40 protein-coding genes and 1 pseudogene are annotated in these 57671 nt (G+C 41.0%); 33 read left to right on the forward strand and 8 right to left on the reverse strand.

Annotated elements, in window-relative coordinates:
- The first annotated feature begins 382 nt into the window (after positions 1-382).
- The 3 genes from RMY63_RS19080 to RMY63_RS19090 all read left to right on the forward strand — a co-directional run bounded on the left by RMY63_RS19080 (position 383) and on the right by RMY63_RS19090 (position 3703).
- Positions 383-1594 (forward strand): transposase, encoded by a 1212-nt coding sequence (locus RMY63_RS19080; RefSeq protein WP_322730204.1) that lies wholly within the window; start codon positions 383-385, stop codon positions 1592-1594.
- 87 nt (positions 1595-1681) lie between these two features.
- Entirely contained in the window at positions 1682-1924 is a 243-nt protein-coding gene (locus RMY63_RS19085; protein ID WP_322730205.1) for a hypothetical protein, read from the forward strand.
- A 6-nt stretch (positions 1925-1930) separates the two neighbouring features.
- Positions 1931-3703, forward strand: a complete 1773-nt coding sequence (locus RMY63_RS19090) for a bifunctional serine/threonine-protein kinase/formylglycine-generating enzyme family protein (RefSeq protein ID WP_322730206.1) — start codon at positions 1931-1933, stop codon at positions 3701-3703.
- A gap of 42 nt (positions 3704-3745) precedes the next feature.
- Here the strand turns inward: RMY63_RS19090 and RMY63_RS19095 are convergent, their stop codons facing one another.
- Both RMY63_RS19095 and RMY63_RS19100 read right to left on the reverse strand, forming a co-directional pair.
- Positions 3746-4396 carry a Uma2 family endonuclease gene (locus RMY63_RS19095; RefSeq protein ID WP_322730207.1) on the reverse strand — a complete coding sequence of 217 codons (651 nt, stop codon included), beginning with the start codon at positions 4394-4396 and terminating at the stop codon, positions 3746-3748.
- A 150-nt stretch (positions 4397-4546) separates the two neighbouring features.
- Positions 4547-5146 (reverse strand): Uma2 family endonuclease, encoded by a 600-nt coding sequence (locus RMY63_RS19100; RefSeq protein WP_322730208.1) that lies wholly within the window; start codon positions 5144-5146, stop codon positions 4547-4549.
- Between the two features lie 225 nt (positions 5147-5371).
- Between RMY63_RS19100 and RMY63_RS19105 the strand changes: the two genes are divergently transcribed.
- The 19 genes and pseudogenes from RMY63_RS19105 (at position 5372) to RMY63_RS19195 (ending at position 37207) form a co-directional block, all read left to right on the forward strand.
- Positions 5372-7384: an AAA family ATPase gene (locus RMY63_RS19105; protein WP_322730209.1), complete on the forward strand. Its 2013-nt coding sequence runs from the start codon at positions 5372-5374 to the stop codon at positions 7382-7384.
- A gap of 1607 nt (positions 7385-8991) precedes the next feature.
- A complete protein-coding gene (locus RMY63_RS19110; protein ID WP_322730210.1) occupies positions 8992-10611 on the forward strand; it encodes a PfaD family polyunsaturated fatty acid/polyketide biosynthesis protein in 1620 nt (539 codons plus the stop codon).
- A 653-nt stretch (positions 10612-11264) separates the two neighbouring features.
- On the forward strand, positions 11265-12590 hold the full coding sequence (locus RMY63_RS19115; protein WP_322730211.1) for an aspartate aminotransferase family protein: 1326 nt from the start codon (positions 11265-11267) through the stop codon (positions 12588-12590).
- Between the two features lie 136 nt (positions 12591-12726).
- On the forward strand, positions 12727-13515 hold the full coding sequence (locus RMY63_RS19120; protein ID WP_322730212.1) for an SDR family NAD(P)-dependent oxidoreductase: 789 nt from the start codon (positions 12727-12729) through the stop codon (positions 13513-13515).
- A 6-nt stretch (positions 13516-13521) separates the two neighbouring features.
- Positions 13522-14727 (forward strand): SDR family oxidoreductase, encoded by a 1206-nt coding sequence (locus tag RMY63_RS19125; RefSeq protein ID WP_322730213.1) that lies wholly within the window; start codon positions 13522-13524, stop codon positions 14725-14727.
- A 283-nt stretch (positions 14728-15010) separates the two neighbouring features.
- The gene (locus RMY63_RS19130) at positions 15011-16135 is read left to right on the forward strand and encodes an amidinotransferase (RefSeq protein ID WP_322730214.1); all 1125 of its coding nucleotides are present in this window, start codon (positions 15011-15013) and stop codon (positions 16133-16135) included.
- Between the two features lie 166 nt (positions 16136-16301).
- The gene (locus tag RMY63_RS19135) at positions 16302-19277 is read left to right on the forward strand and encodes a beta-ketoacyl synthase N-terminal-like domain-containing protein (RefSeq protein ID WP_322730215.1); all 2976 of its coding nucleotides are present in this window, start codon (positions 16302-16304) and stop codon (positions 19275-19277) included.
- Between the two features lie 43 nt (positions 19278-19320).
- The gene (locus tag RMY63_RS19140) at positions 19321-20655 is read left to right on the forward strand and encodes a phosphopantetheine-binding protein (protein ID WP_322730216.1); all 1335 of its coding nucleotides are present in this window, start codon (positions 19321-19323) and stop codon (positions 20653-20655) included.
- A gap of 23 nt (positions 20656-20678) precedes the next feature.
- A complete protein-coding gene (locus RMY63_RS19145) occupies positions 20679-23075 on the forward strand; it encodes an SDR family NAD(P)-dependent oxidoreductase (protein WP_322730217.1) in 2397 nt (798 codons plus the stop codon).
- A gap of 38 nt (positions 23076-23113) precedes the next feature.
- A complete protein-coding gene (locus tag RMY63_RS19150; protein WP_322730218.1) occupies positions 23114-27373 on the forward strand; it encodes a beta-ketoacyl synthase N-terminal-like domain-containing protein in 4260 nt (1419 codons plus the stop codon).
- 35 nt (positions 27374-27408) lie between these two features.
- Positions 27409-28554, forward strand: coding sequence for an amidinotransferase (locus tag RMY63_RS19155; protein WP_322730219.1), 1146 nt, complete (start codon positions 27409-27411; stop codon positions 28552-28554).
- A gap of 138 nt (positions 28555-28692) precedes the next feature.
- Entirely contained in the window at positions 28693-29742 is a 1050-nt protein-coding gene (gene fni / locus RMY63_RS19160) for a type 2 isopentenyl-diphosphate Delta-isomerase (protein ID WP_322730220.1), read from the forward strand.
- Positions 29743-29888: 146 nt separating this feature from the next.
- Positions 29889-30899, forward strand: a complete 1011-nt coding sequence (locus tag RMY63_RS19165) for a hypothetical protein (RefSeq protein ID WP_322730221.1) — start codon at positions 29889-29891, stop codon at positions 30897-30899.
- Between the two features lie 14 nt (positions 30900-30913).
- A complete protein-coding gene (locus RMY63_RS19170; RefSeq protein ID WP_322730222.1) occupies positions 30914-31081 on the forward strand; it encodes a glycosyltransferase in 168 nt (55 codons plus the stop codon).
- A gap of 21 nt (positions 31082-31102) precedes the next feature.
- Complete coding sequence (locus RMY63_RS19175) at positions 31103-32854, forward strand: ABC transporter ATP-binding protein (protein ID WP_322730223.1); 1752 nt, start codon at positions 31103-31105, stop codon at positions 32852-32854.
- A gap of 109 nt (positions 32855-32963) precedes the next feature.
- On the forward strand, positions 32964-33470 hold the full coding sequence (gene acpP / locus RMY63_RS41845) for an acyl carrier protein (RefSeq protein ID WP_416212536.1): 507 nt from the start codon (positions 32964-32966) through the stop codon (positions 33468-33470).
- A 256-nt stretch (positions 33471-33726) separates the two neighbouring features.
- On the forward strand, positions 33727-35124 hold the full coding sequence (locus RMY63_RS19185) for an amidase (protein WP_322730224.1): 1398 nt from the start codon (positions 33727-33729) through the stop codon (positions 35122-35124).
- Between the two features lie 71 nt (positions 35125-35195).
- A pseudogene (locus tag RMY63_RS19190) lies at positions 35196-36219 on the forward strand (IS4 family transposase).
- Between the two features lie 442 nt (positions 36220-36661).
- Positions 36662-37207, forward strand: coding sequence for a hemerythrin HHE cation-binding protein (locus RMY63_RS19195; RefSeq protein ID WP_322730225.1), 546 nt, complete (start codon positions 36662-36664; stop codon positions 37205-37207).
- Between the two features lie 100 nt (positions 37208-37307).
- Here RMY63_RS19195 and RMY63_RS19200 read toward each other — a convergent pair whose 3' ends face one another.
- Both RMY63_RS19200 and RMY63_RS19205 read right to left on the reverse strand, forming a co-directional pair.
- Complete coding sequence (locus RMY63_RS19200; protein ID WP_322730226.1) at positions 37308-37943, reverse strand: hypothetical protein; 636 nt, start codon at positions 37941-37943, stop codon at positions 37308-37310.
- Positions 37944-38192, reverse strand: coding sequence for a hypothetical protein (locus tag RMY63_RS19205; protein ID WP_322730227.1), 249 nt, complete (start codon positions 38190-38192; stop codon positions 37944-37946).
- Positions 38193-38687: 495 nt separating this feature from the next.
- Between RMY63_RS19205 and RMY63_RS19210 the strand changes: the two genes are divergently transcribed.
- Positions 38688-39494: a DUF6615 family protein gene (locus tag RMY63_RS19210; RefSeq protein WP_322730228.1), complete on the forward strand. Its 807-nt coding sequence runs from the start codon at positions 38688-38690 to the stop codon at positions 39492-39494.
- A 74-nt stretch (positions 39495-39568) separates the two neighbouring features.
- Here RMY63_RS19210 and menD read toward each other — a convergent pair whose 3' ends face one another.
- On the reverse strand, positions 39569-41320 hold the full coding sequence (gene menD, locus RMY63_RS19215; protein WP_322730229.1) for a 2-succinyl-5-enolpyruvyl-6-hydroxy-3-cyclohexene-1-carboxylic-acid synthase: 1752 nt from the start codon (positions 41318-41320) through the stop codon (positions 39569-39571).
- A 167-nt stretch (positions 41321-41487) separates the two neighbouring features.
- Here menD and folB point away from each other — a divergent pair, with 167 nt between their 5' ends.
- The 7 genes from folB (at position 41488) to lnt (ending at position 52365) form a co-directional block, all read left to right on the forward strand.
- Entirely contained in the window at positions 41488-41856 is a 369-nt protein-coding gene (gene folB, locus RMY63_RS19220; RefSeq protein ID WP_322730230.1) for a dihydroneopterin aldolase, read from the forward strand.
- A 1079-nt stretch (positions 41857-42935) separates the two neighbouring features.
- The gene (locus RMY63_RS19225) at positions 42936-44219 is read left to right on the forward strand and encodes a diguanylate cyclase domain-containing protein (protein WP_322730231.1); all 1284 of its coding nucleotides are present in this window, start codon (positions 42936-42938) and stop codon (positions 44217-44219) included.
- A gap of 626 nt (positions 44220-44845) precedes the next feature.
- Complete coding sequence (locus RMY63_RS19230) at positions 44846-45715, forward strand: zinc metalloprotease HtpX (RefSeq protein WP_322730232.1); 870 nt, start codon at positions 44846-44848, stop codon at positions 45713-45715.
- Between the two features lie 117 nt (positions 45716-45832).
- Entirely contained in the window at positions 45833-46237 is a 405-nt protein-coding gene (locus RMY63_RS19235) for a hypothetical protein (RefSeq protein ID WP_322730233.1), read from the forward strand.
- Positions 46238-46647: 410 nt separating this feature from the next.
- A complete protein-coding gene (locus RMY63_RS19240) occupies positions 46648-47955 on the forward strand; it encodes a chloride channel protein (protein ID WP_322730234.1) in 1308 nt (435 codons plus the stop codon).
- Between the two features lie 140 nt (positions 47956-48095).
- Positions 48096-50699: a DNA topoisomerase (ATP-hydrolyzing) subunit A gene (gyrA, locus tag RMY63_RS19245; protein ID WP_322730235.1), complete on the forward strand. Its 2604-nt coding sequence runs from the start codon at positions 48096-48098 to the stop codon at positions 50697-50699.
- Positions 50680-52365 carry an apolipoprotein N-acyltransferase gene (gene lnt / locus RMY63_RS19250; protein WP_322730236.1) on the forward strand — a complete coding sequence of 562 codons (1686 nt, stop codon included), beginning with the start codon at positions 50680-50682 and terminating at the stop codon, positions 52363-52365. The genes gyrA and lnt overlap by 20 nt, the downstream gene beginning before the upstream one ends.
- Before the next feature lie 62 nt (positions 52366-52427).
- Here the strand turns inward: lnt and RMY63_RS19255 are convergent, their stop codons facing one another.
- Positions 52428-53036, reverse strand: a complete 609-nt coding sequence (locus tag RMY63_RS19255) for an rRNA large subunit pseudouridine synthase E (protein WP_322730237.1) — start codon at positions 53034-53036, stop codon at positions 52428-52430.
- A gap of 113 nt (positions 53037-53149) precedes the next feature.
- Here RMY63_RS19255 and RMY63_RS19260 point away from each other — a divergent pair, with 113 nt between their 5' ends.
- Together RMY63_RS19260 and RMY63_RS19265 are read left to right on the forward strand one after the other, a co-directional pair.
- Positions 53150-54343: an NAD(P)/FAD-dependent oxidoreductase gene (locus tag RMY63_RS19260; protein WP_322730238.1), complete on the forward strand. Its 1194-nt coding sequence runs from the start codon at positions 53150-53152 to the stop codon at positions 54341-54343.
- Positions 54344-54544: 201 nt separating this feature from the next.
- Positions 54545-55192 carry an HAD family hydrolase gene (locus RMY63_RS19265; RefSeq protein WP_322730239.1) on the forward strand — a complete coding sequence of 216 codons (648 nt, stop codon included), beginning with the start codon at positions 54545-54547 and terminating at the stop codon, positions 55190-55192.
- Between the two features lie 187 nt (positions 55193-55379).
- On the opposite strand, the gene RMY63_RS19270 is transcribed toward RMY63_RS19265, so the two are convergent.
- Positions 55380-55685: a DUF5615 family PIN-like protein gene (locus RMY63_RS19270; protein WP_322730269.1), complete on the reverse strand. Its 306-nt coding sequence runs from the start codon at positions 55683-55685 to the stop codon at positions 55380-55382.
- Positions 55682-56014 carry a DUF433 domain-containing protein gene (locus RMY63_RS19275; protein WP_322730240.1) on the reverse strand — a complete coding sequence of 111 codons (333 nt, stop codon included), beginning with the start codon at positions 56012-56014 and terminating at the stop codon, positions 55682-55684. The genes RMY63_RS19270 and RMY63_RS19275 overlap by 4 nt, the downstream gene beginning before the upstream one ends.
- 386 nt (positions 56015-56400) lie before the next feature.
- On the opposite strand from RMY63_RS19275, the gene RMY63_RS19280 reads away from it, so the two are divergent.
- The gene (locus RMY63_RS19280; RefSeq protein ID WP_322730241.1) at positions 56401-57261 is read left to right on the forward strand and encodes a Tab2/Atab2 family RNA-binding protein; all 861 of its coding nucleotides are present in this window, start codon (positions 56401-56403) and stop codon (positions 57259-57261) included.
- Positions 57262-57671: the final 410 nt, after the last annotated feature.

Raw genomic sequence — 57671 nt, forward strand, 5'->3', positions numbered from 1 at the left:
AAACTTGATTTACGAACCAGAAACTTGATTTACGAACCAGAAACTTGATTTACGAGCCAGAAACTTGATTTACGAGTCGCAAACTTGATTTACGAACCAGAAACTTAATTTACGAGTCGCAAACTTGATTTACGAACCAGAAACTTAATTTACGAGTCGCAAACTTGATTGACAAGTTGTTGAGATTGTGGTGCGTTTGACTTTGCGACAACGCACCCGACATTAGGGATGCGATCGCATAATTGCAGGTGTGCAAGATGTAAATTTTTAAATTTACGAGTCGTGATGCGTAAAGCCCCCGCATTTCTAATTGGGGGATATAAGCGAACAGGATGAATTCATTCATCCGTGATATAATTACGTTAGTGTAGCTGACGTAAAAATGCGAGTATTTGAGGCAAAACTTCAAGGGACAAACGAGCAGTATCAATCGCTCAATGAGGCGATTAGAACTGCTCGTTTTGTTCGGAATGCTTGCCTCAGATATTGGATGGACAACCGGGATATTGGCAGATACGAGTTGAGTGCTTATTGCGCTGTACTCGCTGCTGATGAAAATTTTCCTTGGGTGAGCAAGCTTAACTCTATGGCTCGACAAGCTTCTGCTGAGAGGGCGTGGAGTGCAATCGCTAGGTTCTTTGATAATTGCAAAAAGAACAAACCAGGGAGAAAGGGTTATCCACGCTTTAAGAAAGAACAGACTCACGGTTCTCTAGAGTACAAGACCAGTGGGTGGAAGCTTAGTAACGACCGTCGCCATATCAGTTTTAGCGATGGCTTCAAAGCGGGAACTTTCAAACTCTGGGGAACTCGTGACCTGCATTTCTACCAGTTGAAACAGTTCAAGAGAGTGCGGGTTGTACGTCGTGCCGATGGCTATTATTGCCAGTTCTGTATCGACCAAGAGCGCATTGAAAAGCGAGAACCGACGAGTAAAACTATTGGGCTTGATGTTGGACTCAACTACTTTTTGACTGATAGCGACGGCAATCAAGTTGAAAATCCGCGGCATCTCCGTAAAAGTGAAAAATCTTTGAAGCGGTTGCAACGCCGTCTTTCTAAGACAAAAATTGGTTCTAAAAATAGAGTCAAGTTTAGAAATAAACTGGCTCGTCTTCACCTCAAAGTAAGTAGACAACGTAAAGACTTCGCCGTGAAGTTGGCGAGGTGCGTAGTCCAGTCTAGCGACTTGGTAGCCTATGAAGATTTGAAGGTGCGGAACATGGTAAGGAACAAACACCTTGCTAAATCGATACATGAAGCAGCATGGACGCAGTTTAGGCAATGGGTTGAATATTTTGGCAAAGTTTTTGGGGTGGCCACTGTTGCTGTACCCCCTCATGGAACTAGCCAAAATTGCTCTAATTGTGGTGAAGTGGTGAAAAAATCTCTCAGCACCAGAACTCATGTTTGCCTTCATTGTGGACATATTCAAGACCGTGACCATAATGCTGCACGAAACATACTTGAGATAGCACTCCGTACCGTGGGGCACACGGGAACGTCAATCGCCTCTGGAGACATCGACCTCTGCTTGGGTGGAGACATGCCTCCAAGTAAGTCGAGTCGTAGAAAGAGGAAACCCAAGAAGTGATTCTTGGAATCCCCGTCTCTTTAGAGCGGGGAGGATGTCAAATTAAGATTTTAAGTAGTAACCAGAAGTTAGTCAGGAGTTGAGATTATGTCTCTCAGAGAACAATGGTATGCTGCGCGATCGCAACGTCAACAAGAAGTGCTAGAACGCCGACAGCACGTTGCTACCTTTTTACTAGAGACGCGATCGCAACTTAACGAAGTCTGGCTCGAACAGCGACAGCAGCGTGTAGCCTATGTAGCAGCTATAAAAAATTATGTGTGGGGAACAACCCCTAATACTGAAAATGACAGTAACATAGCAACTGATGTAGGGCAAAGTAAAAGGTAGTAAACCATGCATCCCAATCAATTCTGGCGAATGTTTGAAGATGAATGGTTTACCCCTAAGTATCGCCTGAAAAAGCTCTTAGGTGCGGGAGCATTTGGGGCAGTATTTTTAGCAGATGAAGTTATAGCCGATCGCGTCATTCGGGAAGTTGCCATCAAAGTATTCTCTAATGAGGGTGAAATGCAAGAGCGGCAAATCACCGAGTTACAGACTGCTATTTCCCTTAAACATCACGCACTTTTAGAGGGGTTCAGCCCCGAACAAGGATGGCTCAAAGGAATTGAATGTCTTGGTTTAGTGATGGAACTAGCCCAAGATTCGTTAGCAAAGCGGTTACAACAGGGCAGTTTAGCGATCGCGGAAGTTAAAGTAATAGTTAAAAACTTGGCGAGTGCGCTGCAATATCTTCATGATAAAGGTATTGTGCATCGAGACGTAAAACCTGCCAACATTATGCAAGTAAACGGGCAATGGAAGTTAACAGACTTCGGTATTTCCCGACTTTTAGAAAGCTGCAATGATACTGATACTTCTCCTACTAGTCAGGTAGGAACGATCGCCTATGCACCTCCAGAATCCTACAAAGGTAAAATTTCCCTAGCATGGGACTTGTGGTCGCTAGGGGTAATAATCGCTGAAATGCTTACGGGGATACATCCCTTTGCAGGCAAAACTTCCCAAGAGTTGATGCAGCGAGTCACGCACCAAGAGCCAGAATTGCCAGAATTATCCCCTCCCTTTGCGACAATTGTTGAGGGATGCTTGGTCAAAGATTATACGCAACGTTGGACAGCAACCCAAGTGCTAGCAGCGCTTGACCCGATTGCAGATTTAGGCAGAGTCACAGTTTTATTACCTCTTTCTCCTAGCTTTCGTAAAGTTATTTCTACAGAAGCCGGAGCTACTGGATGCGCTACGATTCCGGTGGCAAATATTCAGATGCAAGCAAAAGAGCCATATCAGCAGTTGATTCCACAAACTAAAGAGCAGAAAAAAGCCATTATCGAACCCAACCGACGCTCCAACTATCAAGAGCGCCTGCCTGGAGCCTCTATGCTAGATATGATTGCGATTCCTACCGGCAGTTTTTTCATGGGAACTGCAACCGAAGACATCGAGCAGGTTTTAAAACTAGAAACTTGGTTTAAACGCTCAGAAGTCATCAAGTGGTTACGCCCAGAAATGCCCCAGCATCGCGTTAGCATACCTGCTTTGTATATGAGCAGAACTCCAATAACCCAGGAGCAATGGCAGGTAGTAATGCAGACAAACCCTTCTCATTTCAGTAGTCTGCTGCGTCCAGTGGAAAGTATATCTTGGTGGCAAGCACAGGAATTTTGCGATCGCCTTTCCCAACTTACAGGCAAATCTTATCGTCTACCCACCGAAGCAGAATGGGAATATGCCTGTCGTGCTGGTACACAAACACTTTACAGTTTTGGAAACAGCAAACAACCGTTGCGAGATTACGCATGGTATACATGGAATTCCCGACAGAAAACCCAACAAGTAGGGCAGAAAAAGCCCAACGCTTGGGGTTTACAAGATATGCACGGGTTAGTCTGGGAGTGGTGCGAAGATAATTGGCATGAAAACTATAATGGCGCACCTAGCGATCGTAATGCTTGGATGAAAGATGGACACCCAACTAAACGTGTAGTGCGGGGCGGTTCTTGGTATAGCTTGGCAGATGATTGTCGCTGTGTTTATCGTTTTTGTTATGATGCCAGTTTCCGCTATTCCAGTATTGGGTTCCGTGTGGTTGCATCTGGGGAATAGGGGATTAACAAAGAATTTATTGAATTTAAAAGTTCAAAGCCCTTACTGCGCTAATGCTTCACGCACCCACAGCCGAAATGCTCGTCTGGCTGTACTAGATCCTTGTGTTAGGCTCAATTGCAAAAACTCTAATATTCTCTCAATTACAGGCAGGTTTTCAAATATAAGGCTAGTTTCAACCTGAATATACTCTCCTTGATTTAAGACAAAGACTTGCAACTTGCCATCTCCGTAACACCACAGTTCAGGTACACCCAAGGCTACATAACCTGAAAGCTGGGTTTTTGAGATAACATCAATTTCAATTGCTAAATCCGGTGGTGGATCGACTGACAGATTTATCCGTCGCTTGCCGATCATTTTGCGAGCATTTTGGATATAAAAACAAGTATCCGGTTCTATACCTGCTGCCATTTCTGCTCGCTTAAATGTTGTCGAGCCGTAAGGTTCCCAGTCAAGTTCTAACTCATCAAGTAAAATTTTAACCATGTCACCGATGAGTTCTTTGTCAACTTCATGTTCTGGTGTCGGCATCCGAATCTCTAACACCCCTTGATAGTAAGCAACTCTTGCAGCGCGATGTTCTCCAAGTTCGTCTAAAATTGCCTCAAATTCTGCCCAAGTGATTTCTCGCAATGTCAAGCACTGTCCTGGTTGAACGTCGATTTGACACAGTTGCAGTGTAACAACCATTTTCTCCTCCGTAACGCTCACTTTTGGGAATTAACAAATTTGGTGGGTTTAAGTCCCCCGGTTCTATAATCGGTAAGTTTTGTGTAATTGCGAATTGCGTTAGCGCAGCGTTAGCGAGTCCGCGAGCGTCATTGCGAATTGCGAATTGGTTTAATTCCACACTTCGGTTAAATCCAACACAAACTCTAGTAAAACATCTTCCCCTGATAAATTTGCAGGATGATTTAGTATTTCTACATCCTGATTTGGGCGATAAATTTCTACTTGTTTATTTTTTCGGTCAATTAACCAACCTAAACGGACGCCATTATCTATGTATTCCCTCATTTTGGCGCGTAACTTTTCGATAGAGTCATTTTTAGAACGTAATTCTAATACAAAATCAGGACAAATTGGGGCAAAAGTTTCTTGCTGTTCTGTGCTGAGGGCATCCCATCTATCTTGACGTATCCATACTGCATCGGGAGAGCGATCGCTACCATTAGGTAGATAAAAACCTGTAGATGAGTCAAAAGCTACACCTAATTTAGTCTGGCGGTTCCACAACCAGAGTTGTCCGGCAATGTCAAAGTTTCTCTTGCCTGTATCACTACCCGTCGGTGGCATAACAATTAACTCTCCCGTAGCAGTTCGTTCTAATTGTAAATCTCTATTAGCTAGTGCCAATTCAATAAACTGTTCATGGGTGAGTGTCAATGTTAGTGTAGATGGAATATTAACTGCAAGAGTTTGGGATTTGGCTTGTGTCATTGTTCTGTCCTAAAGCTGGAACCCAAATGTTACAGAAGGCTAAAATAATTTGTCTTCTGGTTAGTTCCAGAGTAACATCCAAACGTTGTAACGTGCTTCCTGGCATTTTGTAGCAAAGAGACGCGATTAATCGCGTCTGTACAAGAGTTAAGAGTTATATTTATCTCCCCTGCTCCCAGCAAGAAGTGCCTTATTCCAACGATAATTATTTACGCCGACCTACTTATGTTCTCAGTTTCTGCCCGTTGGATTCAAGATTTTGAAAAACATCTGTATCGTCGCCAACACCTGATTCTCTACAGCAATATTCACGATCAATTCCTCTGGCAAGGTAATTATCAGAACATGGCAAGCTTCCTTGATAGCTACTTCCACAGCAAACTAGGATTTGACCTGATTGTTCGTTACGATCCGATAGATGGTTTGACTTTTCCTCAGCCAGAGATGCGCTCTATATTTGAAGAGTTGGCGCGGCAACGATTAGCAGAACAACAACTCGAACGCCTGGGACAGTCTTCTACACCTAGTACGGTGGGCAATGCCCCGCCGGAGGCGATCGCAGATCCCATGCAAGCACCATCTCGTGCTAACCCTGGAACAGTGGTACAACGGTTCGCTAGCTCTTATCAATCGCCGGAGGTTGCTTTTAGTCAGTTGCGAGCAGTCCTTTCCCAACCAAAAACCTCAGTAGTAGCGATCATCGATGTCGGAGATATGCTAACTGCCGATCCAGAACGCTACTCTGCCGATGAACGTCATCTTTTGATGTTGCTGAAAAAATCCACATTGGAAGCGTCTGTAATTGCTGAAGGTAATCTCACAGGCTATCGCAACACTCTCATTCTCCTCGCCAGCGACCTGCAACGAGTGCCGCCTTGGTTTTATACCAGCAATCCTTTTCTAGCTTTAGTCCAAGTCACCCGTCCTAACAAAGAAGAACGCCAGCAGTTTATCCTCCGCTTTGGACAACAAGGATTTTATGGTGGACATCTATTAAGTGCCCAACGCCCTAGTCTCCAACAATCTTCAGACCTAGAACTTGCCGCAGAGGAATTTGCCGCCTTAACCGAAGACTATCAGACGATGGATTTAGAAGCTATCCGTCACACATCCTGGCGAGAACGTATTCCCCTGAGTCCCAAAAGCGTGTTGCGCCTAGTAGACTTCTATAAATTTGGGCAACGGGATGAACCATTTGAGCAAATCAGTGCTGATAAAATTGCCTACGCCAGAGAGGAACTGTGCAAATTTGTCATCGGTCAACCCCGTGCTGTAGAAGCTGTTACCAATCTCCTAACTAGCGCGAAAGTGGGCATCAGCTTGAATAATGTTAGCGGTCGTAATAGCAAGCCAAAAGGAATTTTCTTTTTTGTTGGCCCTACGGGTGTAGGTAAAACTGAGTTAGCCAAATCACTCACACGGCTAATTTTTGGAGATGAGCAAGCATTTGCCCGCTTTGATATGAGCGAGTACAAAGAAGAACACGCAGCTGAAAAGTTAACAGGTGCGCCACCTGGTTTCATCGGTTATGAAGAGGGCGGACAACTAACAAACCGAATTTTAGAGCGTCCTTACAGCATTTTACTGTTTGATGAAATTGAAAAAGCTCATCCCAAAGTATTAGATAAATTTCTCCAAATTTTAGAGGATGGTCGCCTTACAGATGGCAAAGGACAAACAGTTTATTTTAATCAAACAGTAATTATTTTTACTAGTAATATTGGTGCTTCTGATTTGACAGATCAGCAAACCGGAGCGATTATTCGTAATGGCATTATGACACAAGTACAACACCAAGGTGTTAGTTCCTTCAGTTATGCTCAAGTTGAAGCCCATTTTCGTGCCGAAGTTCATTGGCACTTTACTAGCCGCATTGGTCGGGCTGAACTCCTGAACCGTTTGGGCGATAGTATCGTCGTGTTTGATTTACTACGTCCTGATTTTGTTTGGCAAATTGGGCAGAAGTTTCTGAGACAATTGGCTGAATCTGCTTGGGATAAATATCAGTTGCAAGTGCTATTTCAACCAGTAGTATTAGAAGTCATGAATGTATATATGCAGGAGGGTGACAATTTACTATTTGGTGGACGGCGAATTAAAACATTGCTGGAAACTCTGATTGAGCGTCCGCTTAACCGCTGGATTTTTGAAAATTACTCTGATTTAAATACACTTACAGGTAAACGGTTAATTGTCAGTGTGGTACAAAATGGTGTGCTGTCTATCACTGAGGCGTAGTAGGGGTAAAAACAAGATACGCGCAAAATTTATCACGATGTAAAGTTTTGTAATTCAGCCATGTATTTATGTCTTTCAAACATTGCCTAGTTTGCTTTCTTTTAAGCAATGTTTTTTAGCTGAAGGGGTGACAAGGAGGCTATAAAGCAACGTAAGTTCGACGGATATAAAAGTCCAAAAAGCTTGCTAGATATGAATTTGCTTAACTGGACAGGCAAAGTGCGATCGCTAACTATCTTGCACAGGTCAAAGATGAAATTTCTCTGACTTTGAAGGGATTAACCTGCCATGCTTCACTCCTTCGTCGTAAAAATCTTGCAGCTTCTAAAACACTTCGTAACTTGCCCGACTCAAATGAAAAGACAAAATTTCTAATCCATACCGAGAGTTTTTCCATCTCGGTTTGAGGTCTTAGAGAGATTTTGTCAATATTGCAAGTCAAATTATAGAAAAACCTCAGAAAAGCCGCGTAAATCGTAAATAACGGGTAAGTCTAGTTACTGAGGAGCCGTGTGAATTTAACAATTCATCCACGGTTTTGTAGCCGAGTCAGGAGGGTGACTTCCTGGCTTAGGTATCCAAGTAGCAGCATTTATTAACTATTTTGATAGCTGTTACCAGCTACCAATCTTCTTGATAATAGTGCCAACTAACTGTTTACAACTAATTTTTGCTCTTTTATCTCATAATAAACTTTTGTATTTTGTACTTTGATATACAAAATACAAAAGTTTATTATGAATTTTTCTTATGACTTTTACTGAGGTATTAGTAAAAATTTTTACTTTTAAAGTATCTTTGCTATTTAATACTTCATAAAGTACCAAAATCTCATGTTCATATCTTGGCGTTCGGCTGTAATCCTTAATATATAAAAGAAATTTAGTCTTATATAAACCTTATTTATTTTATATCTTTTATGCAAGAAAATTTATATTTGTACTTAATTTTACTTAAATTAACTCTTTATTTTAATCTCGATTATACAAAACAGAAAAATAACAAAAGCTTATATGTAATATTTGTAGCTTATGAAATACGCATTGTTACAAACAGGTTTTTAAGATACTCTTTGAGATGTAACTACTCAAGTAAGTAATTTTTGTATCAATGTTCTAGCTTTTGACATTTAACAAAGTTAATACAGCAGTAAAGCCTGGCTAATTTTACTTATATTTGTCAGTGGCTTACCATTGGTCAATAGGAACCTACGCAACTTCTCAAGTGGAATCGGAAAGTTGATGTGTTAGTAGCTAAACATCTGTTTAGTTACTAAAAGAAAACACAATAATCTGTTGTCCCAATAAAAAGGTCAATTTTAATTATCTCCCAATTCATTCCAAATGCTGCACTTGGCGTGATTTATCGCCTGGGTTTTACTCTAACTATATCCTATAGAGATTGTTACAGTTTGCACACATTTGAGTAACTCGCCATTAAAAACTACACAGGATTTTATGGACTCAGTTTTTTGCCTTCTGGTAAAAAGACGCGAACCTAATGTAGGTTTGCTCTATATTAATCTTCCTAAAATTGGCAAATATTTTAAAAAAGGACAGGTTTTCACCAAGTAGTTTGTTCTTCAGATAGCAAACAGAATATTAACTATGATCAATAATAGTCTTTTTGTCAAGGAAAACAGTATTGGTACACCCTTAAGATGGAAAGGGTCTGATTATTTGATTGCAACCGATGCAAAGCAGATTGAGCGTTGTTTACACGATTTAGACACAGAATTTTATGTATTATATATTGGTTCTGGCGTTGCCCTTGCTAAGGGTGGAGAAATATCGCCTTCAGGAGATTACGATTGTTTAGGCTTAATACCAGCATTTAAGCCTGAGTGGCTTGGTAGCGATGGCTTTAGAAAAGATCACGGCACAAATTATGCCTATCAAGCAGGGGCTATGGCTAATGGTATTGCTTCAGTTGATTTGGTAACGTCGCTAAGTAGAAAGGGATATTTAAGTTCGTTTGGCGCGGCTGGTTTACCTCTGAAGCGAGTGGAAGAAGCCATCAGAACGCTCCAAGCGAATCTTCCTAATAGTCCTTATGCCTTCAATCTCATTCACAGCCCCTCTGAACCGAACTTGGAAAGAGGATGTGTAGACTTGTATCTCAAATACGGGGTCAAAACGGTAGAAGCATCTGCTTTTATGAGCTTGACACCTAGCCTCGTTTACTATCATGCTGCTGGACTCTCTCAAACTAGCAGTGGTGAGATTAAAGCTAAAAATCATATCATTGCCAAAATTTCTAGGAGAGAAGTTGCTGAACTATTTATGAAGCCAGCCCCAGAGAAAATTCTGCAAAATTTGGTATCTCAAAGTCTAATTACTACAGAACAAGCCGCTTTAGCTCGCAATGTTCCTGTGACTAGTGATATCACTGTAGAAGCAGATTCAGGTGGGCACACAGATAATAGACCACTCATTTGTCTACTGCCTTTTATTCAAGAGATAAGAGACCAGATTCAGGCGGAATATAAGTATAAAAAGAATATTCGAGTGGGGGCGGCAGGTGGGATAAGCACTCCCCAGGCTGTGTTTGCTGCTTTTATGATGGGAGCGGATTATGTGGTGACTGGATCAGTGAATCAAGCCTGCTTAGAATCCGGTACATCCGAAATCGTCAAAGCCTCATTAGCCCAAGCAGATATTGCAGATATCGCCATGACTCCTGCAGCAGATATGTTTGAAATGGGCGTAAAAGTACAAATCCTTAAAAAAGGAACTTTTTATCCCATGCGAGCCCAAAAACTGTATGAAATTTACAGGCAATATAACTCTATCAATGAAATTCCAGCCGCAGAAAGACAAAAAATTGAAAAGGAGCTTTTTCAAAAAGATTTGGATACGGTATGGGATGAAACAGTTCAGTTCTTCCAGCAGCGCGATCCTAGTCAGATTCAGAAAGCTATAGACAACCCAAAGAAGAAGATGGCTCTTATTTTTAGGTGGTATCTTGGAAAATCATCTCATTGGGCTAGCGCTGGGGTACAGGAACGGAAAATGGATTACCAGGTATGGTGCGGTCCGGCAATGGGTGCATTTAATGAATGGGCAAAGGGGTCATACTTGGAAAAATCAGAAAACCGTTATGTTGTTGATGTTGCTTATCATCTAATGAGAGGAGCAGCGTATCTCTTCCGTCTTCGTCTACTCAATGGACTAAGCGTCAATTATGGTAAACATTACGGAACTTATAATATAGATGTTATGAGTTGAATCTATTCGTCATTAGAGCCGTCCATAGTTGTGACTTGAACTAAAAAATGAGATTTTAGCTCATGATATGCTTCAAAAATGAGTATCTCAGTTTATGCATCACTTTTAATCTTCGAGTTTTTTAAATAATAATGATTATCGTGTAGAGGGTGGAAAAAAAGAGAAGAGGGACGCTCGTTTTCCATCTGCCCATTTGATTATCATTATTACTCAGCTAGAACCTGAGTTAGTGATCGCCTAATCCAAGAGCGATCGCTTGCCCACTAAAAGATTATGCTTAAACTCAGACATACGCATAAGAAGATACTGAATAAACTCATTTCACTTCTACCAATTAAGAATTAGAAGGTTCAGCTAAAAGCCTCTGATTTTCCCTAGTGGATAAACTTATCTCACTGCTACCAATTAAGAATCAGAGGAGAGGATACTTATACAAAGTGCAGACTATACTCTATTTTTTACTAAGCTTTCAAGTCACGCTGTCATGACTGGCGGTTGAACGCCTAACTCCAACAATTATGTACAAACGATTTTGGAGGAAAAGAATATGTCTGATAAACAATTGACGACAACAACTATAACCAAGACAACAACCGATCTCGAACAATAGACCTCAATACTTTAACTATTTAACCTAACTAGGAGTTCTTACAATGCCAAAACTTAAATTTCCTGAATCTCAACAAGTAGCTAAACAACTAAAAAACTATCTGCCAGGTGGAGTTCACTACAACTTCCGTTATGCCGGAAAAGATACTGTAATACCCTTTAATAAAGGAAAAGGGTCAAGAGTGTGGGACTTGGACGGTAATGAGCATCTAGACCTTTTTTGTAAATTTGGTGCTTTGATTGTAGGACATGGTAACGAGGAATATAATGCCAAGCTAATACAGTATATGAAAAAAGTCCTTTCCGTCGATCAATGCGATTTGGAAGGACTTGTTTGCGAACGCATTATTCATCATGTGCCCAGTGCTGAAATGGTACGTTTTGGTCTGAGTGGCACTGAATCTGTACAAAATGCTATAAGGCTTGCTAGAGCCTACAGCGGTAAGCCAAAATTTGTTCGATTCCAAGGGCATTATCACGGTAATGCGGACAATATTATGGGAGGTAGACCAGAATCTCCTGAGCATCCTATCCCTGTTGAGTATGAAGAAGATTTTCTCGGTACTGATGGTCGTGCTCCCAATATTTTGCAAGATCAATCTTTTTTACTACCTTGGAACGATGCTATAGCACTAGAAAATCTCTTACAAGAACGTGGCGACGAGATTGGCACTGTCATCATGGAGCCTATCTGTATTAATGGAGGCGGTATATTACCTCAACCAGGGTATTTGGAAAAGGTCAGAGAACTCTGCGATCGCTATCATGTAATACTCATATTTGATGAGGTAATTACTGGCTTTAGAGTATCTTTAGGAGGCGCACAATCTCTGGTAGGTGTTACACCTGATATTACTGTTTTTGCAAAAGCAATGGCTGGAGGAGCTTTACCGATGTCAGCTATTGTTGGTAAGCAGGAAATTATGCAACTGTACGTAGCTCAGAAAGTCATTCATGCCGGAACATTCAACGGCTATCCACTTGGATTAGCTGCTGTACTGGCAACTTTTGAGTTATTAGAAAACGATTCCTCATGTTACGAAAGAATGGAAAATATTTTGACCCAGATCGGTCAAGCTCTTTTAGACGCAGCAAAAAGTATAGGTATGCCAATGGTGGTTCAAGGAGTACCCGGTGTGTTACTTTTTCATTCTCAGTCAGAAGTAATTAACCATGCCAAAGATTACGAAGAAAGTACTAGAATTCGGGATATTCTAGCTACCCGTGTTTCTAAGGATTATGGCATTCAGTTTTCGCCTATTTCTAGGCTCTATAGTAACCTCATGATGGATGAGTCTGATGTAAGTTTTTTCAAAGAAAGGATAGGGGAAGCCTTGGCTGAAGTCAACAGAATTGGTGGACTTTTTTAAGTTCTGATTTATCTGATAAACTTCCTCCAAAATTTGTTGAGCCAAGAGGATGTTTGATGTAATTTTATTTGGTAAGGATTGGGAGTAATTTAGTATAGACAAAATACTGAGCTTTGCCAGTTAGGAGTAACTTCAAATGCAAATGCCCGAACAGCAACAAATCGCAGTTGTAACAGGAGCCGCCGGAGACTTTGGACGTGAGATTGTGCAAAGACTTTTGGCTGAAGGCTTTTATGTTGCAGCAACAGATATTGTTGAAGAAAAACTTAAAGAGTTACCAAAATATGTTGATTTTTCTGAGAAGCTAGGGTTGTTTTATATGGATGTATCTAGTCCTGAAAGCATCCAAAAAACAGCAGAGCAAATTGCCACGGTTTTCGGTGATTCTATTGTGATTCTAGTCAACAATGCAGGCGTTTTTGAACGTACTCCTATTTTATTGAAGGAGCATTTTGATACTGTAAAGAAGATTATGGATATTAACTTGCTTGGCTGTTATTATTCTACTAGCATCTTCTCTAAGTTCATGATTGCAAAAAGATACGGACGTATCATTAATATTGCCTCACTTGCAGGAACTTGGGGAGCAGCTTTTGGTTCTGCTTACGCTGCTTCTAAAGCAGGTATGATTGCCGCTTCTAAGTCTTGGGCAAGAGAATTAGGTTCCTTCGGTGTGCGTGTTAATGCTATAGCACCAGGAGTTTGTAAAACCCAAATGCTAGAACATAGTGAAAAGCAAAATTCTTTTTCTGCTGAACAATTTTTATTAAATTTAGTTCCTGTTGGTCGTTGTGGAACTGCTGAAGATGTTGCTGAATTGGTTATGTTTCTCGCCACTTGTAAAACTGATTACCTGAATGGAGAAGTAATCACTTTAGATGGTGGACTAAATATCGGTACTATTGAAACCACACAGTTGAGTTAAATCATCATGATGGAATTTGGAGATTTTGAAAATATTTTTATAACAGGTGTAACAGGGGTAGTAGGAGGAAGACTTTTATATGAAATTCTTACTTCTACAAAAGCAAACGTATATTGCTTGGTAAGAGCAGATGATCAACATAAAGCCAGAATAAAAATTGAAAATATGCTGGCAATATACGATCCTGAGAGTATTTTATCTTCACGATTTGAATCAAGAGTTATTCCTGTAATTGGAGATATTACTCAACCTAAATTTGGTTTAAAAGCTGAAACTTACTACCAACTTGTCCAGCAGATAGATCAAGTTTTTCACCTAGCTGCAAATGTGAATTTGGTGGCTGGATATGATAAGATAGCTAAAGTAAATTTGCAAGGTACTGCGGAAGTTGTTGATTTCTGTTTATCTGGTAATATCCCACTGCTATATGCATCTACTTATAGTGTGGTAGGTAATAAAATTTTGCAGTCAGGTTTAGTATTCAAAGAAACCGATCTTGATATCGGACAGAGTTTTGAATATCAAAACTATGAGTTAAGCAAAATCCGAGCAGAAAAGCTAATTAATGAAGCTGAAAAAAGAGGACTAAAATCTGTAATTGTCAGACTTGGCGATGTTTTCGGTGATAGTAAAACTGGTTGTTATCCTATTAGAGGGACAACTACTCAGGGAATATACTACAATATCATCAAAACTATTGTTGAAACTGGCTTGTTTTATTTTTCCAAGGATTATTTTTACGTAACACCAGTAGATTATGCTGCACAATCCTCTCTTTATCTGGCATCTAATCCCGATGCTTACGGTAAGACATTTCATATTGTTAATCCAAATGTGAAATACTATTATGATTTTGTTAATTTGCTAGTTGATTTCGGCTATAGAATAAAAATAATTTCTTTTGATGAATATGTAACCATCTTCAGGAATAATCTGGTTGAAAGAGAAGGGAAAATTTATAGCTCTTCTTTTACTAACATAATGCTGTTCACAAATCTATTAATAGGTTCAGAATTACCTCCGAATGCTATCGTGCTTTATACGGCAGTTAAAATTGATACATCAATTGCACAAGACTTTCTTTTCAAAGCAGGTATTTCATGTCCTCCTATTGACATTAAATTAATGTCAACATACCTGGAATACTGCATCAATCAGAACTTTATAGCTCCTCCTGAGCGACAATATCCTCTTGCAACTATCAAGAATTGAATAAGAGACAAAGAAGGAGGAGGGATAGAAAAGAATGGGGATTCGACCCCAACTGAAGGAGAACCACTTAACAGAAGTGGAAGATTCAGACCCATGTTCCGCTTTGCTTCACAACTATCGGTTGGGGTCATTTCCCTCCCTCCCTATCCCCTTCCTCCTACCTCTTCGTTGAGTGCGATCGCATTCAGATGAAGTCATAGTGTCTCAAAGAATGTAGCTTCAGATTTGTTTTCAAAATAGTCGAACAACAGACCTTAAAAATTACTCACCAAAAATAAAGTCGATGCAAACTAATCAACTTACTGTAGCTGCAAACACTTGCCCCGTAAGTTCCTACAACGAATGGGATCTACTTGAAGAAGTTATTGTTGGTGTTGTTGATGGGGCAATGGTTCCAGCCTGGCACACCATCTATCGGGCTGCGCTGCCTCCTGACCAAGATGATAAAATGAACGAGCTGACCAAGCTTATGCAGACGCAGCGATTTCCATATCCCAAAGGGCATATTGCTGCGGCTAAGAAGAACCTTGAGGAATTCGTGCATATTCTTGAATCAGAAGGGGTTGTAGTACGTCGTCCCGAGAGCGTGGACTATGCTGCGTCTTTTTCCACACCCAGTTGGAAGGTACTCAACGGCTTCTGTTCTGCTAATCCCCGCGATGTCTTCATAGTGATCGGAAATGACATCATCGAGGCTCCAATGGCCGATCGCACCCGTTATTTCGAGACGTGGGCTTATCGCACCCTACTCAAGGAGTACTTTAAGGGAGGGGCTAAGTGGACTTCTGCTCCTAAACCTCAGCTGATCGATCCACTGTATGACTCTAATTATCAAGTTCCTGGCCCCGGTGAGGAAATACGCTTTGTAATCACCGAATTTGAGCCGACTTTCGATGCGGCAGATTTCGTGCGCTGCGGACGCGATATTGTTGGGCAGAAGAGTCATGTCACTAATATGGCGGGTATCGAGTGGTTGCAGCGCCACTTAGGTGATGAATACCGAATTCACGTTGTAAACTCCCTCTCGCCTCAGGCACTGCATATTGACACCACACTCATCCCCCTTGCACCAGGGAAGGTGATGATCAATCCAAAAAACATAGATCCGACAAAGCTTCCTGCCTTCTTTAAATCATGGGATGTTCTGATTGCACCTCAACCTAACTCAGTCCCCAGAACACTATATGGGACGGAAGTAATCAGCCAGTGGGTGAACATGAATGTCATCAGTTTAGACGAAGAGCGAGTCATCGTTGAAAAATCCCAAGAGTCCATGATCAGAGCATTGAAGGACTGGGGTTTTAAACCAATTCCATGCACATTTGATGATTACTATCCTTTCTTAGGTTCTTTCCATTGCGCGACCCTGGATGTCCGCAGGCGTGGCGTACTTCAGTCTTATTCTTAACGATATTCTATGTTGATCAGGGAACCTGAGCGTTGATCGCACTCTAGTGTATACGGGGAAAATCAAGGGTTAAACTTTTGGAATGTCAAAGCTTTGATTTTCCCTTTGAATTATGGAAATTACTGATTTCAATCCCCTTGCAGGAATAACAACCAAGGTAATAATAGTGAATTCCCTCGAAACAAATAATGGTAGTAAAAGTGTGCTTCATCCTATTCCTGTTGCTATCGTTGGAATGGGCAGTCTTTTTCCAGAAGCAAGAACTGTAGGAGAGTTTTGGGATAACGTTTTATCACGAAAAAACTGCATTAGAGAAATTGTTGATAAAGACCCTAAAGATTATGAAGGGTACTGGAGGATGGATGAATACTTCGATCCAGACCCCTTAGCTCCAGATAAAACCTATGGAAAAACTGGTGCTTTTCTTCCACAAGTAGAGTTTGATGCTATGGAATTTGGCATCCCACCGCTTCAGATGGAATCAATCAGTTTAGTACAGCTGATGGCACTGCTGGTGGCTAAACAGGCTTTAGCAGATGCTGGCTATACCCGCGATGAGTCCACATCTGCAAAGCGTGATAGAACAGGAGTTATTCTTGGGGTTGGAGGTACTGGCGTTACCGGATTTAAACTTGCCACTAGAAGTGATTTCCCCTCATGGGAAAAGGTGATTAGAAATTTTTGTTTGCCAGATGAAATAGTTACTGCCATCATGGAGAAACTGAAAAATTTGTACGCAGGTTGGCAAGAAAGTAGTTTCCCAGGTTTATTAGGTAATGTGGTGTCCGGTCGGATTACTAGCCATTTCGATCTGGGAGGAACAAACTTTAGTGTTGATGCAGCTTGCGCTAGCAGCTTGGCTGCGTTTAAGATGGCGATCGCAGAACTAGCTGATGGTAGTTGTGATGCAGTATTAACCGGTGGAGTCAACGTAGATAACACAATCTTAGCCTACTTGTGTTTTAGTAAGACTCCTGCACTTTCTCAGGAAGGTCGTTCGCGTCCCTTTGATGAAGCCTCAGACGGCATCGTTATTGGTGATGGGATAGGAATGGTTGTTCTGAAACGTTTAGAGGATGCAGAAAGAGACAAAGACAAAATCTATGGTGTTATTAGAGGCATGGGTGCTTCTAGCGACGGTCGTGCCAAAAGTATTTATGCTCCAAGATTTGAAGGGCAAGTAAAAGCTTTAAAGAGGACTTATGAGCGAACTGGAATAAACCCCAAGCAGATTCAGTTAGTTGAAGCACATGGAACGGGAACAATTGCTGGAGACCTTTGCGAATTTAGAAGCATTAGTTCAGTATTTAGTGAATACAAAGTTCCCAAATCTTCTGTAGCTTTAGGTAGTATAAAGTCACAAATAGGACATACCCGCATCGCTGCTGGTACTGCTTCTTTGATCAAAACTACATTAGCGCTTCATCATAAAATTTTGCCGCCGACAATTAATATTAATCGACCAAACCCACAATTTGATATTGAGAACACCAGTTTTTATTTAAATACCGAAACCAAACCCTGGATTCAACCTATTGATGGGTCGAAACGTAGGGCAGCTATTAGCTCTTTTGGGTTTGGAGGCACTAATTTTCACATGGTGTTGGAAGAATATCAGCAGGAACATCATGGCAAATATAGAATGCACAATGTTCCTGATATTGTAATCATCCAAGCACCCGATCGCAATACTTTGTTCGATATATGTGAGGATTTATTACATAAATTTAAAGCAGAAGGAGGGAGGAATTGTTATCATCAATATCTCAACGACTATAGAAACAAAAATATTCAGCGTAACTGGGCAAGAATTGGTTTTGTCAGTGAGTCTTTGGAACAAACAATAGAATACCTCCAGGAAGCGATATTTAAATTGCGTTATAACGCCAAAAACTCCTGGCAGCATCCCAAGGGGATCTACTATCGCACTCAGGGCATTAACTTGAAAGGAAAGATTGTAGCTTTATTCCCAGGCCAGGGTTCACAATACGTGAATATGTTGGCAGATATCGCCAACAACTATCCTGAAATGCGTAGTTCTTTATCACGGGTGAATCAACTTTTATATAAATATGAGCAGAGAGTTTTATCTGATATTATTTATCCATCGGCTGCTTTTGATGAAACTACCCGAAAAAAACGAAAACATGAACTAACAAAAACGGAATATGCACAACCGGCTATTGCTGCCATCAGTGCAGGAATTTACAACATACTTAAAAAAGCAGGGTTTAAACCTGACTTTACCATCGGTCATAGTTTTGGTGAGCTTACTGCTCTTTGGGCATCAGGAGCTCTTAGTGATGAAGATTTTTATAAACTTGCCATAGCTAGAGGACGTGCTATGGGTTCTGAAAACTCGCCGAGCCAGGAATCGGGTTCGATGTTGGCGGTTCATGCCCATGAAGAGCAAATCAAAAGCATCACGGCTGATTTTGGTGATATTAAAATTACCAACTATAATTCAAGTTCCCAGATAGTTTTAGCAGGCTCGATTAAATCTATACAAGCGCTACATTATATCTTTCAACGTGAGGGGATTGAATCCGCTTTTGTTGCTGTTGCCAATGCCTTTCATACTGATTTCGTCAGATATGCTGCTGAACCAGTTGCCAAGGAAATTGCTAAAACTAACTTCCAATCGCCTTCTATTCCTGTTTATTCCAACGTCACTGCCGAAGCTTATCCTGACAAACCAGAAAAAATCAAAACTATACTGGCATCTCACTTGCTAAACCCAGTTGCTTTCAGACAAGGGCTAGAAGCAATTTACGAGCAAGGAGGTTCTGTATTTATTGAAATTGGGCCTAAAAGTGTATTAACTAGCTTTGTCAGCGATACTTTCAAAGGACGAGATCATGTAGCGATCGCGGTTAATCCACGTTCGCCAAAAAGTTCGGAATACGAATTCCGCCGCTCTATAGTTCAGCTTTTGGTGGCTGGTCTTGAACTTCAAGATATCGATCCTTATCAGATGCCAAAACCCACTGAAGAACCCAAACCTCAGAGAAGTTTACCCATCACTATAGATGGTGGGATTTATCTAAACCCGAAAACAAAAGAACTTAGACAGAAAGCGCTTTTGGAAAAAGAGTCTTCACTAATAGATGCATTTATCCAAAAGAAAACGCTATCTAAATAGCAATATTATCATCCCAAAATAGATGTAAAGCTGAGGAAAAGTCATGGATATAACAAGAGACACAGTAGGAAATGCGACCGCTATTTCCTTTGAACAAGAGGAAAGCAGTTCTATAGAACAAAACTACGCTCCAACATACAATTTAGGAAATCAAACTGTGATTATGAACAAAATTCAAGCTCAGAATATGTTAACTGCCGTCCATCAGCAGTTCCATCAAAATCAGGGAAAATATATAGATTTGCTGTCCAAAGTGGTTGAATATCAAGCGGTTTTGCTTGAACAATCTGAAAATAGTTCTGTCTATCCCAAAGCGATGCAAAATCTAGAGCAAATGTTACAGATTTTGCAAAACAATCAGTTTAACTATCATGCTAATCACGAAGCCTATTTACAAAGCCAATTGGCTTTAATCCGAGGAGAGGAGTTTACACCAAATATAACCAATACTCTTGATGATTCTTCTGCGCTCCGAGTACCCAGCGTACTAAACGATTCTATCTCCGAAACTGAAAAAGTGCTTCCTTCTACAAAGTCAGAAGAGCAAAAGACTGTAAACCCATCAGATCGTCAATCAGCCAGAATTATAGTTACACCTCCAGTAACGGAACAGTTACCTGAGGTTGCTCCTTCATCCAATGGGATGAATGGTAATTCACCTCGTCAAGTAGCCAACGATATTATCTCCGAAACTGAAAGAGTGCTTCCTCCTACAAAGTCAGAAGAGCAAAAGACTGTAAACGCATCAGATCGTCAATCAGCCAGCAGTAGGACTGCATCTGCAACAGGTTCACCTAAAGCTACCTTAAGGTCGATTATCCTCACCTCAGAATCCATTAATCATTCTGTAGAGACTAAGAAGCCAGAAGAGCAAAAAACTGTCAAGGCATCGACTAGTCAATCAGACAGTAATGCGCCTGCATCTGCAACAGTCTCACCTAAGGCTACTCCTAGCTCAGAGCCTGTTACCATGATCTCAGAAAATATTAGTCATCCCGTAGAGAGTACTTCTTCTGCAAATGATTTAAGTACTCCCGCTCTATCATCAACAACCTCTATTAGTGTTACTCAACTCAGTAATCGATTGTTAGCGGTAGTCAGCGACAAAACTGGTTATCCCGTTGATATGCTGGATTTAAGTATGGACTTAGAAGCAGATTTGGGCATTGATTCAATTAAGCAGGTACAGATATTCGCATCTATGCAGGAGGAATTCCCGAATATCGAACTAGATACTGAAATGCTGGCAGAGCTGCGAACACTTGCTCAAGTTATTGACTACATGAAGGATTACTTATCTACCGACCAAACAACGCCACTGTCAAACGATTTTCATGAGCATGGGGCTATCGAAAGACAGCTCGTAAAAAAAAATTAGTCAGTAAACCCGATCAAGGAGAGGTGCGATTAGCTGAGGGTTGTACGTGGCTGATCGCCGAGGGAGGAAACGGCTTAGGAATTGCTTTAGCAGAAAAGCTGTCTGGGGAGGGTCATAGAACAATCATTCTAAACTTCCCTGCCCATTTAATCTCTAATCAATGGAATGCTCACAATATGATTGACGTAGTAAACCTTAGTGATGCAACAGAATCGCACCTCAAGAAAACCCTAAGTACAATTCAAGAAAAATTTGGTCAGATTGGAGGATTCATCCACTTTCATCCATCGGCTAAAACCGCAGCATCAATAAGCGATCTTTTTCGTGAGGACGATAAAGAAATAGTCAAATTAGTCTTTCTAATTGCTAAACATCTCAAAGATTCTCTAAATGCAACTGCAAAACATGGTATGAATGCCTATTTTCTAACTGTTACCCAGTTTGACGGTCAGATGGGAACGTCCGGTGAAAAAGCTTATTCTATTCTTGGCGGTGGCTTATCAGGTTTGGTCAAATCTTTACACCGTGAATGGGCAAATGTTTATTGCCGTCATATCGATTTAGAGCCTAGTATCAGCATTGACGAAGCTGCAAACATAGTAATTGAGGAAATGGCAGATTCAGATACTGGTTTGTTAGAAGTTGGGCGTACTAAAACAGAGAGAATGACTCTAACACTGGAATCTATTAAGAGTTTTGCTTATAATCGCCAGGAAACGCCCGATTCTCACAGTGTATTTTTAGTTAGTGGTGGTGGACGTGGTATTACTGCTGACTGTGTAGTGGAACTTGCTGTAGCCTATAAATCCAAATTCGTTTTATTGGGACGTACAGCTTTGCAGCCTTGCGAACCTGATTGGGCTAAAGACTGCACTGATGAAAACGAACTCAAAAAGCGTATTTTTCAGGACTTCATCCAAAAACGAAAGAAACTAACTCCTGTTGAAGTCAACAAAGTTCTATCTTCTTTAAGATCGCAACGTGAAATTCAAACTACTTTAGCTCGTGTCAAAAGCTGCGGTGGAGAGGCAATTTACATCAGTGCAGATGTTACCAATAAAACCGAGCTAGCAAAGCAGCTTGAGGGAGTTGAAGAAAATATAGGAGTGATTACAGGAATCATCCACGGGGCAGGGAATATAGCTGATAAGCGAATTGAGAAAAAATCCCAAGAAGATTTCCATAAAGTACTCGAACCTAAGATTAAAGGATTAGAAAATTTGCTCAGTATTTTCAATCCAGAAAAGTTGAAATATATCTTTCTATTTTCTTCTGTAGCTGGCTATTTCGGAAATGCAGGTCAAACTGATTATGCTGTTGCTAACGAAATCCTCAATAAATTTGTTTATTCTTTCAAATATCTCTTTCCAAAAAGTCGTGTTGTTTCGATAAACTGGGGCCCTTGGGAACGGGGAATGATAGATCCAACTCTGAAAAATTATTATCAACAGCAAAAAATAGACCTTATTCCTGTTGAGGTGGGAGTTAAATTCTGTCGAGATGAATTCATGATTGCCAACGATGGTGCTAGAGAGCAAATTGTTGTTAGTGGCCCACTTAGTATCCCGACTAATCCTTCTCTACAAGACTTATCAGTAAAAAATACACGGCGAATTATAGAAATAGGTGATAATCCCTTTTTAAAAGATCATGTGATTGGAAATAATGCGGTTTTACCAGCAACTTGTGCTGTTAACTGGATGGTGAAATCTTGCGAGGATATTCTACCGCACTATAAAGTTAGAGTTATTGACAACTTCAAGGTGTTCAAAGGAATTATTTTTGAACAAAGCTATCATAATGAGTATTTGACTAATGTGACTAACCTTGATATTCAAGATATAGCACGTCCATTTGAAGTACGAATAAGTAATCAACCAACAGAAAAAAATCATTTTATTTATTCCTATGGCGCTAAACTCTGGTTTGAAAAAGAGTGGAGTGAGATGCCTATTTACAAAAACCTAGATATTCAAACAGATGGTAAATCCTATGCACTATATGGGGAAGGAAGTGTCTTGTTTCACGGCAAGACTTTCCAGGGAGTAAAAAAAGTTTTGCACCTCAATGAACGCAAGATTACTTCACTCTGTAATTTGCGTGTTGTTGAGCAAAAACAACAGGGACAGTTTCCTGTTAATTCTTTCAATCCTTACTTAGCTGATGTCCAATTGCATAATGTATTGCTCTGGACTTATCATCAATTAGGTGGGGGCTGTTTACCGATGAGTTTTGGAAAAATTGAACAATTCCAGCCTCTGGATTTCGAGCAAGACTTCTACGTTTCAACTGAGATAATTTCGAGCAAGAATAATAGTGTAACAGCCAATTTTTTTGTACATAATGAAAATGGAAAAATCTATATTCAATGGACTAATATTTCTTACTATATTGTGAAAAAGCTACAAACATTGTTTTAGTGAAAGACTTGATATTAAGGTAAAGGTACGTAAGTCTAATGAACGAGATTGCTATTATTGGAATAGGTTGTTTGTTTCCAGGCGCGAATAACCCTGAAGAATTCTGGAAAAGTTTAATGAATGGCATAGATGTCACTTCTGAACTTAGTAGAGAAGAAATGGGTAGGGATCTGTCGCTTTACTACCATCCAGAGCTAGGAACGCCAGACAAAATTAGCTATACCAAAAATGGTTATCTTCGCGGATTTAGTTTTGACCCTTATGGGTATAGAGTGCCCCATGAAGAGCTAATTGCTCTGGATAGAATATTTCATTGTTCCCTCTATGCAGCGAAGGAAGCCCTTAAAGATAGTGGCTATTTTAATAATGAAGAACTGTTAAATAAAACAGGACTAATTTTCGGGAATCTTTCTTTTCCAACCGAGTATTCTAGCAAATTATTTTCATCGATGCACTTGAAAGCATTGGAGTATTTTGTTAGAAAACTCTTGAGTCATCAAAGTTTCCATTTTGACAATCCAGCATCGAAACTCAATATTTCTCTCGACAACGCTATAACTGCTAGCTTGCCAGCTAGTATTGTCTGTAGAGGTTTGGGACTTGGAGGAATTCGCTACACAATCGATTCTGCTTGCGCCAGTTCCTTAAATGTTATGGAACTAGCTTCTTATCACCTGAATACGGGGCAAGCAGATATGATGCTTGCGGGGGCAATCTGCTGTCCTGAACGCCTTCATGTGATTCATGGCTTTAATGTGCTTCATGCTTTCCCCAACCAGGGAAAAAGTATCCCTTTCGATCGCTCATCCGAAGGCATCAAAACAGGAGAAGGAGGAGGTATTTTTGTTTTAAAGCGACTCTCGGATGCGGAACGAGATGGCGATCGCATATATGCTGTAATCGAAAACATCGGCTTATCCAATGATGGCGGAGGGAAACACATCCTGAGTCCGTCCAAGAAGGGACAATACCTTGCCCTAAAAAGGGCTTATGAGCATTCCGAACCAGTAGATTATATAGAATGCCATGCAACTGGAACCCCTTTGGGCGATCGAACGGAACTGAATTCCCTAGAGGAATTTTTTGCAGACAAGCAGAGAGTACCAATGCTAGGAGCCAATAAAGCCCATACAGGTCACATGCTAACAGCTTCTGGGATGGCCAGTATGATCAAAGTCATCTGGGCAATGAAAGAAGGAATCATTCCAGCTACTATTGGCATTAAAGATGCGATCGCATCTGAGCATAAGGGTATAAATTCTGCAAATATCATCCAAGAACATACCCCCTGGACTCAGACAAACCGACCGAAAAGAGCCGGGGTTAATGCATTTGGTTTCGGCGGAACTAACGCCCATCTGATTCTAAGAGAATATATCCCGGCAACCACTAAGACGGTTCCTGCGATCGGCCACTCAAAACAAACTGAACCAAGTGCCCTAGCTATTGTGGGGATGCATATTCAAATTGATACTGTCGATGGAATTGATGCTTTTGCCCAGGCGCTCTATCATAATCGGGAAGTGATGGCATCCTTGCCACCCTCGCGTTGGTCAGGGGCTGAGGAGACGCTGCTGAAACCTGCACCAAAAGCAGCCTATTTGGAAAAAATTGATTTTGATTGTGCCGCGTTCAAAATACCCCCTAATGAAACGGGGCCTCTATTATTTGACCATCTATTCATGATGAAAGTTGCTGATTTGGCTTTGCATGATGCTGGTTTTACCCAAGAGGAGCGTTTTAGCAACACAGCCGTCATCATTGCCACAGAAATGAATCTCACCACTCACCGCACTATTACCCGGCTCGACATACCTTGGTACTTACGGGAAAGTCTGAAGAAATCCAACATTCAATTAACAGATGTCCAGATAAGTAAACTGGAATCTATTTTGAAAGATAGTATTTCATCTGGCTTCTACGTCGAAGGAATGACGGGATTGATTGGAAATTTAGTGGCGAGTCGTATTTCAGCCCTATGGAATTTTACAGGGCCAGCTTTTACGGTGTCAGCACAAGAAAATTCTGTATACAAAGCAATTGAAGTCGCGCGATTACTATTAGACTTTGGCAAAGTGGATGCTGTATTAGTAGGAGCTATAGACCAAGCAAGTGGTTGGGAGCACGTAGAATGGTGCAGAAAGTTTTACGACACTCCTCTGACTTTTGGTGAAGGTGCAGGTGCGATCGTGCTTAAGCGAGCAGCAGAGGCACAAAAAGCTCAAGACAGGATTTACGCCAAGATTGAATCTCTAGCGATTGTCCAAAGCAATAGAAATGAAGCACAATCTGATTGCGTGTGTCAAGCGGCTATAAGTGCCTTGGCAGAAGCTAAAGTTAAACCTGAAGACGTGGAGTATATAGAGCTAAGTCAAAATGGTTTAGTAGTCGCACAAGACAGCGATGAAATAGCGGGATTGAACAAGCTCTATTCTCTTACTCAAAAACAGGTCGGTTCAGTTAAAACCAATTTTGGTAACAGCTTTGTCTTATCAGGCATGGCAAGCATCATAAAAATGTCTCTTTGTCTTTATCATCGTTTTCTCCCAACCGTGTCTTTACAGCAGTCTAGTCAATCATGGGAGCTATCAGATCAGAAACTTAAACGGTTTGCTGCTGTTAACGCCATGAGTAATGATTACTCTTGTGTTCATCTGATTTTGGGCGAAGGTCATTATTCGAAACTTCAGCAAAACAATGATCGAGTGCTACCTGACATTACTCCTCGCAAGCGAGTAATTAAAACCTTGTTAAATGGCACAGCAAGGATGGGAGATATTATCCTTAGTGAAGATAATCTACAGCAATTTAAAAACATAAGTTTGGAAATTTTTATGAACCCAGCCAAGCATTTAGAAAAAGCTCAACTTCCTTTGTTGAACTATAAACAATTACTTACAAAAAGCAGTGTTATATCAAACGCGAATTTACAAAATTTATTTTTAGAAATTCAATCTGTCTTTTATGAAGAATTGAACCGCAGTTTAACCAATAATATATCTCTGATAGAAAAGACAACGTTATTCCGAGACTCTGTTAATATATCAGAAAATAAAGCTTTGGAAAGTATACCTCATATTCCAGATAATCCTATTAATGCTGATAGCATAGTGGCGGATATTGAATCAAAAAATTTGGTTTGGAGTCTAGAACAGATTACTGAAATAGTCGAGGGTAAAATCTCTAATGTCCTCGGAGATTATTATCAAAAAATGGATTCTTATCCCATACGTACACGCACACCTTCGCCGCCATTTATGTTCGTCAGCAGAGTGACCAAAATGACAGCAAAACGAGGTAAATTGGAACCATGCACAATAGAATGGGAGTATGATATTCCTTCAGACAGCTTTTATGCAAATAATAATGTACTAACTGGATTGATTCCCTTTGAAGCTTCTCACACAATGCTTTTAGCGCTTGCTTACATAGGTTGTGACATGATGTTTGAAGGAAAACTACGTTACCGTGCTTTAGATAGCCAAGTTGAGATTTTAGGTGAGCTTCCTCAGCCAGGAGATACGATACGCGGAGAAGTATTTATTTATAGTCTGATAAAATCTAAAAATAATTTGCTCCTTCAATACGAATATAATTGCTATCATGGAAGTCAAAAGTTAATAGTATGCAAAGCCATTTCAGGTTATTTTTCAAAAGCAAATTTAAATAATTCTAAAGGCTTACCTATATTTGCTAAGTCCAAAGCAGAAACTATTTTAAAACAACATTTTAGACCTTACCTTACTTGCGATAAAACAAAGTTCAGTGATGCAGAGATTCAAGCTTTGCAAGCAGGTGATTTTAGTCTCTGTTTTAGTGATGCTTACCTTACGAAAAAGCCTTTTGCCCTTAGCAGTAGCAAACTGCTGATGATTAGTAGAATCTTACAAGTAGTTCCTCAAGGAGGATTGTGGGGACTAGGGCAAATTTTGGGTGAATTAGATATAGATCCCCAACATTGGATATTTGAAGCGCACTTTAAAAACGATCCTGTTATGCCAGGAACAATGCTAGTAGAAGGCTGTAGCCAAGTTATATTCTTCTATATGTATTATTTAGGTCTACATACAAAGTTTGAGTCATTCAAATTTACCTACTGTGAAAATCTGAAAAGTAATGCAAAATTTCGCGGTGAGGTAAGTAAGGAAGCAAATAAAGTCCAATTTCGGATAACGGTAAAAGAAATTGGTGATTCTCAAGACCCTTATGTTATTACAGTTGCAGAAATTATTCACAATAATAAAGTTCTTGGTATTTGTGATAATTTGGCTGTAAAACTTGTAGAACACAATATCTGATTGGATTGAAAAATCTAAAATAAGAGGAGAAAAATATGTCGATAGCAAATGAATTAGCTCAAAATAAAATTAACAATGAAAGTGACTCTCCTACAACAAGTGGATGCGTTGTTAACTCATACAATGAATGGGATCCATTAGAGGAAATTGTTGTTGGTAGGCTAGAAGGTGCTAGTAATCCTCCTAGACATATAGCTTTGCTAGGTGGTATTCCCGAAAAGCTTTACAATCTTCTTCTGATTGGAGGTGGCTATAGAATTTCCCAAAAATGGGGTATTGACCTAGCACAAAAAGAATTGGATGAGTTTATCCATATTCTTGAATCAGAAGGTGTTAAAGTCAGACGCCCTAGTATAGATGATTACCATAGAAAATTTTCTACCCCACATTGGTCATCTAGGGGTTTTTGTGCAGCTTGCCCTCGAGACTGTTTTATGGTCATAGGCAATGAAATAATTGAGGCACCTATGTCATGGAGATGCCGTTATTTTGAACGTCATGCCTATTATTCACTATTTAAGGAATATTTTGAGCAAGGAGCTAAATGGACTTCTGCTCCAAAGCCTCCTCTACTAGATTCTCTATACGATAAAAAATATAGGGTTCCTAAAGATGGAGAACCGATGCGATATGTAATCAATGAATCTGAAGTAGTTTTCGATGCAGCCGATTTCACCCGTTGCGGTAGAGATATTTTTGTAACGAAGAGTAATGTAACTAATGACGCGGGAATTAGTTGGGTAAGACGTCATTTGGGAGAACAATTTAATGTTCATATTATTGAGACGCAGTCAAAGCAGCCCATGCACATTGACACTACATTTGTGCCACTTGGCCCGGGGAAAGTGATGATTAATCCCAAATACATTGACATTGACAAGTTACCATCAATTTTAAAATCGTGGGATATATTTGTGGCACCGGAACCAGTCATTATTAAAGGAGGCTTTTTTAATGAAACAGCTGCTTTGTGCAGTACGTGGTTAAGTATGAATGTTTTACTACTGGATGAAGAGAGGGTAATATGTGAAAAATCTCAAGAACCAACAATTCGTGCTTTAAAAGATTGGGGATTTAAACCAATACCGTGTAGCTTTATGCAGTTTAATCCCTTTGGAGGTGCGTTTCATTGTGCAACTTTAGATATTAGACGCCGTGGTACATTACAATCTTATTTTTAATCGCTTCACCAGGGCGTACACAAATAGAAGTGATTTCAATCAGCTAGGTGAAGTTTAAATACTATTTTTACTTGAGGCTGAACCTAGTTATGAATTAGTTGTAAATCCCTTTTAAGTTGATTTAATTTGGACTTAATTATGAACTTTCCTTCAAGCTTGTCGGCACAAACTCAGAGGCGCAAGGCAGATCATCTACGGATTTGTCTAGAGGAGGATGTGCAATTCCATCAAATAACGAATGGACTGGAACGCTATCGGTTTACCCACTGTTGTTTACCTGAACTTGAGCGTGATGAAATTAACCTGACAACAACGTTCCTAGGAAAACAGCTAGGCGCACCACTGTTAATTTCTTCCATGACTGGTGGGACAGAACAGGCAAGAATAATTAACCATCGCCTCGCGACTGTTGCCCAGCACTACAAAATAGCTATGGGGATTGGTTCTCAGCGAGTGGCAGTGGAGAAACCTGAGCTTGCTAGTACGTTTGCCGTGCGATCGCTTGCCCCTGATATTCTCTTATTTGCTAACTTGGGCGCTGTCCAACTCAACTACAACTACGGGCTGGATGAATGTCTGCGTGTGATTGATTTGCTCCAGGCTGATGCTTTAATTTTGCATTTTAATCCTCTGCAAGAGTGCATCCAGCCCAGAGGCGATACTAACTTTCGGGGATTACTGGACAAAATTGCTAAATTGTGTGGTCAATTGCCTGTGCCTGTGATTGCTAAAGAAGTAGGCAATGGTATATCGGCTGCAATGGCTGAAAAACTGATAGCAGCAGGAGTAGCAGCAATTGACGTTGCTGGTGCTGGTGGCACATCTTGGGCAAAAGTGGAAAGTGAACGGGCGGAAAATGAAAAACAGCGACGGTTAGGAATGACTTTTGCTGATTGGGGTTTGCCAACAACTGAGTGCATTACTAGTATTCGTGCCGTTGCCCCAGAAATTCCTTTAATTGCCTCCGGGGGATTGCGTCATGGCTTGGATGTGGCAAAGGCGATCGCTCTAGGAGCCGATCTTGCTGGTCTAGCATGGCCTTTTTTACAAGCCGCAGCTGAATCAGAAGCTGCACTTTATTCCCTAGTTGAGGTATTAATTGCCGAAATTACTACTGTGTTATTCTGTACTGGCAACGCTAACCTAAAGCAATTACGCTATTATCAAGGATTACAACGATTAGAATAGCTATCAACTTTCTGATGGCAGATTTTTGGGCGTGAGGTGTGGAGTATAAATGCAGTTTCGTACGCTTTTTGTACATCCATGACGGCTATACATTTTATCATCTTTTTATTGAGTAGGAAGAATATTTAATTAGTAAAATTTACTAAATGAATGAGAAAATGGAGCATTGTGGTGCTTATTCTCTCATTCTCCATATCAACCTTAATTACATTCTTATTGTTAATAATTTTGCTGTGATTAACAATAACATTAGTTGGGTAAGACAACACAAACAAGCATATATGTATAAAAAAATATTCTCTGATTTTCGTTCTCCAGACTGGCAGAAAACAACAATTTCATACTATCAGGCATTAAAAGCTGCGCGTGTGCTATTAAAATGCGATCACCTATTACGGATGATCGGCTACACGGAAACAGAGTTTAAAATTATATATCCTTTATTATTGCACTTAGAAGCATATGTATATAGTGGTGATTTAAAATATGAAGAACACCAAAGCCAGGGGACTCTTTATACAGAAAACACATGGAAAAAAAATATAGAAACACTTTTAAAGATTTATGAGATTTATGATTGGGAAATACAAAGTGAGTTAGATAATCTAGAAAAATATTTTCTCCAGGAAAGTAGACTTTTATTAGGAGAAATAGAAATAAACGAACAAGTTATCTTAGATATATTTTATATTCGCTCTTCAGATATCTATATGCTACTAAGAGTAGTACATAAGCTAAAAGACATTCCATACAACGAAGATTTATTCAAGCTTTTGAAACCTTTGCTGGTCATCGAAGAAATTAGGGATGATTTAGAGTCATATGAGAAGGATGTTGCAGGAAACAGTTTTAATACTCTGCGACTTTATGTGCAACTCTACGGCAAACTGCAAGCAGCACAAAAACTAAGAGAGATGAGATGCCGAATAATACACAATGCTATTGATAACCTAGCAAAAGCAGATAAGCGAAGTATCGTTCAATTTTGGATTGCTGTTCTAAAAATAGATTTAGGAATACCTTTTATCTTTCATAGCATACTAAATTTAGTTCCAGGCTCGCTGCTTGTTTATTGTGCAAAGCTACTACTTATTAATGATGATAAATATTACGGAGCAATACCGCAGGCAATAGACGAACCTAGAATCCCAGAGTAAAAAAAGAGCGATATATGATAAATAGCAAACGGATTGTCTTGTCAACTTTCGATTCTCTTGGTGATCTGCATCCGGCAATGGCACTCGCGCTGGAATTACAGACCCGTGGACATCACGTCGTCATTGCTACTACCGAAGCTTACCGTTCTAAAAGTCTCAACAAGGAGACTCAAACAGTATGAATTTATCTACTAATTATTGTAATGTTTTATACACTTATTTCGTCACCCGGTCTGATATTGCTGTTGCGATTTTCCCTCAGCTTTTTCCATCGGTACTGGGTTCAGGGGGTTTTGCTCCTCCTAGCATTGCTATTTCAACTAGCCTTCGATCTGCTTCTTCCCTTTGCTTATAAGTTTATCTTTGATCGCCTCATACCTACTGGTGATACTCGCTTTCTTGCACTCTTACTAGGCGGACTGGTTGTTGCCTTCATCATTCATTCCCTAGCTAGCATCAGTCAGGATTATCTCAGCGCCCTAATAGGATCTGGTATTTTGAAAGATATACGGCTCAAAATGTTCAATCATTTGCAGCACCTCTGTTTGAGTTTTTACACTCGCGTTCAGATGGGTGAACTTATGTCTCGGTTCTCCAGCGATGTGATTGATATCGAGAGAGCGATCGCAATTTATCTTCCAAAGGGAATCCATAATATATTTTTGATGATTCTTAGCACCCTCCTACTCTTCGTTGTAGAATGGCGGCTAGCTTTGGTGACTTTGGTCGCATTACCCATAATCTTCATCGGACCACATTTATTTGGAAAACAGGTAACCAGTACTAGTTATAGATTCAGGCAGGACGAGGCTAAGGTTTTAAGTACAATTCAAGAGAATATCAATGCACAACCTGTAATTCGGAACTTTGGATTGCAAAAGTTAATGCTATTCAAATTCCAAGAGCAACTGGTTGTCCTATCGCACAGTAGCCTACACAGTAACTTTTTCAGCCTTTTACTAGGGAGGTTCTCGCTCCTGAGCATCTACTTTCTTCAAATATTAATCTTTGGTGTTGGTGCATTTTTGGCTATTTATGGCTATCTAACTACAGGGGCACTAGTTGGGTTTCTCAGCCTTCTCATCAACGTGAATGTTGCAGTTGATGGCATAACTCAACAAGTACCTGCCCTGATTCAGGCTACAACTGGGATACTACGAGTTAAACAGCTGCTGGCTGAACAATCTACGATTACAGATGCAGTTGATGCAGTACCACTACCACCCCTGGCAAAAGAGATTCGGTTTGAAGATGTAACCTTTAGCTATTCGGGAGTACAGGCCAACCTGGACAAGGTGAGCTTTACGATTCGAGTCGGTCAGTCTGTAGCTTTTGTTGGTCCTAGTGGTTCCGGCAAGAGTACAGTCCTCAACCTACTCATGCGGTTCTACGATCCTAACCACGGTTCAATGCTCTTTGACGGTCACGATCTGCGGCAGGTTAGTCAAGCATCACTACGGACGCAGATAAGCGCTGTCTTCCAGGAAACGTTCCTTTTCAACACCACAATTCGCGAAAATATCTGCCTGGGTAAGCCCGATGCAACCGATGCAGAAATAGAAGCAGCCGCCAAAGCAGCAGAAATCCATGACACGATCCTAAGTTTTCCTCAGAAATATGACACCTGCGTGGGCGAGAGGGGTGGGCAAATCTCAGGTGGACAACGGCAGCGAATTGCTATAGCGCGTGCAATTTTGCGTAATCCAGCAGTACTTGTACTTGACGAGGCAACTTCGTCATTGGATCCGGAGTCGGAATCGGCCATCAATACTACCCTATTAAATTTAGCAAGAGGCCGTACTGTCATCTCTGTAACTCATCGGCTTACTTCTGTTGTAAAGTCAGACTGCATCTTTGTACTTGAAGGAGGAAAACTGATTGAACAAGGTACTCATGAAGAGTTACTCAATCTTCGAGGTCTGTATTATCGGCTTTGGTGGAAACAAAGCCAATAATACAGGGGAACAAAACTTAAGCTTTAACTATACAACCTTGGTTTCAGAATTAACTTGATAGTAATGATACTACCTTGTAAAAACTTGACAAAGTAGCCCTAACAACCCTATGGAAAAGTATGTTCCACAAAACATCAACAAGCCCATTCTAGGCAGTCAGAGCGAAAAAGTTCAATACTTTAAGGATATATCGCCGGAGGTTTGGAACTTCCAAATTGATAGTTATCATATTTGTAAACACTGGCTCAAAGCCCGTAGTGGTTCTAACTTAAACAATGAGGATGGTGAACACTACCAACGTATTGTAATGGTCTTGAAGGAAATAGCTAAACTGACGGAAGAAATTAAGATAGCGATTCAATCTGACCAGTTAAAGAAGCTGTGTATTTTTGAAAACGTACAAGCAATCATTGTAGAGAAGTTAGGAATTGAGCCAGACCAAGTCATCCCTTTAGCAAATTTTGCCAATGACTTGGAAGTAGATTCTTTAGGTACAGTAGAACTAATTATGGCCTTTGAGGAAGCCTTCAAAATTGAAATTTCCCCTCAAACTGCTAAAACCCTTTTGACAGTACAACATGTCATTAATTACATTAGCGCTCTTTTATTACTCTGAAAAAATCAAATATTTGTAGGTTGGGTTGAACATTCGTGTTACCCAATCAAAATCAAGGGTTCTTGGTGTTGGGTTTCGTTGCTCAACACAACATACGCTTATATTTATAAAAACTAATCAGAAACATTGGTTTCTGATTTTTATCTCGTGAGAGTCATAAAAGAGTGTTAGTCAAAAAATTGAGATAGTTGTCTAATTTTGCTCCCTAACTCTACTAACACTTATTAGGAATTAATCTGATTAACGAAGAACTAAGATGATTGAGCAAGTTTGGGAAAGTTACACTCTGGAAGATATCGGCTACGGGATTAATAGTGGCAGTATAGATCCACGCGAATTAGTTGAGTACTTTCTAACTAAAATTGACCAAGAAACAGAAAAAGACAAAATCTTTACAGAAGTTTTCAGAGAACAAGCTAAAAAGAAAGCAGAGGAAGCATATAGAAGGGCTAATGCTAATACACGGCTTTCACTTTACGATGGTATTCCCCTTGTATGGAAGGATAATTTTGATATCAAGGATAAACCTACAAGTGCAGGGTTGAAGATTTTGCTGGAGAAAGTTGCCAAAAAAGATGCAGTAGCTTACAGGGTATCTGCTGATGCTGGCTTTATTTGTCTTGGCAAGACCAATATGACGGAATTGGCCTTTTCTGGTCTGGGGATAAACCCAACATTTGGGACACCAACAAACCCTTTTGATCGTCAGAACATAAGGGTTCCAGGTGGTTCGTCATCAGGTTCAGCTATTGCTGTAGCAAAAGGTCTATGTTGCGCTGGCATTGGAACTGACACAGGTGGATCAATTCGAACGCCTGCTGCTTGGAATAACTTGGTTGGTTTAAAGACGACTGCGGGTTTGATTTCGACAGAAGGCATTATCCCTCTCAGTCAGACGTTAGATACAGTTGGTTTTATGACTCGATGTGTTGAGGATGCAGCTATTCTGTACCATTTGATTGCCCAAACTGATAAGGTCGATTTGTCAGGTGTCGAGTGCAAGGGTCTCAATTTAATAGTGTGTACAAATACTGTGTGGGACGATATTGATCCTAATATCTCGGCTGTTTTGTATTCTGCTATCGAAGATATTGCAAGAAGAGGGGCGATTATTGAGAGGAGAAGTATTCCAGAGTTTGAAGAAGCGCTCGAACTTATGAGTAAAAAAGGAAATATTGTTAACTATGAAGGAAGCAGAAATTGGAGTGAGTTTTTAGAAGCCAATCCTGGCTCTATTTCACCAGATATATTAGATAGATTTCATGTTGGAGCTAAGACTAAGGAAAGTGATATTCAAGAAGTCTATCAGGGCTTAGAAAACCTCAAAAAGCAGTATTTAAAGAGAACAAATGATTATACTGCTATTTTAATGCCTACGGTAGCAAGTATACCACCAATTATTAGCAAGTTAGAGCAGGATAATAAGAAGTATGCATCAGAAAATTTAATGTCATTAAGAAATACTCGTTTAGCAAACCTTTTTGGACTGTGTGCAATTTCCCTTCCTGTAGGATTTACTCCTTCAGGATTGCCAGTTGGTTTAATGTTGGTAGGTGCCCCGTTTTCTGAGGTGAATCTTTTACACCTAGCTTCATCTATTGAAAAATTGTTTTATGGAAAGTTTAGGCATTTCGGCAAAAGTGTTGAATGTTAATACAAATCAGATAAAAATAGCCCAAAACATGTTAAATTTTGGGCGGAAGATTAAAGTATATCTATTTGATAGTGATTATAAATTCATTTCCCAAGATTGTCAAAGGTATCTTGAGAGGACTGCCAAAAAACGATTATCCAGTATTGAACAGTCGTCTGTTCTTTGAGTGCTGGCTATCTTATGCTATGGATAACAGCTTAACAAGTATGCGAGATTTGTTTAAGAGGTTAAACAACACAGGATTTGAGGTAGATATTTCTACCTTCTCGAAAGCAAATTTACATCGAAGTCAAAAACCGTTTCAAGAAATTTACCAAAAATTAAATGAATTAGTACAGAAGAAAGTTCAAAAAAAGTTACATGATAAATATGCGATTTGTCCAATTGATTCAACAATTATCACTCTCAACACTTTTGTTGTTATGGATACTAGGACACCATCAAGTAAAACTTTTTAGCTCTCTAAATCTAGCTACTGGAAGTCCATCAGATAATTTCATAAATTTTGGACATGACCATAATTATAAATTTGGTTATAAAATGATGTCTAGTCTCCCAATAAATGCCGTTGGGGTAATGGATAGGGGTTTTGCTGGATTAAGATTTATCCAAGAATTAGTACAAGAAAACAAATATTTTGTTTTGCGGATAAAAAACAATTGGAAACTAGAATTTGATGGCTCAAATGGGTTAGTCAAAGTTGGTGTATCTGATGATGCTCAAGCCTATAGGGTAATTAATTTCTGTGATTTAGAAACGAAAACAGAGTTTCGCTTAGTTACTAATTTACCAGCGTTGGGAGAGGCTGCCGTTAGTGATGATGAAATTAGGGATATTTATCGATTACGTTGGGGAGTTGAATTGTTGTGAAAGTTTTTAAAGATGCACTTAAAACTTGACAAATTAATTACTAAGAATGTCAATGGTATCACCATACAGATTTACGTTAGTCTGATAGCTTATCTAATTTTACAGATATTATCTATCCCACAACAATGGGGACATACGCTGTTAGATAAATTCCGCTATTTACAATCTTGTATGTGTCAAAAAACCAGTTATGTTCATTGGTTTGAGGAGATGATGTCATGTTGACTATTTTAAGCTTTTTAAAGTTAGTGTAACTAAATATGTGAAGTTTTGTATTAGGATTCAACATTTCTGGTTTGTACCATTTTAGTGTGGTGCAAGAAAAAGGCAAAGCGGATGACCCAATTAAGTACTTCGCTGCCCCAGAGAATCAAGACGATTGCGTGGTTAAATATCTGCGAAAGCCAGTCTCAATCGCTGATTTATCGCCTTGGACTGCACCCTCGCAGACATTTGTGCAATTATCTTAACCTCTCACTGAGGGGCAGAAATAGACCTGATCGCATGTAATTTTCTAGAAAAAGGCTGAAACATACTTACCAAACTTGATATAAATCTTTCTGAGGAGGGACGGACTGACTCAAGCCTCACGAGAATATGGAAAAAGTGAGGAGAGCTTGTCATAACCGATAAAACCTGTAGTCTGGAGTTAATAATAATGGCCGATGTGACAAATATAGCGACTAAGCTTGCCGATCTAAAGCTTTTTCAGAATGTTCTGTTGGAAAGTGAGCAAAAGTTAATAGCACAGACGGACGACAATACGATTTGTGAGCGGCTCGAAGGAATGATAAAGAGCGATCGCGAAAATCTCGGCATCATCGAAGCAGCTATTTCTAGATACGGCAACGCAGCAGAACCTCGCGACATTACTCAACAACATGCCCAGAAGGTAAGCCAAATGATGAGCGGTTCCGAGCTAACTCTGTATGACAAGTACTTACAGCTTGAGTTGCTAAAGCATCAACAGACAATGACCGGGCTAGTTCTACACAAGGTTGCCCAGTCCTTGAATGATGACCTACAAAATTTGATGGAACCGCTCAACCGAGTTAATTTTGAAAATCGCGCTCACCAAGAGATTCTTAAAGGTGTTCTTTACTTCGTCGGAACGCGAGAGATAGCCGGTAAGGAACCTGACATGGGTCTGTGGGCTAGCATTGAACAGGGAATTGCAGCCCTTAAGGGTGCTGTAAGCAGCGCGGTAAGCTAGTAGCAATGAGTGGCAGAGGGCGCGGGATGCAATGCTGGTTCTGCTTCTATACCGACATGGGTTGCGGGTGGGGGAAGTCGCTGCGTGACTTAATTGGGACTCATCTAAAATATTGGTCGCTACGCTTGTCATCAGGGGCAACAAACTGGTAAACGCACTCCCGGTTTTCCCTCGACCCCAACCGACCGACATAATCCAACTTCAAATCAATTTTCTCGAGTAGTTTCTGAGCGATCGCTACAGGAGTAAGTTTGTCTGAGATACTCACATTCAGGTAATTCTTGATAACTTGCCGATGTTGAACAGCCAGTGCCTTAAACTCCTGCATTCGCTTATCAGACCCCCGCAGTTGAACTTCAGGCGTAAGAAACTCCAAAAGATAGAGATTTTCCAGCAACAACACAGCAGGCAATAGCTGCCCCTTGTTGAAGTCAGGTTTCCAAATCGAATTCTCAAGAGCCTCTAATTGTGATTTGGCTCGTTTAGCATCACGCTTAGTCAGAAACTCGCGCCCCAGCGTCAAATAGTAGTGCATTCTCAGTTGGGGATACCAGCTATCATCATCTTTTTCAACCAAATCAGGGGTTACGTCAATTTCGTAGCGACGAGACAGTTCAGCCTTGCGCTGCTGTTGTCTTTCAGTTTTGGTTTTCGCCCGTTTATCTTGAAGCTTCTTAAGTTCGGCATTAGAGAGTTCATCAGAATTAGCGATCGCTTCACATTCAGCAGCATACAATTAATTGGTCGCTTGCCGCCGTTCGCAAAGCGTCTCGTAGAGAAGGCATCGCTCTGAAGTCCACCCAGAACAAAAGTTCTTGAAAGGTAGATTAGAAGCTGATTTCGTAGGATTGTATTTCCAAGCATAAATCAAGGACTGGTAAGGTTTCTGGAAAACTTTTCGGTCTACTGAAGGTGAAGTAAGCGGGTAAGTTTCACCCACAGCAGAAGGGTGATCGCACTCCGTAAAGTAATGATGGCTACACATAAAATTTTCCGAAGTGAAGAAGCATTTGCAGACACGCGGTTATGTCAGAAGCGGTGGAAGAAGAAGTGCGATCGCTCTTGCTGCGACTGTTAAAACGACTATTTGGTGAAATCGCTTAAAAAGGTTGTTGGAATTAAGATTGCGATCGCGAACTTGAAAAGGTGGTTACAAACAAGATTAACCAAAAGGGTAAATCTCACACAAAAAAGGAGAATGAGTGATCGCTCATTCTCCTTTTTTTTCTAGTTCATCAATTTTATACAAGCAACTGGGCAAACTAAAAATGGACATACTATTAATAAAATTTTTGTCTCGTTCAGAGACGCAGAGGCGTAAAGAAGAGAGCAAGAGTTTTGCCTATTCCAATGCAAACTTCTTTTAAGTACGTTGTGCAAAGCTTTGTACGTCACTAATAGAAAGCTTTGCTAAAAAGTGGATGAATAAATTATTAATATTGTCTCAAATAATTTGAATATATACAATTATTCGTTGAATATGGAAAATATTTGCCAACAAATTCATCAATCCTCTAAGTATGTTAGTTTGTGGCTCACTAAACAGCCTAACGTAAATGAAGAGTCACTGACTGATTGGCTGTTATTTCATATATCTACTAAAGTGCCAAATATCCTGTATCATACTTTTACTCGGATTAAAGAGGCTCGTCAAACTGGGGCAGATTGGGAATGGTGGATTTTATTTCCTCAGACCTATGTACGTTTCCGCGTTCAGGCGAAGAAATTATTAACTGATGATAACTATAAAAAAATAGCCTATACTAATAAGTATGGTCTACAAATTCATAAGTTTTTAGAAGACTCTAAGCGAGCTAATGCAATTTCTCTTTATGCACTCTATAGCCCAGCTATTGACTATGAAATTTGCAATAATCAACTGAGTAATCAAAATGATGGAGTTTTTCTCGCAGGTGGTCAGCAAATCCATAACGCTTTTATTTTAGGTTATCCCCTTAAAGTCACAGCTACTGACATTCTCAAGCTCCCTAGACCATTTTCTTGCTTTGCTTGTTGTCCCTTAATTACAGCAAATGGTGGTGGATTACAGCACTATTTAAAACAATATTTTCAACTTGAAATGACATCAATATCACCAAAATACAATAACTTTAGAGGTCTTCATGATGAGCTTCCAAAGTATTTGTCGTTATTTATTGACCAGGCACGGGTTGGTGTTCCTGAATGGTGGGAAAATGAGTTTCAATTTGAAATGTGTGATTTCAATGCTCTTTTAGTCTACGATTTTCGTCACCAAAGTTCTGATTACCAAGACATACTTTTTTAAAGAACTATGAAGGCATCAGCGTTTAACCTAAGCACTATATTGAATTCTGCTATTCAGTAATAAAAACTTAAATGTCAATCTGTGGCGAACTTTCTCAAATTATCCTGTCGCCACTTGGCATCAGCTTTGCGATTTGTCCGCAACTCTAAAACCCGAATTCCCTTAGCTGGAAGTGGGTTTAACTTTTGCTGCAAATGCTGCCAAGAAGTAATCAATTCATGCTGCACATTATAAGTAGCGCATAACTGAGCAAAATCAATATCCTGGGGAGTGCCAAAAAACTCTTCAAATGGTGGGTCAAATTTGGCAATGGGTAACATTTCAAAAATACCACCGCCATTGTTGTTGATTAACACAATCGTGAGATGTCCGACAAACTTATTGCGGATTAAAAAACCATTGGTGTCATGCAACAAAGCTAAATCTCCCGTTAACATCACACTACTTTGCTGGCAATGGGCAATTCCTAATGCTGTGGATAGTGTGCCATCAATGCCATTTGCACCCCGGTTAAAGTGCGATCGCACTCCTAAATTATTCGGTTTCCAGAAATATTCCACATCCCGCACAGGCATACTATTGGCAATAAATAGAGGCGTTCCTGGCGGTAAAATCTGAGAAATTAACCAAGCTGCTTTACTCTCAATTATTTCATCTATTTTCCCCATCGTCTGGTCAACAACTAACCTGACTTTAGCTTCCGCATCACACCATTGCTGCAAATAGTCTGAGGATAAAGATAAATTTTTCTCCTCTACTTTTATATTTTCTACAGATATTCGTAAATGCGTCGTCCTCCCGTGCAAAGGGTCGAGGTTTTGATCGCTAGAATCAATTACCCAGCGTCGCGGTTGGGTTGCATCTATCCAGGTACGCAGTTCTTTACTTGTAGGCATTTCTCCCACCTGAATCACCATTTCCGGCGCTAACTGCTTTGCTAATTGCTGATTTCGCAAAATCAGGTCGTAAGTGGAAATTAAATAAGGGTTGAGTTCGGCATAATTTCTCACTGGGGAAAGTCCCTCAGCTAGCACAGGCCATTTGAGAGTTTGGGAAAGGTGCGCGATCGCTCTACAATACTCTTCTGGTTGCGATGGTTGGGCAACACCTGCGATAATAATGCCGCGATCGCATTCTTTCCATTCTTGGGGAATGGGGAGTAGGGAGTGGGGAATAGGGAATGGGGTAGTAGTTCCTATTCCTGCAAAAAAATCTTCTGGGTGGAACTGGGACTGTAAATAACTCAAATCGGTTCCATCAGGAACAGGTGCTAAGGGATCGCGAAAGGGAATATTCAAGTGTACTGGCCCCTTCGTAGGAGTTTGCGCTCTTTCCCAGCTATGAATTACCGTTTGTCGCAGATAAGCTAGCATTCCCATATCGGCCGAGGGTAAGGCTAACTCCGTTTGCCAATTTGGGTAGTTTCCATATAATTTCAATTGATCTACAGTTTGCCCAGAGTGACAATCTCGTAATTCTGAGGGTCTATCGGTGGTTAATATCAACAGTGGAACGCCACTATATGAGGCTTCAATGACTGCTGAATAAAAATTTGCTCCTGCTGTGCCAGAGGTGCAAACTAGTACCACAGGGCGACCGATTGCTTTAGCTTGTCCCAAGGCAAAAAAGGCGGCGGAACGTTCATCGAGAATGGAAATTGCTTCAATCTCAGGTACTTGTTGAGCAAAAGCGATCGCTAAGGGTGTAGAGCGCGATCCAGGACAAATGATCGCACAAGTCAATCCCAACCGCTTTAGGGTCTCTGTTAAAATATAAGCCCAAAGTTGATTAACATTTCTATAAGCGATCGGCATCAAATCAAACATAGCTATAAAACAATCTTAAATTTTAGATTTTGTCTAGGGAAATTCAATTTAAAATCCATCAATGCGGTGATGTAACCCATCACCGCCATGCGAGTTTCTGGGAAAGAAAATCTCCAAGCAAACTTGCTCCACTTTCTACAAAATGCACAATTTGCTCTCAAACTTTTATGGACTGCATTCATTTAACAGGAATTCGCGGCTATGGCTACACTGGGTATCTACCAGAAGAACAGGTGCTAGGACAATGGTTTGAGGTGGATGTGAGGTTATGGTTGGATATCTCCACAGCGGCCAAGACTGACGCGATCGAAGACACTTTAGATTATCGCAGCGTCATTAGCTTGATACAACATCTGATCAAAACGTCTAAGTTTGCTTTAGTGGAGAAATTGGTAACAACGATCGCAGATTCTCTCCTCCAAGAGTGCGATCGTGTAACAAAAGTCCAAGTCACTCTCAGCAAACCTGCTGCACCTATTCCAGACTTTGGTGGCAAAATTAGCATTGAACTGACTAAAATCAAGTCCAATATTTAATTCACAAAATGCGTTTTTTTTCAATATCTATCAGCTAGCAAAGAACAGGGGGTTTACGTGGAACTTGGGAGCGTCTCACAATGAGAATCTTTCCTGCCATTGCCCCCAGCACTTGCTGACTATCAAAAAGCTAAAAAATACCACGATCTGCTGATGAGCATTCAACTTGCATATTTTCAGAGGACAGGAATTGTGATTAAGTATTAACCAGAAGCTATAAGGCTAGTATTGGATTTGCAAAATATGCGTAGTAGCTTGTCAAGGCTAAAATAGTGCATTAAAAATATATCAATTATTGAGATTTGAAAAACATAACTAATTTTTATATTGCACACATTTAGGCTTGTCAGGCTATTACAAGACCACTGAAATTTTTGAAAAAACAATTTACGATTTTTATCTGAATATTTCTAAGTAATAGGAGTTCACTTATCATTCAAGATTTCAGACATTTTTAGACCGAATCTAGACCTAATCGGATATACAGCAGTTTGCAAGTAAATGAGGTACACAATGCAAGACTCAACATCAGATAAAAATAGTTTCTACCTCCTGCCTCCTGACTCAAAACCCGTAACTTTGTACTTAATGCAAAAGAAAATTGCTGTAAAAGCTATTTATAGGTAAAGCAGCATTAAACTCTTTAATTACAGATAAAGATTAATTATTATTAATAATTTAATGAGTATATATTATATTACATACAACACACCCTAGATTTTTTAACTTATATGAAAGTAATATACTCGGATTTTATAAAATTTTATTCTTGATTAATTTTTACATAGATATTATACTTAGTGTTTATACTTTCCCAATAAAAAATTATTGTATATATTTTAAAATTTTAATTTGATGTTAGTAGCACCATATTAGCTACATCAATTAATCAAAATTAGCTTTGACAAGCATAGAAATTTCTGGAGATTAATAACATGATGCTATTTACTCATTAGTCAGGATTAATATCAAGCAAGAATACAGGGCAGTTAGAGATTGTTTATGATCGGATAAGCACTTTTAACTTGAGTTGACACTGACAACAAAAATCTGAACCTTAGCAAACAGGTTATTGTAACATGTTCGACCGCAAAATCCTAGTTGTTGAGGATGAAAAAAATATAGCCTCAAATATTAGAAAAAGTTTACAAAAGTTAGGTTATTTAGTATCAGAAATAACTGAATCTGGTGAGGAGGCAATAAAAAAGGTAGCAGAAACTCATCCACATTTAGTATTAATTGATATCTGTCTAGCTGGAGAAATAGACGGTTTCCACGTAGCGGATATTATCCAGAATCAGTTCCATGTGCCTGTAGTATATCTAACGGAGTGTTCGGAATATAAAACATTACATAGAAATCAGCTAAGTGAGCCTTTTAGTTACATAGTCAAACCATTTATCGAAAGTGATTTACATTTTGTGATTGAAATGACCCTGTACAAACATGAGAGCAAAAAAATATTATACGAAGAAAAACAGAGGTTGATGGCAATTATTAATAGTATGGGTTGTGCAGTGATTGTGACGTATGCAAATGGTTGTATTGAAATGATGAATCCCATAGCAGAACTAATTACTGGTTGGAAGCAAAGTGAAGCATTTGGGAAAGATTTAATAGAAGTTGTTAACTTAGTTAACAAAGATATAGGAGAAACAATTGAAAATTTGGCCAATTATGTCATCGCAGCAGGTGAAGTTTTCAATTTACCAGAAAACTGTACATTGATTACCAAAGATGGCCAAGAAATAGCGATTGGGGATAATGTTGCACCTATCCGCGATCGAGATGGCAATATTACTGGCGCGGTTTTAGTTTTTCAAGACATCACTAAACGTAAGCAGACAGAGGTGCAACTGATCCGCAATGCATTTTATGATGGGCTAACAGAATTACCGAATCGGATTTTATTTTTAGATCGGCTCAGACAAACCATTGAACGTAGCAAACGCAGAAGCGATTATTACTTTGCAGTTTTATTTTTGGATTTAGATGGCTTCAAAGAGATTAACGATCGCTTTGGGCATGGAATAGGGGATGATTTTTTAGTAGCGATCGCTAGACGTTTAGAGTCGTGCTTACGTGGTGGCGATACTGTAGCACGATTTGGTGGTGATGAGTTTACTGTTCTTTTGGAGGATATTAAAGACATTACCGAAGCTACCAATGTTGCCAAACGTATTCAAGACTCTTTACGATTGCCAGTTAACCTGAATGGATATCAATTATCTACTACAGCTAGCATTGGTATTACTTGGAATTTTAGTAATTATGAGGAGCCTACAACTTTGCTACGGGATGCTGATATTGCGATGTACCGAGCTAAACGGCAGGGAAAAGCTACTTATGCCATATTTAGTTAATTAGTAATTTCTGCTGCCACTTCAACCTGAGTTCGACGTAAGAAAAAGTCTGAAAACTAGACAGACTAACCTTTTTGATCAAAATAGTGCTAAGTAAAAAGTAAAATTAATTGCACTCAGCATACTAGGGTTCCAAGCCCCTAAATTTATTTATGAAAAAAATAAAAACATTTTTTAAGGGGAGACGTAGTGCGAGAAAAAATAGCGATCGCGATTTGTTGCCCAAAGATACTTACAAGCCAGTGAAGCTTTGAAGGCGTGCGAATTAGATTTTCAGGTATTTACCGAACAAGTATATCAAGCACAAGGAATAGACTCAGAATCTTTATAAATAACTGGATCTTAACGAATGGCGTAAGCGTAGCCCAACTTAAACATCGCACTTGTAATTTCTACCTATATAAATAATTTATTCCTATAGATAGATGTTTTTCTAATGTTTATAGGTACTAATTCTATTACTAAAGTTAGTATTACTAAAAGTTAAGTAGGAAAACCGTACTTGTGTGATAGGTTTTCTGTACCACATATCTAAGTTTAGCTAGATAAAATCAAAATGTAGCTGAAGTAATGCTGTTTTCTAAAAAAAAATTTAATTTACACAGCATTAGTAGGAGAGCAAAAATATGACAAATCAATTGAAAACGGCTGCTTTGCTAGCTGCACTAAGTGGTCTTTTGATAGCAATTAGTTACTGGGTAATTGGCGGTTCTAGTGGCTTGATTATCGGAATTGGCTTGGCAGCAGTAACAAATCTGTTTTCCTGGTATCAATCAGATAAAATTGCCCTAGCAGTATACCAAGCACAACCTGTGAGTGAAAGCGAAGCACCAAAACTTTATCAGATGGTGCAGAGATTGAGCGATCGCGCTAACATTCCCATGCCTAAAGTTTATATCGTTCCTAGCCTTGGTGCTAACGCCTTCGCTACAGGGCGCGATCCAGAACACGCTGCTGTGGCTGTGACTGAAGGTATTCTAAATATATTGCCAGAGGATGAACTTGAAGGTGTTATCGCCCACGAGCTAACCCATATTATTAATCGTGACACTCTCACCCAAGCTGTTGCTGCTACTGTGGCTGGTGCGATCTCATTCTTAGCTCAAATGGTTAGTTACAGCCTATGGTTTGGCGGTGGTTCACGAGATGACAACAGAGGTGGAAATCCAATAGGAGTTTTATTAACAGTTATACTTGCGCCACTGGCTGCGACAATCATTCAGCTAGCAATTTCGCGCACACGAGAATTTTCTGCTGATGCAGGTTCTGCTAGATTAACTGGTAATCCCCGCGCCTTAGCTAGAGCATTGCAACGCTTAGAAGCTAGAGCATTGCAGATGCCTTTAAATGCTAATCCAGCTTATGAGCCGTTATTAATTATAAATTCCATCTCTGGACAGTTTCTGGGTAACTTATTTTCCAGTCACCCCGCAACAGAAATCCGAGTTGCAGCATTGCTGAAATTAGAGCAACAACTGCCAACAAAAGTTTATTAATTTGTCATTAGTCATTTGTCATTTGTCCTTTGTGAAATAAATAATGACTCATGACTATTGAGACAGGGTGCGATTCTTATTGGAGAGTAAATTTTGCAATTAAGGATGTTTTAAGTTATGACTTATAACAATATCGAATCTACTGAATCCATAGTAATTGTAAACATAAGTTCGGAAACCGACAAATTAGTGGAAACCGAAATGGCTGGTGAAACTGATGAGGTGAAACGCGAAACCAAAGCATTAATTGAGGCGCTAAAAAGACGTGCTCAGGCTGAGGCTGATTCAGCAGGTTCTCTCACCCGTGAAACCTATTTGAAAGTTGTGCGTCAAGCACGGGAATTAATTGAAGGAAGGAAACTGATAGAACGCGATCGCTTAGAAAACTCTTGGGCGGTAATTCAAGATGAAGCTGAGAGGAACTGGCACTTATTGATGAAAGACTTAGTAGACTTCAGCTTTCGCCTGCAAAAGGCGGCTGTTGCTGCTTGGGAAACCTTCAATAACCCTTATGCTCGTTAAAAAAGGGAATGTTACTGGAAGCATAACTTTTCCGTCACCGAAAGCTTATGCTTTCAATGCACCTCGGAAATATTATGCTTCCAATTTTTTAATAAGAGGTGCGACGCCGAATAGCCCGTCGTAGACATCGCCTAACGGGGAAATACAGGTTACAGCACTCAGCCAGGGAAAAGTTATGCTTCCAGTGACGGAAATATTATGGTTCCAGTGACAGGGAAAGGGTGCGATCGCAGATAAATATTTTAGGGGCGTACAGATGTACGCCCCTTTTTATTCTCTACACTGTCAACTTGAACCCTGTCAGAAATATTGCTCTTTGTAGACCAAAAATGATTCACTAAACTAAATAGCCTCTACCATAAAAAGCGTAAATATTCAGTACTCTAGGTTTCACAAATAGGAAATAAGCAGTGTTACCAAACAAGCCCCCCGCTACCAATCAAACTCAACGCTGGACATTTGCTCAACTTTTTGGACTGGTAAAGCGTAATCCCCTAATGATTTCGCAGTGGGTGATCCGCTGGGTAATTGTGGGGACTGCTGGTGGTTTATTTGCGGCGTTGTACTGGAATGTTTTAGAGTTTTTAACTCACAGACTCCAGCGATTTGAGGGTTTTAGCCTCCTGATAGTAATGCCACTTAGCGGTTTAGTTATCGGTCTGGTGATTCATTTTTTGGGGAATCCCGGTGAAATCGCCGTGATTGTTGATAATATTCATTTTCGTGGCGGACGCCTAGATGTTCGCAAAAATCCTTCAATGATTCTTGCTTCTCTTGTCAGCATCTCGGCGGGCGGTAGTGCTGGCCCAGAAGCACCACTGGTACAGGTAACAGGTTCTTTTGGTACTTGGCTTGCCGATCGCTTAAAGCTCCAAGGTGAAGACCTCAGAACCATGAGTTTAGCAGCAATGGCGGCTGGTTTCACTGCCTTGTTTGGCTCACCTCTTGGTGGTGCAATGTTCGCCTTGGAGATTTTGCACCACGAGCATATTGTGGAATATTACGAAGCCTTAATGCCAGCCATTGTTTCGAGTTGCGCTAGCTATCTGGTGTTTGCAGCAATTACACATTTAGGTATTGGGCCCACTTGGCATTTTCCTCAGTATCACTTAGAAAGGATTGATGATTTTGCGATCGCGATCGTCTTTGGAATTATCGGGGCGGTGGCGGGATGGATTTTTATGGGCATTTTTCGCGGTTGCGATTATTTGTTTGCCTTGATTCGTTTCCCCATTTATATACGCACAACACTAGCAGGAGTGGGACTTGGCAGTTTAGCAGTTTTATTACCCCTGACGCGTTATTTTGGACATGAAGAGTTAGATTCAGTCCTCACTACTAGCTTTAGTGCTGTTTTTCTCCTAACTCTAGCTCTGGGGAAAATGGCTGCCATTAGCATTACGGCAACAGGTGGGTGGCGCGGTGGATTGATCATTCCCCTATTTTTCACCGGTGCTTGCATTGGTAAAGCAGTAGCAGTCTTAATTCCAGCACTCGATCCTGCTCTTGCGATGATTTGTACAATGGCGGCTGTCAACGCAGCCGTAACGCGCACACCGATAAGTACGACTTTATTAGTGTCAAAACTGACAAACTTGAGTCCCTTTACGCCAATCCTTTTTGCCAGTTTGATTGGATTTTTTCTTGCCCCTAAAGTTCCTCTGATTGCATCTCAACTCAAATCCCAGAGAGAAGCTACAGATCAAACAAGCGCCTGAGTTAGCTGCCCAGGCAAAAAAAAGCAATATATGATAGAATTGTATCAAATTATAGCAATTATTCAAGAGCAATTTAGAATAATTTTGCGCTTTGTTGAGTAAAAAAGCTAAAATCTACGATTTTTGGAGATTTTTAGGTTATGACAACCTCACAGGAGAGGATTATCCCGACAGACTTGCGAAACGAAATGTCGCAGTCTTATCTGGAATACGCCATGAGCGTGATAGTGGGTCGGGCGCTGCCAGATGCTAGGGATGGTCTAAAACCTGTGCATCGTCGCATTCTCTACGCAATGCACGAGCTAGGTCTGCTCCACGATCGCCCTTTTAAGAAATGCGCCCGTGTAGTGGGTGAAGTATTGGGTAAATATCACCCCCACGGTGACACGGCAGTATATGACGCCTTGGTGCGGATGGCGCAGGATTTTTCCATGCGATCGCCCCTAGTTAACGGGCATGGTAACTTTGGCTCGGTAGACAACGATCCACCAGCCGCCATGCGGTACACAGAATGCCGCTTGCAAGCTTTAACTAGTGCTGGTCTACTCCACGACATTGAGTATGAAACCGTAGATTTCGCCGATAACTTCGACGGTTCCCAGCAAGAACCCACAGTTTTACCAGCACGGATTCCCCAGTTATTGCTCAACGGTTCCTCTGGAATTGCCGTGGGCATGGCCACCAACATTCCCCCCCACAATTTGGGCGAATTGATTGATGCTTTGGTGGCAGTAATCCACAATCCAGAAATCACTGACATCGAATTAATGCAGTATGTCCACGGTCCAGACTTTCCGACTGGGGCGCAGATTTTGGGAACATCTGCCATTCGAGAAGCTTATACTACCGGGCGTGGTTCCATTACCATGCGCGGTGTCGCTAACATTGAAACCGTTGAACAACGGGGACGCCCAGATAGAGAAGCAATTATCATTACTGAATTGCCCTATCAAACCAACAAAGCGGCGCTGATTGAAAAAATTGCCGAAATGGTGAACGAAAAGCGTCTAGAGGGGATTGCAGATATCCGAGATGAAAGCGATCGCGACGGGATGCGAGTTGTCATCGAACTCAAGCGTGATGCTTATCCCCGCGTTGTGCTGAACAACCTCTACAAGCAAACGCCACTGCAAGCCAACTTCGGCGCAAATATGCTGGCGTTGGTGAATAGCGAACCCCAAGTACTCACCCTCAAGCAGTTCTTAACCGTCTTCTTGGATTTCCGCATCGAATCCATTGCCAGACGCACCCGCTACGAACTGCGGAAAGCCGAGGAACGCGACCATCTTCTGCAAGGATTATTAATTGCCTTATCTCATTTAGATGCAATTATTGTTTTAATTCGTCATGCTCCCGATGCACCCACAGCCAAAGGCGAATTAATCACAACTTACGGACTTTCGGAAGTGCAAGCAGATGCGATTTTGCAAATGCAATTGCGGCGCTTGACTGCCTTAGAAGCAGACAAAATTCGTTTGGAACACGAAGAATTACAAGCGAAGATTGCCGACTTGCAGGATATTTTGGCCCGTCGGGAGAGAGTGCTAGAAATCATTGAAACTGAAGTCGGACAACTAAAAACTAGCTTTGCCACACCCCGCCGCACGGTAATTTTACCAGGGGAAGGGGAATTAGACGATCGCGACCTCATTGCCAATGAAAAAGCGATTATTTTGGTGACAGAACAAGGCTACATCAAACGGATGCCCGTCAATACTTTTGAAGCCCAAAGCCGTGCAACCAGAGGCAAAGCCGCAGCCAAGGTGAAAGATGATGATACCGTTGAGCATTTTTTGACTTGCTGCGATCACGACAGTATCTTATTCTTTAGTGAACGTGGCGTCGTCTACTGCTTGAGAGCGTATCAAATTCCCGTGAGTTCGCGTACCAGTCGCGGGACACCAATCGTTCAGATGCTACCAATACCCAAAGAAGAAAAAATCACCTCGATTGTCCCGGTTGACGAGTTTAGCAACGAAGAATATTTGGTCATGCTCACCAAAGGTGGCAATATCAAAAAAACCGAATTGGCAGCCTTTAGTCATATTCGCGCCAATGGTTTGATTGCCATTTCCTTAGAAGAAGGCGACCAACTCCGCTGGGTGCGACGCGCTAGAGTCGAGGACAGTGTAATTATTGGTTCTCGTCACGGAATGGCGATTCACTTCCGGTGCAACCACGAACAACTGCGTCCTTTAAGTAGGGCGACTCGTGGGGTAAAAGCGATGAAACTCAAAAATAAAGATGAACTGGTGGGTATGGATATTCTCCCCGCAGCAATTCTGGAAACTTTAGATGTTACAGAAGCAGAAACAGAAGATATCGAGACAATCGAAACAGAAGATATCGAAGTTACCGAAATTAATGAAGAGTCAGTAGAAGTATCTAGCAGTGGCATAGTTGGCCCTTGGGTGTTGGTAATTACAATGGGTGGATATGGTAAGCGCGTACCAGTTGCCCAATTCCGCCTGCAAAATCGTGCTGGTCAGGGTTTAATGGCAACCAAGTTCAAAAACCGCAAAAACAAAGACAAGTTGGCAACCCTACGCATTGTCAACAACGATACTGATGAAATGATGATGGTGACAAATCGCGGTATTATCATCCGTCAAGCGGTAAATGCGATTTCTATCCAATCGCGATCGGCGACTGGAGTCAGAGTGCAGCGTTTAGACGAAGACGACGCCATTACTGGAGTGGCAATAGTTCCACCTGATGCTGCCGATGCAGAAGAAGCAGAGTAAAAAGCAGGGGGAGCAAGGGAAGCAGGGGAGGCAGGGGGAGAGGTTAACCGCCTTACTCTTTTGCTTAACTGCTTTAGCTAGCGGTATTTTAATGGGGCTAACCGTAGCCCCTGTAGGTGCATGGTTCTTGGCTTGGATTGCCTTAGTCCCCTTATGGGTCTTGGTTGTCACTTCAGCCAAACGCAAAAACCAATCCCCCCCTGCTTCCTCATCTCCCCTTGCTCCCCCTGCTTTCCTCTGGGGTATCGGTTATCACGGTGTCGCCCTATCTTGGATTACGGGAATTCATCCGATGACTTGGTTGGGCGTTCCGTGGTTGCCAAGTTTAGCAATCACCCTTTTTTGTTGGGGATTTATCAGTGTCTTGGGAGGGGTATTCGTTAGTATTTGGGCGGCTGTGATGGATCGCCTAAACGGACAAAAACCGTGGCTACGTGTACTGATTGGTACAGCCGTCTGGTGCGGTTTAGAAAGTCTGTGGAGTGCCGGGCCTTTGTGGTGGAGTTCCCTTGCTTACACCCAAAGCCCGCATAATCTCGTAATTGTACATTTGGGGCAACTCTCTGGCCCTAATACTGTAACAGCAGCGATCGTTGCTGTGAACGGGTTAATTGCTGAAGGATGGATGAACCGCCAAGACGCCAAGGACGCCAAGATTTTCTCTGTGTCCTCCGCGCCTTCTCTACGAGACGCTACGCGAAGGCGGTTCGTTAATAAATACTTGGTTATCGCTATAGGATTATTAATTACTTTACACCTTATCGGTTTTATCTTATACAGCCGTCCCACTGCCCAATTACCAGAAGCGGCCTTAAAAGTGGGGATTATTCAGGGTAATATCCCGAACCGACTTTTACGAAGTTCTGAAGGATTTCGTCGCGCCCAAGAAAACTATACCAATGGATATTTAACTTTAGCAAATCAAGGTGTAGATGCAGTCCTGACCCCAGAAGGAGCCTTACCTATTTTCCAGCGTAATTTGCTGGAAACGACCTTAGTCGCAGCCGTGAAAGAAAAAGGCGTAGTGGCTTGGATTGGGGCTTTTGGCGAACGGGGAGATAGTTATACAATTAGCTTGTTTACTTTTAATAGTAAAGGTGAAATTGTCAGCCGCTACGATAAGTCCAAACTGGTACCTTTGGGAGAATATATTCCCTTTGAAGGAATTTTAGGCAAACTAGTTCAGCGCTTGTCACCTTTGGATGCACACCAAGTTCCTGGTTTGGCAAATCAGCTATTTGACACTCCTTTTGGCCGAGCGATCGCTAGTATATGTTATGAATCTGCTTTTCCTGAACAATTTCGCCGTCAAGCGGCGGCGGGTGGGCAGTTTATCCTCAGTTCTTCTAACGATGCCCATTACACTGCATCCATGCCATTTCAGCATCATGCACAGGATATCATGCGGGCAATTGAAACCGATCGCTGGTCAGCACGGGCAACTAATACCGGATATTCAGCCTTTGTAGATCCTCATGGCAGAACCTTATGGATGTCTGGATATAATACCTATGAAACTCATGCTGAAACAATTTATCGGCGACAGACACAAACTTTATATGTGCGTTGGGGTGATTGGTTAACACCCTTGTTGTTGATATCTTCTGGAGGAACTTGGCTGGTAATTCGTGGTATAAAGAAATTCAGTAATTTTGGAAATCCCTAGCGGATTGAGTCTTTGGAATTATTAGCGATCGCTTCACTATTTAATCACAAGTCAACTTTCTATTATCGGGCAGCTTTTGGGGGAAAACTTTTCGATTTACTAAAATTATGGAGTTCAGAGGCGGTGAGGTCGCGCCATTGACCCAATTGTAAGTCATCCAATTGTAGGTGAGCTATACTGACCCTAATCAGTCGCAAAGTCCCAAACCCAACAGCCGCAGTCATGCGCCGTACTTGACGGTTTTTTCCCTCTGTCAAAGTCATTTCCAGCCAAGCTGTCGGTACATTTTTGCGAAATCTAATTGGTGGGGTGCGTTCAGGTAACTGTGGTTCTTCTGGTAAGAGCCTGACTTCTGCTGGTTGAGTGCGGTAATCTTGAATTTCCACACCTGTTTGCAACCTCTTAATAGCATCAGCATCTGGAATTCGCTCTACCTGTACCCAGTAAGTACGTTTATGACCAAAACGCGGATGGGCGAGGCGATGTTGTAATTGTCCATCGTTTGTTAACAGCAGCAATCCTTCACTATCCCAGTCTAAGCGTCCTACAGGATAGACATCAGACACGTCAATATAATCTTTTAGAGTGCTATGTGTGGGAGCATCTTTTGTAAACTGGCTGAGAACGCCATAGGGTTTGTAAAAAATAATATATCGGTAATGATTAGTCATTGATCACATTGGTCATTTGTCGTTTGTCATTTGTCATTTGTCATATCATTTCAGTTACCCTGAAGGTAACAGCCCAACTTAATTAATATTGATTGTTGCATAGCATAGAATAGATGACTGAACAAACTTCTAGAATTTGTATCCTTGGCGGAGGCTTTGGTGGTCTCTACACAGCCCTGCGGTTAAGCCAGTTACCTTGGGAATCTACGCAAAAACCTGAAATTGTTCTGGTAGATCAAAGCGATCGCTTCCTATTCTCTCCTTTACTTTACGAATTACTCACTGGCGAACTGCAAACCTGGGAAATTGCCCCACCCTTTGAAGAACTTTTACAAGGCACAGGAGTGCGTTTTTATCAAGGAGTTGTGTCTGGAATAGACATCGACCAGCGACGGGTAAATGTACAGGAAGGGCCCGAAATCCCTTATGATCGCTTAGTGTTGGCGCTAGGAGGTGAGACACCGCTAGATTTAGTCCCTGGTGCCACATCCTACGCCTACCCATTCCGCACAATCTTTGATGTTTACCGTTTGGAAGAACGCTTGCGATTTTTAGAAGAATCGGATGCTGATAAAATTCGGGTAGCGATCGTTGGGGCTGGCTACAGTGGTGTAGAGTTAGCTTGTAAATTAGCCGACAGACTAGGGGAAAGAGGACGCTTTCGGATTGTTGAAATCGCCGACCAAATTTTGCGAACTTCCCCAGAGTTTAATCGGGAAGCAGCAAAGAAAGCAATAGATGCCCGTGGTGTGTTTCTTGACTTAGAAACCAAAGTGGAATTAATAGAGCAAAATTCTATTTCCCTAGAGTATAAAAACCAGTTAGACAAGATTCCCGTGGATTTGGTAATTTGGACTGTGGGAACCAGGGTTGCGCCCGTCGTGAAATCTCTTCCCTTCAAGCAAAACCAGCGTGGTCAAATCAGTACTACATCTAATCTGCAAGTCCTCGATCATCCAGAAATCTTTGCCTTGGGAGATTTAGCAGACTGTCATGATGCTGAAGGCCAGCAAGTCCCCGCTACTGCACAAGCGGCTTTTCAACAAGCTGATTATACTGCATGGAATATCTGGGCAAGTCTGACTAATCGTCCCCTCCTTCCCTTCCGCTACCAACAGTTAGGAGAAATGATGGCACTAGGCATAGACAACGCCACTCTCACTGGTTTGGGAATTAAATTAGATGGGTCTTTGGCATACATCGCCCGCCGTGTTGCTTATTTATATAGGTTGCCAACTTTAGACCATCAGCTTAAAGTTGGTTTTAATTGGCTAGTCCGTCCGATCGTAGAAACACTTTCAGGGTAACTTTCAGGTTAGTCATTTGTCATTTGTCATTTGTCGTTCATTGGGCATGGAGAAGAGACAAGATAGACAAGCAAGAGGGGGGAGACAAGGGAGAGGCTATGTTCAATAATTCCCCCTTGTCCTCCTAGTCCCCATTACCCCTTATCCCCAGAGGGGGCCCCACCATCCCCAGTCCCCAATCCCCAATTCAATCAAACTTTAATGGAACAACCGAAAGTTATTTTTTTAGACGCTGTGGGTACACTCTTCGATGTCAAAGGTAGTGTGGGCAAAGTTTATAGTCAGATAGCCCAGGAATTTGACGTTACAGTTTCAGCCGAAACATTAAATACAGCCTTCATCCAAAGCTTTAAAACAGCGCCACCACCAATATTTCCAGATGCAGAACTGCAAGATATTCCCCAGCGCGAGTTTGATTTGTGGCGGATAATTGCTATGAACACTTTTGAAAGGGCAGGTGTTCTCAAGGAATTTTCTGACTTTTCGGCTTTTTTTAGCGAACTTTACATTCACTTTGGTACTGGCGAACCGTGGTTTGTCTATCCCGATGTTTTACCAGCTTTAATCAACTGGCGGCGGTTGGGAGTTAGCTTGGGGGTACTGTCCAATTTTGATTCTCGGATTTACTCAGTATTGCAAAGTTTGGGATTGAGAGAGTTTTTTACCTCCGTCACCATTTCTACCCAGGTACGCGCAGCTAAACCCGATCCTCAAATTTTTGCCATTGCCTTAGATAAACATAAATGTCCCCCAGAGGCGGCATGGCATATCGGCGATAGCATTGTAGAAGACTATCACGGAGCTAAAGCAGCTGGACTCAGAGGCGTTTGGATTAACCGTGGTAAATGAGAGGATACTTTCGGCTGATGAAAACTTTTCTGTCACTCGTTTTCACCTAAAGCTGTGGACTTATTGAGCCAAGAATTCCACTTAGCAAAAGTTGGTTTCCAAATTCATACTTCAATTCAGCAACGCCAAATTTTTAAAGTGGAATCCAATCCAATCTATCAATCCACTCTTCTGCCTCAGTCGCTTCCTAAATCAAATAAATTGTTTCTGCCCAAATACTAAGGTTCCCACTGGAACGCAACCAAACTAGTCCCCAAATATGTCCTCCATCTCCCCAGTGTTCTTCCAGATGTTCGGGCATACTTTTGCGGTTGTCCGTAACTAATATTCGTTGGGATAATTCCAGGTAGCGCAGGATATCTGGGTCAAGCGTACCTAATGGTGGTGCTTCGACATCGCTTACGCGCAGAATATCTATGGCTGGATTGAAGCGCAAAACAGATGTTTTCAGCTTGGGCGACAAATTTTCATCAAGGAGAAAACGTACCTTCACCAAGAGTTTAGTAACTCCTGCTCACGTTGCGCCTTTAATGCTCTTAAACGTTGCATCAAAGGTGAAGGATTAGCTGATGATTCTTGATAGCGCTGTTCTCGCCACTTTGCTAGCCGCAACATATAAGCATCTATTTCATCACGATTATGCAGATAGTAGGTAAGCGTCGCGTAAATTTTCTCCAAATTCAGCGAAGGTAATTCTTCTAGAATTTGCTCTGGTGAATATCCTTGCAGGTAATATTGAATCACATTATCAATACCAATGCGATGGCCTTTGATACGGATGTCATCTGGGTCTAAAAACTCAAAATAATCTTCTAGTTGCATTCATCTACCTCTTTAAAGTCTTTTAACATTATCCTAATTACCACTTGACTAGTTCCATGCGATCGCTAGAGTACTGTTGCTGCATTTTTTCCAAATCTTAAGGCGTCAGGGACATAAAACCTGACATGCTTTGTATTTATATTAAAGCGATCGCCTGATGAATTCCCCAGTCATTACCAAGCCTATTACTCTAAAAACTTCCTATGTTTGTTCTGGTCAAACAATGAGCAATAAGGGAGATGGTGAAGAGTTAAAATTTGAAACATCCACTTCAGATACCCCTTATCCCCACTCCCCACTCCCAACTTCGTTATTCCCCTGCTGCCCCAACACTCGTATGATCAACATATCAGGAAAACATAACAGTCAGATTTTTACCACAAAACATGGGCAGTATTTGGGAAATCGATTTTTACTCCCGTCCGATTTTGGACGATAATCAAAAAAAAGTTTGGGAAGTCTTAGTCTGCGAAAGCCCCTTGGATATCGGCACAAAAGCAGACTCTTTGTTTCGCTATGCTCAATATTGTCCCAGTACCCAGGTAAATTCGGGCTGGTTGCGGACTGCATTGGAGGAGGCTATTAGCCAAGCTGGAAAAGCGCCAATTAAAATTCGCTTTTTCCGCCGCCAAATGAATAATATGATTACGAAAGCTTGCCAAGACTTGGGGATTCCCGCGCAGCCCAGCCGCCGTACTTTGATTCTCAACCAATGGTTAGAACAGCGGATGCAGGAAGTATATCCTCAAGAACCAGGGTATCAAGGGGGAACTAATCCCTCAGTCCGTTTGGAGAAACCTTTGCCGCAACGTTTACCAGATGCTTTGGAAGGACAGCAGTGGGTATTTGTTACCTTAGATGCTGCGGATTTTGCTGATATGCCAGAGTGGGAAATTGGCTTTGGTGAAGCTTTCCCTTTAGAGTTGGCGAAAGTTTCACCCGAAGCTCGTATTCCTGGTATTTTAATTTTCTCATCAAGAGCGTTGCCCTTAGCTGGTTGGATGTCTGGTTTGGAGTTGGCTTTCTTAAGATTTGACACCAGCGAAGAGGCGAGATTGCTTTTAGAAACTGGTGTAACTGAAAGCTGGATTGTGGCAAATATCAAAAAACCTCAACTTTTAGCAGAAGCTAAAGGTTTTGAAGAAGCCAAGCAAAAAGCGAATGGAGTACATTTTATCGGTATACAGTCCGATCCCAAAGCACAATCTTTTGCTGGCTTTTGGCTGTTGCAAGAGGTTAATCTGTGAAAATGGGGACTGGGGACTGGGGATGGTGGGGCCCCCTCTGGGGATAAGGGGTAATGGGGACTGAGGACTGGGGAAGATGAGGGAGACTATGGGGAATTATTGAACAAGCCTCTGTTTGAAGTTCTAATGCCTGCGGCGGGCTGCGCTAACGCCGGAAGCCGGCGCTGGTGACTTCTCTCCTTGTCTCCCCCCTCTTCCTTGTCTACCTTGTCTCTTCTCCATGCCCAATGACAAATGACAAATGACCAATGACAAATGACAAATGACAAATGACCAATGACAAATGACCAATGACAAATGACAAATGACTAGATCCGTTGAGACATGACAATGATTTGGGATAATTAACTGCGTCCATCAGTGTTGATCTGCGGTTCCAAATCGTAACTGTAAGGAAACACTGATGATTT

Source organism: Nostoc sp. ChiQUE01b (genome assembly GCF_034531255.1).
In the GTDB taxonomy this organism is placed as follows: domain Bacteria; phylum Cyanobacteriota; class Cyanobacteriia; order Cyanobacteriales; family Nostocaceae; genus Nostoc.

What these genes read in the sequence shown, in the direction of transcription:
- RMY63_RS19080 (WP_322730204.1), top strand. Translation starts at nt 383, where the DNA reads ATGCGAGTATTTGAGGCAAAACTTCAAGGGACAAACGAGCAGTATCAA.
- RMY63_RS19085 (WP_322730205.1), top strand. Translation starts at nt 1,682, where the DNA reads ATGTCTCTCAGAGAACAATGGTATGCTGCGCGATCGCAACGTCAACAA.
- RMY63_RS19090 (WP_322730206.1), top strand. Translation starts at nt 1,931, where the DNA reads ATGCATCCCAATCAATTCTGGCGAATGTTTGAAGATGAATGGTTTACC.
- RMY63_RS19095 (WP_322730207.1), bottom strand. Translation starts at nt 4,396, where the DNA reads ATGGTTGTTACACTGCAACTGTGTCAAATCGACGTTCAACCAGGACAG.
- RMY63_RS19100 (WP_322730208.1), bottom strand. Translation starts at nt 5,146, where the DNA reads ATGACACAAGCCAAATCCCAAACTCTTGCAGTTAATATTCCATCTACA.
- RMY63_RS19105 (WP_322730209.1), top strand. Translation starts at nt 5,372, where the DNA reads ATGTTCTCAGTTTCTGCCCGTTGGATTCAAGATTTTGAAAAACATCTG.
- RMY63_RS19110 (WP_322730210.1), top strand. Translation starts at nt 8,992, where the DNA reads ATGATCAATAATAGTCTTTTTGTCAAGGAAAACAGTATTGGTACACCC.
- RMY63_RS19115 (WP_322730211.1), top strand. Translation starts at nt 11,265, where the DNA reads ATGCCAAAACTTAAATTTCCTGAATCTCAACAAGTAGCTAAACAACTA.
- RMY63_RS19120 (WP_322730212.1), top strand. Translation starts at nt 12,727, where the DNA reads ATGCAAATGCCCGAACAGCAACAAATCGCAGTTGTAACAGGAGCCGCC.
- RMY63_RS19125 (WP_322730213.1), top strand. Translation starts at nt 13,522, where the DNA reads ATGATGGAATTTGGAGATTTTGAAAATATTTTTATAACAGGTGTAACA.
- RMY63_RS19130 (WP_322730214.1), top strand. Translation starts at nt 15,011, where the DNA reads ATGCAAACTAATCAACTTACTGTAGCTGCAAACACTTGCCCCGTAAGT.
- RMY63_RS19140 (WP_322730216.1), top strand. Translation starts at nt 19,321, where the DNA reads ATGGATATAACAAGAGACACAGTAGGAAATGCGACCGCTATTTCCTTT.
- RMY63_RS19150 (WP_322730218.1), top strand. Translation starts at nt 23,114, where the DNA reads ATGAACGAGATTGCTATTATTGGAATAGGTTGTTTGTTTCCAGGCGCG.
- RMY63_RS19155 (WP_322730219.1), top strand. Translation starts at nt 27,409, where the DNA reads ATGTCGATAGCAAATGAATTAGCTCAAAATAAAATTAACAATGAAAGT.
- fni (WP_322730220.1), top strand. Translation starts at nt 28,693, where the DNA reads ATGAACTTTCCTTCAAGCTTGTCGGCACAAACTCAGAGGCGCAAGGCA.
- RMY63_RS19165 (WP_322730221.1), top strand. Translation starts at nt 29,889, where the DNA reads ATGAATGAGAAAATGGAGCATTGTGGTGCTTATTCTCTCATTCTCCAT.
- RMY63_RS19170 (WP_322730222.1), top strand. Translation starts at nt 30,914, where the DNA reads ATGATAAATAGCAAACGGATTGTCTTGTCAACTTTCGATTCTCTTGGT.
- RMY63_RS19175 (WP_322730223.1), top strand. Translation starts at nt 31,103, where the DNA reads ATGTTTTATACACTTATTTCGTCACCCGGTCTGATATTGCTGTTGCGA.
- acpP (WP_416212536.1), top strand. Translation starts at nt 32,964, where the DNA reads ATGGAAAAGTATGTTCCACAAAACATCAACAAGCCCATTCTAGGCAGT.
- RMY63_RS19185 (WP_322730224.1), top strand. Translation starts at nt 33,727, where the DNA reads ATGATTGAGCAAGTTTGGGAAAGTTACACTCTGGAAGATATCGGCTAC.
- RMY63_RS19205 (WP_322730227.1), bottom strand. Translation starts at nt 38,192, where the DNA reads ATGTGTAGCCATCATTACTTTACGGAGTGCGATCACCCTTCTGCTGTG.
- RMY63_RS19210 (WP_322730228.1), top strand. Translation starts at nt 38,688, where the DNA reads ATGGAAAATATTTGCCAACAAATTCATCAATCCTCTAAGTATGTTAGT.
- menD (WP_322730229.1), bottom strand. Translation starts at nt 41,320, where the DNA reads ATGTTTGATTTGATGCCGATCGCTTATAGAAATGTTAATCAACTTTGG.
- folB (WP_322730230.1), top strand. Translation starts at nt 41,488, where the DNA reads ATGGACTGCATTCATTTAACAGGAATTCGCGGCTATGGCTACACTGGG.
- RMY63_RS19225 (WP_322730231.1), top strand. Translation starts at nt 42,936, where the DNA reads ATGTTCGACCGCAAAATCCTAGTTGTTGAGGATGAAAAAAATATAGCC.
- RMY63_RS19230 (WP_322730232.1), top strand. Translation starts at nt 44,846, where the DNA reads ATGACAAATCAATTGAAAACGGCTGCTTTGCTAGCTGCACTAAGTGGT.
- RMY63_RS19235 (WP_322730233.1), top strand. Translation starts at nt 45,833, where the DNA reads ATGACTTATAACAATATCGAATCTACTGAATCCATAGTAATTGTAAAC.
- gyrA (WP_322730235.1), top strand. Translation starts at nt 48,096, where the DNA reads ATGACAACCTCACAGGAGAGGATTATCCCGACAGACTTGCGAAACGAA.
- lnt (WP_322730236.1), top strand. Translation starts at nt 50,680, where the DNA reads ATGCAGAAGAAGCAGAGTAAAAAGCAGGGGGAGCAAGGGAAGCAGGGG.
- RMY63_RS19255 (WP_322730237.1), bottom strand. Translation starts at nt 53,036, where the DNA reads ATGACTAATCATTACCGATATATTATTTTTTACAAACCCTATGGCGTT.
- RMY63_RS19260 (WP_322730238.1), top strand. Translation starts at nt 53,150, where the DNA reads ATGACTGAACAAACTTCTAGAATTTGTATCCTTGGCGGAGGCTTTGGT.
- RMY63_RS19265 (WP_322730239.1), top strand. Translation starts at nt 54,545, where the DNA reads ATGGAACAACCGAAAGTTATTTTTTTAGACGCTGTGGGTACACTCTTC.
- RMY63_RS19275 (WP_322730240.1), bottom strand. Translation starts at nt 56,014, where the DNA reads ATGCAACTAGAAGATTATTTTGAGTTTTTAGACCCAGATGACATCCGT.
- RMY63_RS19280 (WP_322730241.1), top strand. Translation starts at nt 56,401, where the DNA reads ATGGGCAGTATTTGGGAAATCGATTTTTACTCCCGTCCGATTTTGGAC.